The sequence below is a fragment of the Bradyrhizobium sp. HKCCYLRH3061 genome, from assembly GCF_051168015.1.
In the GTDB taxonomy this organism is placed as follows: Bacteria; Pseudomonadota; Alphaproteobacteria; order Rhizobiales; family Xanthobacteraceae; genus Bradyrhizobium.
Genome location: NZ_JBNPUE010000004.1, coordinates 1 through 57,671, shown reverse-complemented (window position 1 = coordinate 57,671; position 57,671 = coordinate 1). Strand labels below are relative to the sequence as shown.

General features: G+C 65.6%; 47 protein-coding genes (1 of these 47 running past the window's edge). 36 read left to right on the top strand and 11 right to left on the bottom strand.

The features are described from left to right. Window positions 1-77 carry the 5' end (the start) of an acyltransferase family protein gene (locus tag ACQR2C_RS09595; RefSeq protein ID WP_434880997.1) on the bottom strand. It extends 1,120 nt beyond the left edge of the window, so 77 of the gene's 1,197 nt are visible here — the first part of the coding sequence; it begins with the start codon at window positions 75-77; its stop codon lies off the left edge, out of view. Window positions 78-275: 198 nt separating this feature from the next. Between ACQR2C_RS09595 and ACQR2C_RS09590 the strand changes: the two genes are divergently transcribed. The 18 genes from ACQR2C_RS09590 (at window position 276) to ACQR2C_RS09505 (ending at window position 18,655) form a co-directional block, all read left to right on the top strand. Further along, complete coding sequence (locus ACQR2C_RS09590) at window positions 276-1,781, top strand: MBOAT family O-acyltransferase (protein WP_434880996.1); 1,506 nt, start codon at window positions 276-278, stop codon at window positions 1,779-1,781. A gap of 48 nt (window positions 1,782-1,829) precedes the next feature. Then, window positions 1,830-2,927 (top strand): hypothetical protein, encoded by a 1,098-nt coding sequence (locus tag ACQR2C_RS09585; RefSeq protein WP_434880995.1) that lies wholly within the window; start codon window positions 1,830-1,832, stop codon window positions 2,925-2,927. 307 nt (window positions 2,928-3,234) lie between these two features. Then, window positions 3,235-4,728, top strand: coding sequence for a PfkB family carbohydrate kinase (locus ACQR2C_RS09580; RefSeq protein WP_434880994.1), 1,494 nt, complete (start codon window positions 3,235-3,237; stop codon window positions 4,726-4,728). A 9-nt stretch (window positions 4,729-4,737) separates the two neighbouring features. Beyond that, window positions 4,738-5,460 carry a nucleotidyltransferase family protein gene (locus ACQR2C_RS09575; protein WP_316238878.1) on the top strand — a complete coding sequence of 241 codons (723 nt, stop codon included), beginning with the start codon at window positions 4,738-4,740 and terminating at the stop codon, window positions 5,458-5,460. Window positions 5,461-5,568: 108 nt separating this feature from the next. Continuing rightward, window positions 5,569-6,507, top strand: a complete 939-nt coding sequence (locus ACQR2C_RS09570; RefSeq protein WP_257170486.1) for an NAD-dependent epimerase/dehydratase family protein — start codon at window positions 5,569-5,571, stop codon at window positions 6,505-6,507. Continuing rightward, the gene (locus tag ACQR2C_RS09565; protein WP_316183390.1) at window positions 6,504-7,112 is read left to right on the top strand and encodes an SIS domain-containing protein; all 609 of its coding nucleotides are present in this window, start codon (window positions 6,504-6,506) and stop codon (window positions 7,110-7,112) included. Before ACQR2C_RS09570 ends, ACQR2C_RS09565 begins: the two co-directional genes overlap by 4 nt. A 12-nt stretch (window positions 7,113-7,124) precedes the next feature. Continuing rightward, a complete protein-coding gene (locus tag ACQR2C_RS09560) occupies window positions 7,125-8,123 on the top strand; it encodes an NAD-dependent epimerase/dehydratase family protein (RefSeq protein ID WP_434880993.1) in 999 nt (332 codons plus the stop codon). Window positions 8,124-8,168: 45 nt separating this feature from the next. After that, window positions 8,169-9,017 carry a transketolase gene (locus ACQR2C_RS09555; RefSeq protein WP_316183388.1) on the top strand — a complete coding sequence of 283 codons (849 nt, stop codon included), beginning with the start codon at window positions 8,169-8,171 and terminating at the stop codon, window positions 9,015-9,017. Next, entirely contained in the window at window positions 9,014-9,937 is a 924-nt protein-coding gene (locus ACQR2C_RS09550) for a transketolase family protein (RefSeq protein WP_434880992.1), read from the top strand. The genes ACQR2C_RS09555 and ACQR2C_RS09550 overlap by 4 nt, the downstream gene beginning before the upstream one ends. A gap of 8 nt (window positions 9,938-9,945) precedes the next feature. Beyond that, the gene (locus ACQR2C_RS09545) at window positions 9,946-10,983 is read left to right on the top strand and encodes a zinc-binding dehydrogenase (RefSeq protein ID WP_434880991.1); all 1,038 of its coding nucleotides are present in this window, start codon (window positions 9,946-9,948) and stop codon (window positions 10,981-10,983) included. A gap of 24 nt (window positions 10,984-11,007) precedes the next feature. Continuing rightward, a complete protein-coding gene (locus ACQR2C_RS09540; protein ID WP_315805296.1) occupies window positions 11,008-11,625 on the top strand; it encodes a hypothetical protein in 618 nt (205 codons plus the stop codon). Then, on the top strand, window positions 11,612-12,655 hold the full coding sequence (locus ACQR2C_RS09535; protein WP_434880990.1) for a phosphotransferase: 1,044 nt from the start codon (window positions 11,612-11,614) through the stop codon (window positions 12,653-12,655). The genes ACQR2C_RS09540 and ACQR2C_RS09535 overlap by 14 nt, the downstream gene beginning before the upstream one ends. 27 nt (window positions 12,656-12,682) lie before the next feature. Continuing rightward, window positions 12,683-13,345, top strand: a complete 663-nt coding sequence (locus ACQR2C_RS09530; RefSeq protein ID WP_434837821.1) for a class I SAM-dependent methyltransferase — start codon at window positions 12,683-12,685, stop codon at window positions 13,343-13,345. 209 nt (window positions 13,346-13,554) lie between these two features. Further along, window positions 13,555-14,475: a TylF/MycF/NovP-related O-methyltransferase gene (locus tag ACQR2C_RS09525; RefSeq protein ID WP_434881096.1), complete on the top strand. Its 921-nt coding sequence runs from the start codon at window positions 13,555-13,557 to the stop codon at window positions 14,473-14,475. A 72-nt stretch (window positions 14,476-14,547) separates the two neighbouring features. Next, window positions 14,548-15,630: a GSCFA domain-containing protein gene (locus ACQR2C_RS09520; RefSeq protein WP_434880989.1), complete on the top strand. Its 1,083-nt coding sequence runs from the start codon at window positions 14,548-14,550 to the stop codon at window positions 15,628-15,630. Then, window positions 15,581-16,549, top strand: coding sequence for a hypothetical protein (locus ACQR2C_RS09515; protein WP_434880988.1), 969 nt, complete (start codon window positions 15,581-15,583; stop codon window positions 16,547-16,549). Before ACQR2C_RS09520 ends, ACQR2C_RS09515 begins: the two co-directional genes overlap by 50 nt. A gap of 37 nt (window positions 16,550-16,586) precedes the next feature. Beyond that, window positions 16,587-17,534, top strand: coding sequence for a hypothetical protein (locus ACQR2C_RS09510; protein ID WP_434880987.1), 948 nt, complete (start codon window positions 16,587-16,589; stop codon window positions 17,532-17,534). Window positions 17,535-17,701: 167 nt separating this feature from the next. Further along, window positions 17,702-18,655 (top strand): TylF/MycF/NovP-related O-methyltransferase, encoded by a 954-nt coding sequence (locus ACQR2C_RS09505; protein ID WP_434880986.1) that lies wholly within the window; start codon window positions 17,702-17,704, stop codon window positions 18,653-18,655. A gap of 6 nt (window positions 18,656-18,661) precedes the next feature. On the opposite strand, the gene ACQR2C_RS09500 is transcribed toward ACQR2C_RS09505, so the two are convergent. From ACQR2C_RS09500 to ACQR2C_RS09485, 4 genes are read right to left on the bottom strand one after another with little or no spacing between them, the layout of a single operon-like run. After that, complete coding sequence (locus ACQR2C_RS09500) at window positions 18,662-20,623, bottom strand: acyltransferase family protein (protein WP_434880985.1); 1,962 nt, start codon at window positions 20,621-20,623, stop codon at window positions 18,662-18,664. Further along, window positions 20,601-21,701, bottom strand: a complete 1,101-nt coding sequence (locus tag ACQR2C_RS09495) for a hypothetical protein (protein WP_434880984.1) — start codon at window positions 21,699-21,701, stop codon at window positions 20,601-20,603. Before ACQR2C_RS09495 ends, ACQR2C_RS09500 begins: the two co-directional genes overlap by 23 nt. Before the next feature lie 3 nt (window positions 21,702-21,704). Next, on the bottom strand, window positions 21,705-23,666 hold the full coding sequence (locus ACQR2C_RS09490) for an acyltransferase family protein (protein ID WP_434880983.1): 1,962 nt from the start codon (window positions 23,664-23,666) through the stop codon (window positions 21,705-21,707). Between the two features lie 13 nt (window positions 23,667-23,679). Next, the gene (locus ACQR2C_RS09485; protein ID WP_434880982.1) at window positions 23,680-25,581 is read right to left on the bottom strand and encodes a TIGR04372 family glycosyltransferase; all 1,902 of its coding nucleotides are present in this window, start codon (window positions 25,579-25,581) and stop codon (window positions 23,680-23,682) included. 547 nt (window positions 25,582-26,128) lie between these two features. Between ACQR2C_RS09485 and ACQR2C_RS09480 the strand changes: the two genes are divergently transcribed. From ACQR2C_RS09480 to ACQR2C_RS09425, 12 genes are all read left to right on the top strand, one after another. Next, window positions 26,129-27,325 carry a class I SAM-dependent methyltransferase gene (locus ACQR2C_RS09480; protein ID WP_434880981.1) on the top strand — a complete coding sequence of 399 codons (1,197 nt, stop codon included), beginning with the start codon at window positions 26,129-26,131 and terminating at the stop codon, window positions 27,323-27,325. After that, complete coding sequence (locus tag ACQR2C_RS09475; protein ID WP_434880980.1) at window positions 27,322-27,858, top strand: WbuC family cupin fold metalloprotein; 537 nt, start codon at window positions 27,322-27,324, stop codon at window positions 27,856-27,858. The genes ACQR2C_RS09480 and ACQR2C_RS09475 overlap by 4 nt, the downstream gene beginning before the upstream one ends. Continuing rightward, complete coding sequence (locus tag ACQR2C_RS09470) at window positions 27,855-28,595, top strand: SDR family NAD(P)-dependent oxidoreductase (RefSeq protein WP_434880979.1); 741 nt, start codon at window positions 27,855-27,857, stop codon at window positions 28,593-28,595. Before ACQR2C_RS09475 ends, ACQR2C_RS09470 begins: the two co-directional genes overlap by 4 nt. Before the next feature lie 68 nt (window positions 28,596-28,663). Continuing rightward, on the top strand, window positions 28,664-29,929 hold the full coding sequence (locus ACQR2C_RS09465; protein ID WP_434880978.1) for a methyltransferase domain-containing protein: 1,266 nt from the start codon (window positions 28,664-28,666) through the stop codon (window positions 29,927-29,929). A 147-nt stretch (window positions 29,930-30,076) separates the two neighbouring features. After that, window positions 30,077-30,919 carry an ABC transporter permease gene (locus ACQR2C_RS09460; protein WP_434880977.1) on the top strand — a complete coding sequence of 281 codons (843 nt, stop codon included), beginning with the start codon at window positions 30,077-30,079 and terminating at the stop codon, window positions 30,917-30,919. Between the two features lie 36 nt (window positions 30,920-30,955). Further along, on the top strand, window positions 30,956-31,705 hold the full coding sequence (locus ACQR2C_RS09455; RefSeq protein WP_434880976.1) for an ABC transporter ATP-binding protein: 750 nt from the start codon (window positions 30,956-30,958) through the stop codon (window positions 31,703-31,705). A 43-nt stretch (window positions 31,706-31,748) separates the two neighbouring features. Continuing rightward, on the top strand, window positions 31,749-32,816 hold the full coding sequence (locus tag ACQR2C_RS09450; RefSeq protein WP_434880975.1) for a glycosyltransferase family 2 protein: 1,068 nt from the start codon (window positions 31,749-31,751) through the stop codon (window positions 32,814-32,816). Further along, window positions 32,813-34,915 (top strand): TIGR04372 family glycosyltransferase, encoded by a 2,103-nt coding sequence (locus tag ACQR2C_RS09445; RefSeq protein ID WP_434880974.1) that lies wholly within the window; start codon window positions 32,813-32,815, stop codon window positions 34,913-34,915. The genes ACQR2C_RS09450 and ACQR2C_RS09445 overlap by 4 nt, the downstream gene beginning before the upstream one ends. A 191-nt stretch (window positions 34,916-35,106) precedes the next feature. Then, on the top strand, window positions 35,107-37,998 hold the full coding sequence (locus ACQR2C_RS09440; protein WP_434880973.1) for an NF038122 family metalloprotease: 2,892 nt from the start codon (window positions 35,107-35,109) through the stop codon (window positions 37,996-37,998). A 401-nt stretch (window positions 37,999-38,399) separates the two neighbouring features. Further along, complete coding sequence (locus tag ACQR2C_RS09435; RefSeq protein ID WP_434880972.1) at window positions 38,400-42,179, top strand: S8 family serine peptidase; 3,780 nt, start codon at window positions 38,400-38,402, stop codon at window positions 42,177-42,179. 144 nt (window positions 42,180-42,323) lie between these two features. Then, window positions 42,324-43,481, top strand: coding sequence for a glycosyltransferase family 4 protein (locus ACQR2C_RS09430; protein WP_434880971.1), 1,158 nt, complete (start codon window positions 42,324-42,326; stop codon window positions 43,479-43,481). Beyond that, window positions 43,478-44,479 (top strand): glycosyl transferase, encoded by a 1,002-nt coding sequence (locus ACQR2C_RS09425; protein ID WP_434880970.1) that lies wholly within the window; start codon window positions 43,478-43,480, stop codon window positions 44,477-44,479. Before ACQR2C_RS09430 ends, ACQR2C_RS09425 begins: the two co-directional genes overlap by 4 nt. 4 nt (window positions 44,480-44,483) lie before the next feature. Here the strand turns inward: ACQR2C_RS09425 and ACQR2C_RS09420 are convergent, their stop codons facing one another. Genes ACQR2C_RS09420 through rfaD form a run of 4 tightly spaced genes read right to left on the bottom strand, consistent with a single transcriptional unit; the run spans window position 44,484 to window position 50,165 of the window. Continuing rightward, window positions 44,484-46,397, bottom strand: a complete 1,914-nt coding sequence (locus ACQR2C_RS09420; protein ID WP_316180149.1) for a polysaccharide biosynthesis protein — start codon at window positions 46,395-46,397, stop codon at window positions 44,484-44,486. Then, complete coding sequence (locus tag ACQR2C_RS09415; protein ID WP_434880969.1) at window positions 46,394-47,677, bottom strand: O-antigen ligase family protein; 1,284 nt, start codon at window positions 47,675-47,677, stop codon at window positions 46,394-46,396. The genes ACQR2C_RS09420 and ACQR2C_RS09415 overlap by 4 nt, the downstream gene beginning before the upstream one ends. After that, entirely contained in the window at window positions 47,674-49,146 is a 1,473-nt protein-coding gene (rfaE1, locus tag ACQR2C_RS09410; RefSeq protein WP_434880968.1) for a D-glycero-beta-D-manno-heptose-7-phosphate kinase, read from the bottom strand. The genes ACQR2C_RS09415 and rfaE1 overlap by 4 nt, the downstream gene beginning before the upstream one ends. 38 nt (window positions 49,147-49,184) lie before the next feature. Next, the gene (gene rfaD / locus ACQR2C_RS09405) at window positions 49,185-50,165 is read right to left on the bottom strand and encodes an ADP-glyceromanno-heptose 6-epimerase (RefSeq protein WP_316218676.1); all 981 of its coding nucleotides are present in this window, start codon (window positions 50,163-50,165) and stop codon (window positions 49,185-49,187) included. Between the two features lie 148 nt (window positions 50,166-50,313). Here rfaD and waaF point away from each other — a divergent pair, with 148 nt between their 5' ends. Genes waaF through ACQR2C_RS09390 form a run of 3 tightly spaced genes read left to right on the top strand, consistent with a single transcriptional unit; the run spans window position 50,314 to window position 52,557 of the window. Next, window positions 50,314-51,378 (top strand): lipopolysaccharide heptosyltransferase II, encoded by a 1,065-nt coding sequence (waaF, locus tag ACQR2C_RS09400; RefSeq protein ID WP_434880967.1) that lies wholly within the window; start codon window positions 50,314-50,316, stop codon window positions 51,376-51,378. A gap of 57 nt (window positions 51,379-51,435) precedes the next feature. Then, the gene (locus ACQR2C_RS09395) at window positions 51,436-52,029 is read left to right on the top strand and encodes a D-sedoheptulose 7-phosphate isomerase (protein WP_434880966.1); all 594 of its coding nucleotides are present in this window, start codon (window positions 51,436-51,438) and stop codon (window positions 52,027-52,029) included. After that, complete coding sequence (locus ACQR2C_RS09390) at window positions 52,030-52,557, top strand: D-glycero-alpha-D-manno-heptose-1,7-bisphosphate 7-phosphatase (RefSeq protein ID WP_316218673.1); 528 nt, start codon at window positions 52,030-52,032, stop codon at window positions 52,555-52,557. On the opposite strand, the gene ACQR2C_RS09385 is transcribed toward ACQR2C_RS09390, so the two are convergent. Continuing rightward, window positions 52,539-53,585, bottom strand: coding sequence for a glycosyltransferase family 4 protein (locus ACQR2C_RS09385; protein ID WP_434880965.1), 1,047 nt, complete (start codon window positions 53,583-53,585; stop codon window positions 52,539-52,541). The genes ACQR2C_RS09390 and ACQR2C_RS09385 overlap by 19 nt on opposite strands. Window positions 53,586-53,715: 130 nt before the next feature. On the opposite strand from ACQR2C_RS09385, the gene galE reads away from it, so the two are divergent. From galE to ACQR2C_RS09370, 3 genes are all read left to right on the top strand, one after another. Then, window positions 53,716-54,729: a UDP-glucose 4-epimerase GalE gene (gene galE / locus ACQR2C_RS09380; protein WP_316238900.1), complete on the top strand. Its 1,014-nt coding sequence runs from the start codon at window positions 53,716-53,718 to the stop codon at window positions 54,727-54,729. Window positions 54,730-54,831: 102 nt separating this feature from the next. Continuing rightward, a complete protein-coding gene (locus tag ACQR2C_RS09375) occupies window positions 54,832-56,637 on the top strand; it encodes an ABC transporter ATP-binding protein (RefSeq protein WP_434880964.1) in 1,806 nt (601 codons plus the stop codon). Window positions 56,638-56,667: 30 nt separating this feature from the next. Continuing rightward, a complete protein-coding gene (locus ACQR2C_RS09370; RefSeq protein ID WP_434880963.1) occupies window positions 56,668-57,369 on the top strand; it encodes a fumarylacetoacetate hydrolase family protein in 702 nt (233 codons plus the stop codon). Window positions 57,370-57,426: 57 nt separating this feature from the next. On the opposite strand, the gene ACQR2C_RS09365 is transcribed toward ACQR2C_RS09370, so the two are convergent. After that, the coding region (locus ACQR2C_RS09365; protein WP_434880962.1) for a hypothetical protein at window positions 57,427-57,671 on the bottom strand (245 nt) is incomplete at its 5' end.

Sequence of the window (57,671 nt, the reverse complement as noted above, 5' to 3'; positions counted from 1 at the left end):
GCCAGGACGAGGTGCCCGAAAAACACGATGCAGGCGGCGCTGCCCCGCAAGCCGTCGAGATACGGCCGCCGCGCCATCTCACCGGCTTTCGCAACGTCACGCCCCAAAATCCGCGCCCCCTTCGCTCGATCGAGAAGGACTGCTATCAGTCTCCGTACGTTTTCCCAAGCGGATCCTTGGCTCCGGGGACATTCATCGATGGCTGATCCCCCAATGCTTGGCAGCCCCGGCCAGAGTTGATACGGTCCCCGCCCCGTGCTGCCTTGGCCTGCGACATGCTCTTCACCCAATTCGAGTTCATCTTCCTGTTCCTGCCGCTGACCTTCGCCGGCTATTTTCTTATCGGGCGTCAGTTTGCCGATCCGACTCCGCGCCTGGCCTGGCTGGCCGCGGCCTCGCTCGTGTTCTACGCCAATTGGGACATCGGTTTTGTTCCGATCATCGTCACGTCGATCGTCGTCAACTATGTCCTTGGACTGTTGATCGCCGCACAGACGTCCAAGCCGGCGCGTACCCGGCTGTTCGCTACGGCCGTTGCTGCGAACCTGCTGGCGCTCGCCTTCTTCAAGTACACCAATTTCGGCATCGACATCCTCGATGCGATCACGCGGACGCGACATCCGCACCTGGATATCGCGCTGCCGCTGGGCATCTCGTTCTTCACCTTCACGCAGCTGGCCTATCTCGCCGACGTCCATGCCGGCGTTGCAACCGAGCGCAGTTTCGTCAAGTACACCCTGTTCGTGACCTATTTCCCGCATCTGATCGCCGGACCGATCCTGCACCACAGGGAGATGATGCCGCAATTCGGCTCGGACGAGAGCAAGAGCCTTTCGGCCGAGCGCGTCGCCACCGGCCTCACCATCTTCATCATCGGACTGTTCAAGAAGGCGGTGATCGCGGACGGATTTGCCTTGATCGCAAATCCGGTGTTCCAGACGGCCAGCCGGTTTCATCTTCATGCGATCGATGCCTGGGGCGGCGCCCTGGCCTATTCGCTGCAGATCTACTTCGATTTCTCCGGCTATTCGGACATGGCGATCGGACTGTCCCTGATGTTCGGGATCCGCCTCCCCTTCAATTTCGATGCGCCCTACAAATCCCGCAGCATCATCGAGTTCTGGCGCCGTTGGCACATCACCCTGTCGCGTTTTCTCAGGGATTATCTGTACATTCCTCTCGGCGGCAACCGTCACGGCGCCAGCCGGCGCCGCCTGAACCTGTTCCTCACCATGGTGATCGGCGGCCTTTGGCACGGCGCCGGCTTCACGTTCGTGATCTGGGGCGCGCTTCACGGCGGCTATCTGATCGTCAACCATCTGTGGCGCGAGACCGTCAGCCGCTCAGCCGTGCTGCAGCGGCACGTGACCAGCATCTGGTACCTCGCAGCGGCCCTGGTGATGACGCAGCTGGCCGTGGTGATCGCATGGGTGTTCTTCCGCGCCGAGACGCCCAGAATCGCCGGCCGTGTGCTCCGCGCCATGGTGGGAGCATCGCTGAACGACCAGATCTCGCCGACCACCACCGTGACCTGGCTGTCGCTCGGAGCCGTGGTCGCGGGCTACGCAGCCTGCCTGCTGCTCCCGAACGTCAACACCATGTTCGAACGCTGGCATGTCGGCCTCAACAGCTACACCAATCCGCGGGGCTGGAGCCTGGTCGACCTGCGATGGCGTCCGACCACCGGCTGGGCCGTGGCAGCGTCTCTGGTCTGCTCGGCAGCGCTGCTCGTCAGCCTGCTCGCCGGCGACGGCACGCAGTTCCTCTACTTCCAGTTCTGACGCTCGCCGGAGCCAGACGTGTCGGACCATCGAACCGCTGACGACGCCATGTCACAGATCGCACGCGCGTCCATCTGGACGGGGCTGACATCCTCTCCCGCCATCACGCGCTATCTCAGCACGCTGATCAGCGCCGCGATCGCGACCGTCCTCGGTCTTGCCGCGCTCAGCCTGGCGATCGGAGGCCCGCTCTCGAAGATCGATCATCTCGGACAGATTCCGCTCGACGGCGATTATGGATTCTACCGCAACTATGGCGACTGGATGAGCAGGGAGATCCAGGACCGCGACATTCTCTACAATGCGATCGGCCAATCGATCGAGCACGCGCGCCAAGCCGACATCATCCTGCTCGGTCATTCGATGGTGCTGTGGGGCTTTGATCCGGCGCAGTTGCGGACCTTCGAACGCAAGCATGGGGTGAAGATCTACAACATGGGGTCGGCCGGCGACGCGAGCGGCGAATTTCTGCGCCGCGTCGTCACGCGCTGGCAGCTCAAGCCGAAGCTCTGGATCCTCAACGCGGATGACAAGGACGGCAACTTCTTCGACGTCAAGCTCGAAGATCAGGGAATGTCGGGCTCCGGCTCCGCCGCGCAGGTGGTTCGTCACAACCGGCTGAAGGGCTACTTCACGGTCGTCATCCGCAACACCCGATGGCGCATTCAGCAGTATCTCGCCTCGCACCTGCCGGCCCCGATCGTCTCCGTTCTGCTGCCCGGACCAGGCCTGCAGCTCTGGAGAAACATCGGCAGCGGCGACCTGTATCTCGACCGTATGCCCCATTATCTCGACGACACTCACAATCCCAGCATCGACGTCAAGCGGGATCAGAATTGTCCGGCATCAGCCGATGAAATCGGCAAGGCAAAGACGTTCGTCGCCAGCATCGGCGGCACGTCCGCACTGATGCTTGTGCCCTATTGGGGCTTTTGCCCGCTTCGCGTGCAGCAGATCGCACAATCCCTCGGCGCTGACGTCATCATTCCCGCCAAGACGGCCTATACGTCAGCCGACGGGGGCGGTCACCTCGACCGCGACGGCGCGCGCGCCTTCACGGCGGACTTCCTGAAGGATCTCGAACGACTGCCGAGCTTTCAGGCGATCATACAGTCCCGGGACCGACCTTCCCGTTCCTCGGACTGAACCGCAGGCGGCGGCGCCATCGCCAACAGCAATGCGCTTGTCGCCTTTGCACGAAATCGCCGCATCGGAACATGCCCAGTTCCGCTACCGTTCACCTCAAACGTCGCGGGCCGGGATCGGAATTGGTGCTCTCGCTTCGCTTTTTCGACGTTGATGGGGCCGCGGAAGATGCGGATTTTTGGGCTCTGCGGCTTCTCTGGACCAGCCGTTTGGACTATTGATCCGATTCTGCAAGACGTTCGAGACACAGGAAGTGCACAACCAGCACGCCGCCCAGCAGCAGCCGGAGGCTGATTTTTTGGACCACATGATTGAAACTTCGGTCGATGCCGCCTCCCAGAACGTTCGCGCCTTGTGTGAAGACGGGCAGACGATTGCATTCGTGTCAGGCAACTTCAACGTCGTGCACCCCGGACATTTACGGCTTTTGAAATTTGCTGCCGAGCAGGCGGACGTTCTCGTGGTCGGCGTCAACCCGGACTCGACGCCAGGCGTGACCCTGGCGCAGGACATGCGCCTCGAAAATGTGCGTTCCATCGCCTTTGTGCACCATGTCGTGCGCTTGGAAACGTCGGCGTCCGACTTCATCGCGCATCTGAAGCCGACCGTTGTCGTCAAGGGCAAGGAGTTCGAGGATCGCGCCAATCCAGAGCAGGAGGCCGTGGACGCCTATGGCGGACGGCTGATCTTCTCGTCCGGTGAATTGCGCTTTGCGTCGCTGTCGCTGCTGGAACGCGACGCCAACATCGACATCTCCACGGTCCGCAAGCCGCAGGAATTTCCAAGGCGCCACGGCTTCGAGATCGGGAATCTGAAGGACCTGCTCCGCAAGCTCTCCGGCATGCGAGTCGCCGTTATCGGCGACCTGATCGTCGACGAATATGTCACTTGCGATGCGGTCGGCATGTCCCAGGAAGATCCGACCATCGTCGTGACGCCGCTGATGACCCGTACCTTCGTCGGCGGCGCTGGCGCGGTTGCGGCCCATGCGCATGGCCTGGGCGCAGACGTGAAGTTCTTCACGCTGGTCGGCGACGATGAAGCGGCGCGGTTCGCCCGCAACACGCTGGAACAGCATGGGGTGAACTTCAACGCCTTCACCGACCAGAGCCGGCCGACCACGCGCAAGCAGCGTTTTCGAGCGCTCAACAAGACGCTGTTGCGCGTCAATCATCTGCGCCAGCACGCCTCCGATGCCGACCTTCAGCGGCAGATGCTGACCTCGGTCGAGCGCGCCTTGAAGACCTGCGATCTGCTGCTGTTCTCCTGCTTCAACTACGGCTGCCTGCCGCAGGATCTGGTCGACGCGATCGCCGATCGCGCCCGCGCCCAGGGCGTGATGATGGCGGCCGACAGCCAGGTGTCCTCGCAGACCGGCGACGTCTCGCGCTTCAAGGGCATGACCCTGCTGACGCCGACCGAACGTGAGGCCCGCGTCGCGCTGAACGACTTCATTTCCGGTCTCGCCGTCATCAGCGAGCGCCTGGTCGAACGGGCCCGCACCAAGAACCTCGTGATCACGCTCGGCGCTGAGGGCGCGCTGATCAACACCATGGCCGAGGGCATCTTCACCTCCGACCGCCTGCCGGCGTTCAATCCGTCGCCGAAGGACGTCTCCGGCGCCGGCGACAGCTTCTTCATGGCCTGCTCGATGGGCCTGCGCGCGGGCGCCGATATCTGGCAGGCCTCCTATCTCGGATCGCTGGCGGCCGCGCTCCAGGTTTCCCGCGTCGGCAACCTGCCGTTGACGACGGCGGAGCTGGTGCGGGAAATCGACGAGACCGGATTCAGCCAGGAGTAGGATGTCGACATGCGTGCCCTCCTGCTCGCGGCGGGGATCGGAAGCCGGCTGCGCCCGCTGACCAATACGACGCCGAAATGCCTGGTGCGTGTGCACGACCGACCCTTGCTGGACTATTGGCTCGACCTCGTCTTCGAAGGCGGCATCGAGCGGGCGTTGCTGAACACGCACTGGCTCGCCGAGCAGGTCCGCGCGCACGTGGCGCAGTCGCGCTGGCGCGACCGGATCGATCTCGTTCACGAAGATGAACTGCTCGGGACCGGCGGCACCGTGCTTGCGAACCGCACCTGGTTCGGCGACCAGCCGTTCCTCGTGGCCCATGCCGACAATCTGACCGATTTCGACGTCGCAGGGCTGCTCGCCGCCCATCGCAACCGCCCTGACGGCTGCATCATGACGATGCTCGCGTTCCGGACCGACGATCCGAGCTCGTGCGGGATTCTCGAGCTGGATGCTCAGCACAGGGTGATCGCCTTCCACGAGAAGGTCAAAAATCCGCCTGGGAACCTCGCCAATGGCGCGGTCTACGTCTTCGATCCCGCCGTCATCGCCGACATCGCCGCGCTGGGAAAGCCGATCGTCGATCTCTCCACCGAAATCATCCCCAACTATTTGGGACGCATTTTGTGCGTGGAAACCAGCGGTTATCATCGGGATATCGGTAACCCGGAAAGCTTGCGCCGGGCCCATTTGGAGTTTAATCACGAACCGCGCCGTGGCGGGGACGCTTGACGGGCGATTTTCGCCGCTGGGCTGGTCGCCTTCCCCCGCCAATTTGTATAAAGGTGCGCGCGACGCGCCAGCCGGCGACACGACAGGCGAGCCACGGGGATTGCTCAGATGAAGATATTCGTGACCGGAGCGTGCGGCTACAAGGGCAGCGTGCTCGTGCCGAAGCTCCTGAAGGCCGGCCACAAGGTCGTCGCATTCGACATCATGTGGTTCGGCAACTTCCTCGATCCGCATCCGGATCTCACCGTCGTCCAGGGCGACGTGCGCAATCCCGACGCCATCGACCTCACCGGCGTCGATGCCATCATTCATCTCTCCAGCGTCGCCAATGATCCCTGCGGTGATCTCGATCCCAAGCTGACCTGGGAGATCTCCTGCCTCGCCACGATGCAGCTCGCCGATCGCGCCTACCGCCACGGCATCAAGCGCTTCATCTACGCGTCCTCCGGCAGCGTCTACGGCGTCAAGGAAGAGGAGCAGGTCACCGAGGATCTCGAGCTGCTGCCGATCTCGGAGTACAACAAGACCAAGATGTGCGGCGAGCGCATCGTGCTGTCCTACAAGGACGACATGGTGGTGCAGATCGTGCGTCCCGCCACCGTGTGCGGCTACTCCCCGCGCCAGCGGCTCGACGTTTCCGTCAACATGCTGACGATGCAGGCGCTGATGAACGGCCGCATCACGGTGTTCGGCGGCGACCAGACCCGCCCGAACATTCATATCGACGACATCACCGATCTTTATCTGTTCCTGCTCGATCATCCTGAGCACACCGGTGTCTACAATGCCGGCTTCGAGAACATCTCGATCCTCGACATCGCCAATCTGGTCACCAAGCACGTGCCGGCCGAGGTCATCGTGACGCCCTCGAACGATCCGCGCAGCTATCGCGTCAACTCCGATCGCCTGCTGGCGACCGGCTTCCGCCCGAAGAAGACGGTGGAGGACGCGATCAAGGAAATCATCGGCATGTACTCGCAAGGCCAGCTCAAGAACGAGGACCGCTGGTACAATCTGAAATGGATGGAGAAGGAGGTCGTGAAATGAACGTCCTGGCCTTCAAGACCCCCGGCAGCCTGTTCGCCGACTACACCAGCCGCTTCAGCACCGTGCTGAAGGATTTCGACTGGTCCCCCGTCGAGAAGCTCGCCTACGATCTGCGCGACTGCTGGCAGACCGGCCGCCAGGTGTTCTTCTGCGGCAATGGCGGCAGCGGCGGCAACGCCAACCATCTCGCCAACGACTTCCTCTACGCGCTGTCGAAGACGCCCGGCTCCGGCCTGCGCGTGCACTCGCTGTCGTCGAACCCGTCGGTGATCACCTGCCTCGCCAACGACGAAGGCTATGACCAGGTGTTTTCGCTGCAGCTCGCGGTGCTCGCGCGCAAGGGCGACGTGCTGATCACCTTCTCCGGCTCCGGCAACTCGCCGAACATCCTGAAGGCGCTCGAAGAGGGCAAGAAGCTCGGCATGACCAGCTATGCCGTACTCGGCTTCACCGGCGGCAAGGCCAAGGCGCTGGCCGACGTGCCGATCCATTTCGCGGTCGACGACATGCAGATCGCCGAGGACGCGCAGATGGTGATCGGCCACATGATCATGCAGTGGCTGTACGCCCAGCGCGGCGACATCATCACGACGCGCGAGGTCTGACGGGCAAGGACGATGGCTGCGAACGAAAAGTACCTGATCCTCGGCTCGAACTCCTTTTCGGGCGCAACCTTCGTCGACTTCCTGGCTGCCGCCGGTCACGACGTGATCGCGACCAGCCGCTCGGACGAGCCGCATGATGCGTTCCTGCCCTACAAATGGCAGAAGCGCCCAGGCAACGTGTGGTTCAAGCGCGTCGACCTCAACCACGATCTCGATGCGCTGAAGGCGCTGCTGGTGGCCGAGCGGCCGACCCATGTCGTGAACTTCGCGGCGCAGAGCATGGTCGGCGAGAGCTGGCTGTACCCGGACCACTGGATGATGACCAACGTCGTCTCCGCCGTCCGCCTGCACGACATCCTGCGCAACTATGACGGCCTCGATCGCTACGTTCATGTCACGACGCCGGAGGTCTACGGCTCGACCGAGGGCTGGGTGCGAGAGGACGCGCCGTTCAACCCGTCGACGCCCTATGCGGTGTCGCGCGCCGCCGGCGACATGAGCCTGCGGACCTATTTCGCCAACTACCAGTTCCCCGTGGTCTTCACCCGCGCGGCCAATGTCTACGGCCCGGGCCAGCAGCTCTACCGCATCGTGCCGCGCACCATCGTCGCCGCGATGACCGGGCAGAAGCTGCGGCTCGACGGCGGCGGAAAGTCGGTCCGCGTCTTCATCCACATGACCGACGTGTCGGACGCGACGGTCAAGATCGGCCGCAGCGGCAAGCTTGGCGAGACCTATCACATCTCCGGCTACGAGCTGGTGTCGATCCGCACGCTGGTCGAGATGATCCTCGCCCGGCTGGGCAAGAACTTCGAGGATTGCGTCGAGATCGGCCCCGAGCGGCCCGGCAAGGACACCGCCTACACGCTCGACAGCTTCAAGCTGCGCACCGAGCTCGGCTGGCGCGACACGTTCTCGCTGGAGCAAGGCATCGACGACGTCATCGCCTGGGCGCGACGCTTCGAGGATGTCATGGCCAAGCTGCCGACCAAGTACGAACATAAACCCTGATCGAGACCCCTGCGCTTCCGAACGGAGGCGCGACTGGAGAGCACGATGAACGTGGCAGTCCGGAACACCGCGGCCAAGCCCGACGTGGCCGCCCTGAAGGCGCAGGCCGCGAAGCTGCGCGGCAAGATCATCGAGATGTCGCACAAGGCGCAGGCCGCGCATCTCGCCTCCTCGCTGTCCTGCGCCGATGCGATGACCGCCGCCTATTGGCACGTCCTGAACATCGACCCGAAGAACCCGACCGATCCGCTGCGCGACCGCTTCATCCTCTCGAAGGGCCACGCCGCCGCGGCGCTGTTCGCGACCTTGGCGATGAAGGGCTACTTCCCGATCGAGGAGCTCGACACCTATTGCCAGGACGGCGGCCGGCTCGCCGAGCATCCGCCGGCGAACCTGCTGCCCGGCGTCGAGGCCGCCACCGGCTCGCTCGGCCATGGCCTGCCGCTCGGCTGCGGCATGGCGCTGGCCGGCCGCATCAAGGGCGAGACCTACCGCGTGTTCGCGCTGCTGTCCGACGGCGAGAACAACGAGGGCTCGGTGTGGGAAGCGGCGATGTTCGCCGCCGCCCAGAAGCTGGAAAACGTCTGCGTCGTGGTCGACTACAACAAGTGGCAGGCCACCGCGCGCTCCAACGAGACCCTGATGCTGGCGCCGCTGCGCGACAAATGGGCCGCCTTCGGCTGGGACGCGCACGAGATCGACGGCCATGACGTCGGCGCGCTGGCGGAGGCCATGCAGAACATCCCGAACGGCTCCGGCAAGCCGGTGGCGCTGATCGCCCATACCGTCAAGGGCAAGGGCGTGTCGTTCATGGAGGACGACAACAACTGGCATTACCGCGCCCCCACCGCTGAGGAAGTTGTCAAGTCGTTCAAGGAGCTCGGCCTGTCATGAGAAATGCTTTCGCCGACGAGCTGACCAAGCTCGGCAATGAGGACAGCCGCGTCGTGATGCTCTCGGGCGACATCGGCAACCGCCTGTTCGACAAGTTCAAGGACAAGCATCCGAGCCGCTTCTTCAACTGCGGCGTCGCCGAGGCCAACATGATGGGCGTCGCCGCCGGCATGGCCATGAACGGCCTGCGCCCGGTCGCCTATACGATCACCCCGTTCGTGACGACGCGCTGCCTGGAGCAGATCCGCACCGACGTCTGCTATCACGAGGCGCCGGTGACGATCGTCGCGGTCGGCGCCGGCCTCGCCTATTCCGGCCTCGGTCCGACCCATCACGCCTGCGAGGACATCTCGTTCCTGCGCTCGATCCCGAACATGGTCGTGATCTGCCCGGGCGATGCCTTCGAGGTCCGCGGCGCCCTGCGCGCGGCAATGCAGCAGGACCGGCCGGTCTACATCCGCATGGGCAAGAAGGGCGAGCCGGTCGTTCACAAGGGCCCCATCACTGACTTCAAGATAGGCAAGGCGATCATGATCGAGGAAGGCTCCGACGTCTGCCTGCTCTCGACCGGCAACATGCTGCCCGAGGCGATCGAGGCCGGCCACAGACTGAAGGAAAAGGGCATCTCCGCCGAGGTCGTGAGCTTCCACACCGTGAAGCCGCTGGATGAGGACAAGCTCAAGCAGGCGTTCAGCCGCTTCAAGCTGGTTGCGACCATCGAGGAGCATTCGCTGATCGGCGGCTTCGGCGCGGCCGTGTCGGAATGGCTCGTCGATTCAGAGACATCGGCGAAGAAATTCCTGCGCTTCGGCACCCCGGATGCCTTCTTCAAGAAATCCGGTGAACAGGAATATGCCCGCGAGGTGCTCGGCCTGACCGGCCACCAGATCGCGGACAAGATCATCCACGCCTTGAGCTGAGACATCACATGAAGACCCAAGCTGCCCTCCTGGTCCAGACCGGCCAGCCGCTCGTCCTGGCCGAGATCGAGACGCCGGCCCTGAAGCCGGGCCAGGTGCTGGTCGAGATCGCCTATTCCGGCGCCTGCGGCACGCAGGTGATGGAGTGGCGCGGCGACAAGGGCGAGGACAAATGGGTGCCGCATTGCCTCGGCCACGAGGGCACCGGCACGGTGATCGAGACCGGCAGCGCCGTTACCAAGGTCAAGGTCGGTGACAAGGTCGTGCTGTCCTGGATCAAGGGCACCGGCATCGAGGCCGGCGGCGCGGTCTATGACTGGGACGGCAAGAAGGTCAATGCCGGCGGCGTCACCACCTTCCAGCGCCACGCCGTCGTCAGCGAGAACCGCCTGACCCTGCTGCCGCCGGACCTGCCGATGGATGTCGCGGTGCTGCTCGGCTGCGCCGCGCCGACCGGCATGGGCGCGGTCTACAACGTGCTGAAGGTGCAGCCGGGCGATGCGGTCGCCGTGTTCGGCACCGGCGGCATCGGCCTGAACGCGCTGATGGCCGCGGCGCTGGCCGGAGCGATGCCGGTGATCGGCATCGATCCCAACCCGACCCGCCGCGCGCTCGCCAAGATCTACGGCGCGACGCATGTGATCGACGCGGCTTCCGACGTGCTGGCCGAGATCAAGAAGATCGTGCCGCAGGGCGTTGATCTCGCGGTCGAATCCTCCGGCATTCCGGGCGTCATGGATCAGGCCGTCAACGCCACCCGCCAGCAGGGCGGCCGCGCGGTCGTGATCGGCAATGCCAAGCATGGCGCGGCGCTGACGCTGAATCCGGGCGTGTTCAACCAGGGTAAGAGCCTGCTCGGCACCTGGGGTGGCGACAGCGTGCCCGATCGCGATTACGGACGCTATGGGCGCCTGCTGAGCTCCGGCCGCTTCCCGGTGCGGGACCTCTTGTCGAAGCCCTACAGCCTCGCCCAGGCCGACCAGGCGCTGCAGGATCTCGCCGCCGGCAAGGTCGGCCGTCCGCTGATCGACATGTCCTTGCGTTAAGTCCAGGTCATTTAAGTCCAAGCCATGCGGATCGGGATCGACTTCGACAACACGATCGCCTGCTATGACGGCGTGTTTCATGCGGCGGCCCTCGAGCGCGGCCTGATCCCGGCCGACCTCGGCCGCGACAAGAACAGCGTCCGCGACCATCTCAACGGCTCGGGGCGCAAGGACGACTTCACCGAGCTGCAGGGCTATGTCTACGGCGCCCGCATGGACCTGGTGTCGCCCTACCCCGGCTTCGCCGCGTTTGTCACGGCGGCCCGCGCCGCCGGCCATGACCTGTTCATCGTCAGTCATAAGACGAAGCACCCCATTCTCGGGCCCAAGCACGACATGCATGCCGCCGCGCGCGGCTTCCTGACCGATCGCGGCCTGATGGGCGAAGCGCCCGGACAGATCGCGCCTGACCGGGTGTTCTTCGAGCTGACCAAGGACGAGAAGGTCGCCCGGGCCCATGCGCTGGCCTGCGAGCTGTTCGTCGACGACCTGCCGGAGATCCTGGCCATGACCGGCTTCCCCGAGGGCATGCGCAAGGTGCTGTTCGATCCGGAGAACCAGTTCGCGGCCAAGGCCGTGCCGTACGAGCGCCGAGTCTCCTGGGCCGAGATCGCGGCGGATGTCGTCCGTGACCCCCACTGACGCCGGCGCGGATCGTGATGCCGCCCTGCTGGCGCTGGCGCAGCGCCTCACCGCGCAGGCCGGCAGAGCGAGCCCGACGGCGCTGACCCGGCTCGCCGGCGGCCGCAACAACCAGGTCTATCGTCTGGACACCGCCGAGGGCCCGCTGGTCCTCAAGCGCTACTTCACCGACGCCCGCGACACCCGCGACCGGCTGGGCGCCGAGTGGAGCTTCATCAGCCATGCCTGGTCCCACGGCGTCCGCGTCGTGCCGGAGCCCTTGGCCTGCGACCGCGCCGAGCAGGCGGGCCTCTACAGCTTCGTCGCAGGCCGCAAGCTGACCGCGGCAGAGCTCGCGCCCGCCCATGTCGATGCCGCGATCGACTTCGTGCTCGCGGTGAACGCCCCGCCCCGCCCCGCGCTGGCGCCAGGATCGGAAGCCTGCTTCTCCCTCGCCGAGCACCTCGCCACCGTCGAGCGCCGGGTGGCGCGACTGGCCACGCTCGATGCCGAGGTGCCGCATGTCGCCGACGCCCGGGCATTCGTGGCGGCGCGGCTGCAGCCGGCCTGGACCGAGGTGAAGGCAACCATTCTGCGCGGAGCGGCGGCCGAAGGGCTCGCCTTCGAGGCCGCCATCCCCGCCGATCAGGTCTGCCTGTCGCCATCCGATTTCGGCTTCCACAACGCGCTGATCGACGACCAGGACAAGCTCACCTTCCTCGACTTCGAATATGCCGGCCGCGACGACCCGGCCAAGCTGGTCTCCGATTTCTTCTGCCAGCCTGAAGTGCCGGTGCCGCTGCCGGTGCACGAGCATTTCATCGACCGGCTGACGGACGGCCTCGGGCTCGACGCCGCCAGCGTGGCGCGCTGCCGGTTGCTGATCGACGCCTACCAGGTCAAATGGACCTGCATCATCCTGAACGACTTCTTGCCGCTCGGCGCCACGCGTCGCGCCTTCGCCGACACCGGCGCCTGGGCGCAGCGCTGCGCTGCGCAGCTCGCCAAGGCCGAGGCACAGCTCAGCCTGATCGGCGCCACATCCGATTAACCGACACTCACACGCCCGGAGATATTCATGGCCTATCGCGAGTTCGTCAGTCTCGTTCACAAATCGACCAAGCGCGACTATCTCGCGCGCGTCACCCAGCGCGACAAGGCCGATGTCGCGGAGATGGCGATCAAGTTCGACTACGACTACTGGGACGGCAGCCGCGAGACCGGCTATGGCGGCTACAAATATGACGGCCGCTGGCGCAAGGTCGCCGACGCCATGATCGAGACGTACGGCATCAAGCCGGGCATGCGCGTGCTCGACGTCGGCTCCGGCAAGGGTTTCATCCTGCACGATTTCCGCGAGGCCATCCCGGATCTCGAGGTCGCCGGCATCGACGTCTCCTCCTACGGCGTCGAGCACACGATGGAGAGCGTGAAGCCGTTCTGCCAGGTCGGCAGCGCGGCCAAGCTGCCCTACCCGGACAAGTATTTCGATCTCGTCATCTCGATCAACACGCTGCACAACCTCTACAACTACGATCTCGATGCGGCGCTCCGCGAGATGGAGCGCGTCAGCCGCGGCGCCAAATATCTCTGCGTCGAGGGCTACCGCAACGAGCGCGAGAAGGTGAACCTGATGTACTGGCAGCTCACCTGCCGCATCTTCCACACTCCTGAGGAATGGGCCTTCGAATTCAAGCGCTCCGGCTACACCGGCGACCACGAATTCATCTTCTTCGAATGAGGCGCCTCAGCCTGGAACAGGCCGCCGCTCTGCCTTGCCGATCCTGAGCGGCGGCTTCAGCCCGAACCTCCGCCCCGCGAACAACGCCGCTCCCGGAAGGGTTGTGGATGGCCTCCCCCGAGGCGCTTCGAATGCCCCCAGCAATTTTGCAGGGTCGCGAAAACGTCTATAGTATGCGGCAAAATTGGGAACGCGGGGACCTGCTGACGATGGCGAATTCCTTGAGGGCGACGATTGCGGACTGGTTTCCCCGTCCGTTCGTATTTCGGGTGCGTTCCATCAAGCGCGCCATCATGGGCCAGCCGCCTCCTGAGCACTGGGAGAGCAACGTCGACAACGATACGACCGATGAGCGCGGCCGGCCCAGGCCGCGCACGCGCCAGACCGAGGCACTCGAGCGGTTGCACGGGCAGAAGATCAGCTCCCCCTATCTGTTCTACGAAGTGGATGACGTCCTCACGCTTCCCGCCAAGGAGATCGCACGGACGTTGACGCTCGGCGCGATGTATATCAACAGCGCCGATGTGAAGGGCGACGTGGCCGAATTCGGCACTATGGGCGGCTTTACGGCGCGAACCCTCGCCAACGCGATGGTGTTCGACCCGCGCTACCAGCCCAATCAGCCGCTGCGGAAGTTGCGCCTGTTCGACAGTTTCGAAGGCCTGCCGGAGATTACGTCTCCGATCGATCTCGAGTCACAACACGTGAAATCGAAGGCCTGGGCCAGAGGCGGTTGCAAGGTGCTGGGCGCAAAGGATCTGCGCGCCATGGTCGAGGCCATCATCCCGCCGAGCCGTGTCGAGATCCATGAAGGGTGGTTCGCCGACACTGTCAACAAATTGCCGGACGATACGCGCTTCGCTCTCATTCACTTCGACGGCGACCTCTATTCATCGACGATGGACGCACTTGTGCCATGCTTCGAGCGCGGCTTCGTCTCGAAGGGGGCCATGCTCTGCTTTGACGACTGGAATTGCAATGAGGCCGATCCCGAAGCCGGGGAGCGCAAGGCTTGGGCGGATCTGGTCAAACGTTTCGATATTGTGGCCACTCATTCCGGCGATTACTCGATCCAGAGCACCAAGTTCATTATTCATTCGTACCGTGGCATAAAACCACGCAGTTCTTGATTGCGAGACCGGTCGCAGAAATGCGACTAGCGTCTTCAAAGTAGGAAGGATCGGAGCCTTGGGGAGGCCGCGGTGAGTTGTCCGTACCACACACTTCCTGCGAGCAGCTTCTGGCGTCAAGCCGTCGCGGATCGTACCACGGCGGACCTGGATCCGCACCTCGCCTCGGCGCTACGGTTCGGCCCGGAGCAGCGGATCGCCTCGGCGGGAAGCTGTTTCGCGCAGCACATCTCGCGTGCGCTGAAGGAGCGAGGCTTCAACTACTACGTCACGGAAACCGCTCCGTCCTATGTGACGCCCGAGCAGGAGGAGCGCTTCGGCTATGGCGTATTCTCCGCCCGCTACGGCAACATCTACAGCACGCTGCAACTGCTGCAACTGGTGCAGCGCGCGTTTGGCGCCTTCCAGCCGGCCGATCAATTCTGGACCGATGGCGAAGGCCGCGTGTTCGACCTGTTGCGTCCGCGCATCACCCCAAAGGGATTCGCCTCGATGTTCGAGGCAGAGGCCGACCTCAAGCAGCATCTGAAGGCGGTCAGGCAACTCATCGAGACCGCCGATGTCTTCATCTTCACGCTCGGGCTCACCGAGTGCTGGGTGTCGACGCTCGACGGCACGGTCTATCCAACCTGCCCCGGCTGCGGCAGCGCCGGCGATTTCGACGAGGCCAGATACGCCTTCCACAATCTCTCGGTGACGGAGACGACCAGCTATCTGTCGGAGGCCATCACCCTGATGACGGCAGCCAATCCCCGTCTGAAGATCGTCCTGACGGTCTCTCCAGTGCCGCTTGCCGCCACCATGGAGCCGCGCCACGTCCTCCAGGCCACGACCTACTCGAAAAGCGTGCTGCGCGTCGCCGCGGAAGAAATGGTCCGGCGCCACGAGAATGTTCATTATTTTGCGTCCTACGAGATCATCACGAGCGCCAAGAACGCCGGCACCTTCTTCGCCGAGGACGCCCGGACGGTGACACCCGAAGGGGTCGCGCGCGCAATGAAGTTGTTCTTTGTCCATTTCACCGGCGAGAGCGTCGATGCGGCGCGGCGCCCCGACGCAACGCTCAAGCAGCCGGCTGCCCCCGCTGCGGAGCCGCAGATCGTCTGTGACGAGGACGAGTTCTATCGGGCCCTGGCTGCGAGCCGGCCGAATTGAAGAATTGGTCGAGAGGAAGGTAAGCGTGGATACCGAGTTCGAGACGGCCCTGCCGGTTTATATTGTCGGGGACAGCCATTCGCTCCCCTACAAGAACATGGTCTTTCGCGAGAAGTGGACCGGTGCATGGGTGATGGCCCACACCAAGTACATTCCGGGCATAACGGCAAAAGACTTCTACAACCCGTGGACCGGCGAATTTCATCCCGACTTCATCGCCTTCCTCGAATATGAGGGGTTGGTGCGCAACGCGCGCGCCACCCATTTGTCGATGGACGAGGTCGACTTCTCCATTGCGAAAGCCGTCGGTCAGGCGGTGAGGCCGCCGCTGATCATGCTCACGATCGGCGAGATCGACGTGCGCGGCCCGATCCTGCAGCTCCTCAAGGACAGCCACGATTTCGTTCCGCCCTTCCCGACCCCCCTGCCGGTGCTCGACAAGCCGCTCGTGCCCTGGGACATCATCGATGAGGCCATCGAGGCGCGGCTCCGGCCGTTCGTGGCGGGGATCGATCATCTGGTGCGCGCCGGTTTCAAGCGCGTCTATGTCCAGAGCATCGTGCCCCCGTCGCGGCAGGAAGAGCGCGTGCGGACGTTGCAGAGCTACGAATGCCCGGTGACGGTCCGCACCAAGCTCGTCCAGGCCTACAACTGGAAGCTCGGCGCAAAACTGCGGTCGCTGGATCTCGTCATGATAGACCGCTGGGACGATCTGACCGAGGGCGGCCTGGTCCGGCCGGAGTTCGACTTTGACGGCGTGCACGTGCCGCCCAAGGGTGCGCGCCTCCTGCTCGAGGCCCTGATCGACGATGCGATCGACAGCCGCGGCCTCGTTGCCAACCACTCCCGTTACGAACTCTACTATCAGATGGCATGCGGCCTGAATCCGTTCCAGGCCGCCAAGCCAAGTGCGACGTGAGGACATGATGGCCGTAGGATCAATGGTCAGAACTGCCATGCGACGGCTCAAGATCGGGGTCAACCAGGCGCTCGGTGCCGTCGGCTACCAACTCGTCCGGACCGACACGCTCGGCCGCTTCAACGGCTTCTTCGAGCCGGTGCCCTCGTCGACTGTATCGCCGGACAGCCGGTCCGCCGCCATGCAGCCGCGCCGGCTGACGCTGCTGCCGGCCGCCAACACTGCTCCGGCGATGTGCACCGCACATGCGCCGAAATTCGACCCGCAGAAGACCCCCAGTCAGCTGGCCGACAAGATCGTCGAATTCCAGCAGAACGGCGTCACGGTCATCAGCACGAACCCCGAGAAGGCGGCGACGTTCCGGGAGACCGAAAGCTTCGACCGGGACGTCAGCAACCGCCATTCCGCCTGGGACTGGGCCGGCAACAGCGTTGCGCCATATACGACGGACCTGCTGACGGGCATCCCCTCGCCCGCGCTGCTCGACTATCTGCATGGCCTTTTCAGCGGCGGAGATTTCGATTCCTTCTTCCGCAGTGTCCTCGGCTGTCCGGCGAAGGTCGCCAATGTCCGGCTGGTGCGGTCGCCGCCACATGAGACCGACGGCGTCGGCCCGCAGGAATGGCATAGCGACGGCTGTCCGTCCGGCGTCATTCGCGGCGTGCTCTATCTGTGCGACGTGGACAAGCAAACTGGCCCGTTCCAATACCGCGACTCCGCCGGGAAGGAGCATACGGTGCTGGGAAAAACTGGCGACCTCCTGGTGTTCGACGCCACGCGTCTGATGCACCGCGGCAGTCCACCGTCGCACAAGACCCGGTCGGCGATCGATCTCGTGTTCATGCCGCGGCTGCCCGGTGAGGACATGAAGCTCATGGTTGTCGGCATGAACCATTGGCCGGCGGACCCATTCTTCGTCAAGCTGCCGAAGGAGCGGGCAGCCGATCACAATGTAACCACGGGACGCGCCGTGAGCCTCTACTGAGGCCGGCGTGACCGAGGTGACCCGTGCGCGGGCCGCCGCCTCGACGGCCCGGCTTGCACCACCCCCCAACGACCGCTAATCCGGTGGTCCGTGGCTTGGAGCGCGTGCGCCTCCAGGCGATTTCAACCCTGAACACCGGTCAAGCCGGGACCCGTCGGAGAATTCGAATGCTGACCCCGCTCAAGAGCGCGCTCGCCGAGACGCTATCGCCGAAGGCGCTGTACTGGCTGCGGTCGGTCAAGCGCGCGGTCATGCTGGAGCCGCCGCTGCCGTGGCCTTTCGCGACCTCGGGCGAGCTCACTCGGGCGCAGGCTCTCGCCGCGCCGCCCGTCGACGACGGACGGCCGATCCAGGACACCGCCATCGAACGCTACAAGATGCGCAATCTGCCGTCGCCGGATTCCTTCTACGGCTATGACGACGTGCTGCCGCTGCTGGCGCAGGAGATCGCGCGCGCGCTGACGCTGAGCGTCCAATACGTGAACAGTTCGCACGTCAATGGCGACATCGCCGAGTTCGGAACCATGGGCGGATTCAGCGCGAAGGCGATCGCGACCTCGATGGTGTTCGATCCTCAGCGCCAGCCGCTCCCCAAGAGCGCGTCGGGAGAGAACCCGTTTCGCGTGCTGCGGCTGTTCGACAGCTTCGAGGGCCTTCCCGAGATCACCTCGCCGATCGATCTCGACTCCCCTCACGTCGTCTCCGGCGCTTGGGCCAAGGGCGGCTGCAAGGTGCTGGCGGCCCCCGAGCTGCGCGAGAGGATCGGCAAGATCCTGCCGCCGCACCGCTTTCAGCTCTATGAGGGCTGGTTCGCCGATACGGTAAAGACCTTGCCGCCGGAGACCCGCTTCGCGATGATCCATTTCGACGGCGATCTGTATCAGTCGACCATGGACGCGCTGGTCCCACTGTTCGAGCGCGGCATGGTCTCGACGGGCGCCATGCTCTGCTTCGACGATTGGAACGCCAATCGGGCCATCCCGACCACCGGCGAACGCCGCGCCTGGAAGGAGCTGGTCGAGATGTTCGCCATCGAGGCCAGCAATTGCGGCGACTACTCGGTCGGCGGCACGCGCTTCATCATCCACTCCTACCGCGGCATTCCGGCCGATCCGGTCTAGCGGCGCCTACGGTGCCCTCGGCAAAAGGCGGTCGAGCGTTTGCCGGGCGAGGAAGATGGATCCGGGGACAGTGAGGTGCCCCGGATCGAACGCCGTCAGTTGCGAGCCGCCGGGACCGATCCGGCTGAGGCAACCCTCGTCATTGCAGAAGACATCGCGGACCGAGACATAGTCGATGCCGAGCTCGCGCGTGAGCTCGCGAAACAGAGCATCCCTCCCTCGCGTCCATTCGTCATTCGAGCGGAAGAAGGTGCGTTCGGGGAGCACCTGTCCGCTCTGGCGATAGTAATCCAGCACATTGCGCGACAGCCCGGCTCCTTGCCAGCCCGGCGGGGGGCCCATCAGCACGATCCTGGAAATGCCGCCAGCCCTGAGTTGCGCCACCGTGCGCGGCAGATCCCGTCGCAGCACGGCTTCGGCGTGGCCCCAGGTCGCATCCAGGATCACAACATCGGGCCGCAACTGGCCGATCCGAACAGCAACATCGTCATTGATGCTCTTGCAGAACGGCCGTGCCTCCAGCGTGTAGCCGATCAGCGGCGGACATGCGGATGCAGTATATTGCGCCACGTCGTAGCCGCGCTCTCCCGCGAAATGCAGCAGGCCCGGATACAGCGCCGCACCATAGGAATCGCCCCAGATCAGCAGCAGCGGCCTGCGCCCCTGCCCGGCGCAGTCGGCGCCGAATTCCGATGCCGGCTGCAACAGCAGCAGGCAGCGGCCCCGCCGCCAATGCGCCGAGGTCTCGCTGCCCGAGAGCATGAAGTCCCTGATCTCCGGGGCGAAGCGCATCGGCAGCCCACGCGTGCTGGTCGCCGCGACGCCGACGGGGACCATGACCACCATCGCCGCAAGCAACGCTCCGACCCGCCTTGCGACGGGTGCCGTTCCGAAACGGATCGGCAGCTCGATGAAGCGATAAGTGAGCCAGGCGAGCAGCACGCTGAGGGCAAGCATCGTCAGCACGACGGATGCGGGAGCCACTCCGTCGTAGTGCAGCTTGGCGAAGGCGATCAGCGGAAAGTGCCAGAGATAGAGCGGATAGCTGATCAGGCCGATAAAGACCACCGCGGGCCGAGCCAGCAAGCGGTGAAGCGCCGTGCCATCGGTTGCGATCAAGGCGATGGCTCCCAGCACCGGGACGAGCGTCCTGACGCCCGGCCATGGCGATGCGCCGCTGAAACCGAAGAACGCGATCAGAAGCCCGGCCGCTCCCAGTCCGGCAAGCAGGGCGGCGGTTGCGGGCCCCATACGACAGCCGCGGCGCTGACGCAGCCATACCACGAGAAGCGATCCCGCGAGCAGCTCCCAGCCTCGGGTGGTTGGCGAGTAGAAGGCCCATGCCGCTTCGCGCGCCGGGGTCGTGAGGCACAGCAGCAGGGAGCCGAGTCCGAGGCCGGCTATGACGACGGCTTTCTGCGACGGCCAGCGGGCGATCAGGACGAAAGCCGCCGGCCAGACGATGTAGTACTGCTCCTCGATCCCGAGAGACCAGAGGTGAAGCAGCGGCAGTCGCTCGGCGCCCGGATCGAAATATCCGACCACCTGCTCGTGCAGCATGAAATTCTCGATGAACGCTGCCGCTCCCACGATGTTCGATCCGAGCGCCTCCATCTCCGCCACCGGCAGTACGAACCAGGAGATGAGGAATGTCGCGCTCACCACCGTGATGAGGGACGGGAAGATGCGCAGGATCCGCCGAGCATAGAAGGTTGCAAAGCTGAAGCTGCCGTCCGACCACTGGCGGTCGATGATTCCCGTGATGAGATAGCCCGAGATGACGAAGAACACGTCGACGCCCGCAAACCCGCCGGGCAGCAGCTGCGGAAAGGCGTGATAGATCAGCACGGCCGTCACCGCGACCGCACGCAACCCGTCGATGTCAGGACGGTAGTCACGCGCATTCACCGGGCCGAGCGGCCGTGCCGTGCCAGCCCCGGCCAGATCAGCGCTGCCGGCGATCCTCATTGTCGCGCACTCCTTGAAACGCGCGCGTCCGTTCCAGCGCGTCGACGAGATCCCGCGTGAAATCGGCAGCCCCTCTGCCGTCCAGATGGCCGCCGCCATCCCAGCTTGAATAGTCGGTCCGCACGGGCAGCGCAGCCTCGATTCCCAAGGCGTCGGCAATCTCGCGCACCTGAGTGAGACAGCCATGGAAATTGGGGACCAGGGTCAGCACGACCGGCGCTCCCAACGAACGGACGATGTCACGCGCGTTGCCAATCACCTCGGGCGACGTATGGCAGTCGGGATCGCGCGTCATCTTCACGCCGGGATTGTCGGACGCCATGAAACGCGGAAACAGCCGCATGTCCGCGGCGCCGGTCTGAACGTTGCGTTCAAAGGAAGGAACAAAGCCCGATTTCGCCAATCCCAGGGTTTGACGCAGGTCCCGCGTTGCATCCTCGACCCGCCAGCGCAGATTGCGGCGGATGATCGCGGCGTAGGCGCCGAAGCGGCTCGTAGTCGTGCTCGGAATCGGCCGGACGTCGGCCCCGAATGCGCGTGTCAGGTTGCGATGGAAGAAGTTGCCTCCGCCCCCGCCGTCATCCGCGTTGAGGATCCAGAGCTTCGGGTGCAGCTGGTATTTTTGCGCGATCTGCCGGGCGAATTCGCTGCTGGCGACACCGACAAACGCCATGTTGTAGAATTTGAGCCCGTGGCGCCGCTCGAGCCGCTCGTGAATGACGGCTCCGTCAAGCGCAAAGGATACCAGCGACGAGCCCAGGATGATGACGTCGGCCTGCTTCGCGTGACTGATCGACCGGCCGATGTCGTGATAGAACAGATCCTGATCCTGGATCTCCGTGACAGCCTCGCCGCCGAAGTCGCGAAACCACGCTGCATCGCCCGGCCTGCCGATCGCTCCAAGATGATCGCCATCCTGCAACGCCAGCCAGGCACCCAGGCCGCCCAGGAGCACGATGGAGGGCAACACGAGCCATAGCAGATAACGGCGCGCCGCCCCGCCGAGGCCGCGCCGCCCAGCCTCCTGCTGGGCCTGATCTGTCTGATGATCCATGATGGCCCCGAGGCGCTCGGACACGGTCTATTTCGGCAGGCCCGGCACAGCATCGAGCACATGCCGGGCGACGAGGAGCGAGGCGGGATAGGTCAGGTGTCCGGAATCGAACGAGGTGATCTCGGATCCGCCAGGGCCAATCCGTGTCAGGCAGCCGCTCTCGTCGCACATCATGCTACGCACCGACACGTAGTCGACGCCCAGCCGCTTCGCCTGCTGGGCGAGAAATGCATCGAAAGGCTTGGTCCAGTCGTCGAAGCTGCGGAACCAGGTTCGCTCAGGCAGCACGGTGCGTTTCTGGAAATAATAATCGAGCAAATTGGCCGGCAGCCCGTCGCCCTGCCAGGTCGGCGGCGGGCCCGCAATCACGATCGTCGAGACGCCGGCCGCCTTCACGAGCGGGATCGTCCGCTCGAGACCGAGGCGAGCCTCCTCGTCGGCGACCCTCCAGGTGCCGTAGAAAATGACCACGTCCGGCTTCAGCTCCGTGATGTGCTTGAGCGCCGCGTCATTGGCGGGCTTGCAGAGCGGCCGTTGAACGTTGACGTAGCCGATGAGGGGAGCGCAGGCGGAGATCGAGAATTGCGCTACGTCGAAGCCCCGCTCGTCCGCGAAATGAGCAAGGCCAGGATAGAGCGAGGCGGCATAGGAATCGCCCCACACTGCGACGAGTGGACGGCGACCGGAGCCCAGGCATTCCGGCGCGAACTCGCTTTGATCGGCGAACAGCAGGCATTTGCCATTGCGCCATCGGGACGCGGTCTCGCTGCCGTCGAGCATGTATCCACGGATCTCGTCGGGGATCCGCGCCGGCCACCCGTTGCTGCGATCCGCAATCACGCCGAAGATGCCGAGGGCCGCCATACCGGCGAGCAGGCTCCCGATCTTGAACGGCACCCACCGCCGTCCGAAGCGAATCGGCCGCTCGATCAGACGATAGGTCCCCCAGGCCAGCAGCACGCTGACCACGATGACCGCGATCATGGCCATGACGGGCACCCGGTCCACGAAATGGATGCGCGCATAGGCCATCAGCGGATAATGCCAGAGATACAGCGGATAGCTGATCAGACCGATGAAGACGGCAAGACCCGATGACAGCACATGCCGATGGACCAGCGTGCCGCCTGTTGCGATCAGGGCCGCCGCGCCCAGGACCGGAAGCAGCGTGTGCAGCCCGGGGTGTGGCGTCAGGCGGCTGTAGCGCCAGAACGCGAAGCCGATCGCAACAATGGCTCCGAGCGCGATGAGCTCGCGCCACAGCTGGCGATCCAGAAATTGCAGAGGCCCCCAAGAGGACGACGATCGTCCGCTCATGATGAGCGCCAGACCGGAGCCCACCAGCAGCTCCCAGGCCCGGGTCATCGGCAGATAGAACGCGTAGTCGGCCGCGCGCGGCTGCACGATCAGGCACGCGATGAAGGATGCCAGCGCCAGTGCCGCCGTGATCACAAGGCTCCGTCGGCGCCAGGAGCCGATCAGCATCAGCAGCAGCGGCCAGACGATGTAGTACTGTTCCTCGATCGCCAGCGACCAGAGATGCAGCAGCGGCTTCTTCTCGGCGGCGAGATCGAAATAGCCGACCTGATTCAGCAGGATGAAATTCTGAATGAAGATAGCGCCGCCGGCGACGTTGGTGCCGAGCGACTTCAACTCCCGCGGCGGCAGGATGAACCACCCGATCAGCAGCGCCGCCAACACGACCGCGATGAGCGCCGGAAAGATCCGCCGGATCCGGCGCGCATAGAAATCGGCGATGCTGAACGTACCCGTCAGCATCTGCTTGTGAATGATTCCGGTGATCAGATAGCCGGAGATCACGAAGAAGATGTCGACCCCGTAGAAACCGCCGGGAACTGCCGTCGGGAAGGCGTGATAGATCACGACCGGCAGCACGGCGACCGCGCGCAGTCCGTCGATGTCCTCGCGGTAGCCGAGCGGCGTGGCGCGAGCCTCGGCCTGGGCGAGATGGGGATGGGCGAAGTTCATCGGGCCAGCGGGTTCACGGACGGTCCATCAGAGCGGGATATTTCTCGACGAAGTAGCGTGCCGGCCGCGAGCTGCCGAAGAATCCCGGGATATTCACACGTTTTTCCCAGTCGTCGGTCACCGGCATGATGGCAGGCGGCGCTCCCGACGTCAGGTCCAGCACCTCCCGTGTCGTTTCCAGGATCTCGTCGCTGCTGCTTTCGCTCACGGTGAGGCCGGCGCTCTTGACCGTTTCATAGGTCGGAAACGTCCAGCGCCAACGCTCGGAGGTCACATCGCTCAGCGACAGCAGGCGCCCTTCGCGCGTATGGACCGGCTTGAGCGAGAATCGGGTGTCCTTCGACCACAACAGTCCGACCGAGCTCAGCGCGTTCACCATGGCTGTCGGGATGCCGAAGCTGGTCGCCACATAGGCGAAGCCCGAGGTCGTGCCGATGAAGATCCGGGCCCGGCGCATGAGGTGGATGTCCATTTCGGGCATCTGATCCTGGCTGCGCGCATAGTCGATGACGCGCGGCATCGGCGGCAGCGGCGGCGCCTTGCGCCCGCCCATGCGAATGACCCAGCCGCCCTGATCAGTGATGAAGCGGACCGTGTCAAGATAGTTACCGATGGCCGCGCTGCGGATCGACTCGCCGGTTCCGAGGGTCTCGCCACGCGCCTCGGCATCGCGCATGTGCAGGCAGACGAACCAGTCGTCAGGCGCCAGCCCCCATTTCTTGCGCAGCGCCTGATACACCGTCTCCGTCCGGTCATCGGCGCGCAGCCGCGCATCGTAGATGTCACGCAGCGGAACCCCGCGATCGGCCTGCTCCCATTGCTGGAGGGCCAGCGATCCCGCATCATTCCAATAGACGCACCGGCCGTCCTTGAACTGGAAGGCCTGATGAGAATCCCCGAGAAACGGCGTCAGGCTCGCAAGCTCGTGCCAGATCGCGGACGAGACGTCGTCTTCGCCGAGCGTCAATGTCGGGCAGATGTCGGAGAACAGCGACAGGAAGGTCTTGTTGGCGATCCGCTCGTTGTAGGCCAGCAGCACCGGCTGCTCGTCCCACCAGCCCATCTGGCGCATCATCAGATGAACGTTGAGATGCCCGTTGTGGCCGATCAACGCGCTCCAGTCCGGCGACAGCAGCCGCACGTTCGAGAGATCCGTGCCGATTCGATCGAGATAGCGCTTGAGCTCCCTCGACGGCGGCGGAAGGTTGCGGCGCAGGCTGCGCTGCGTCTCCATGCAGCGTGTATAGACCAGCGGGACGAGATCGCCTTCGCCATTGTGATAGGTACGTAAGAGCAGATGGCGATAAGCGTAGAACATGTAGACGTCGAGCGAATCGGAATTGTCCTGCGTATCATCGGCAACAGGCTCCCCGTCGCTCCCCTTGATCCCGGCAGCCGGCGAAGCGTCGGCCTCGCGATCGAGATCGAGTTCCTTCATCAAGCGATCGATGACGTCAGGGTCGCGGAAGAAGTTCGGAATGTAGTCGCCGACCGGCGCATCCGTCGACAGGGCCGACGTATCGCGACGCTGGAAAATTCCCTCTTCGTAGCGGAAATTGCGATGCTCGAGCATCAATCGCATGAAGGTCCGCATTTGCGGCGACGCGCCGGCAAGCCAGCGCCATTGGAAGCGATGGATCTGGGTCAACACGTCCATCGAATAGTAGCTGGCGAAGACGTCGATGCCCTGCGCATTGCCGATCTTGACGGGCTTGTCGAGCAGCCGGACGAACTTGACGGCGTCGTCATAGCGGTCGCTGAGCAGGAGGAAGTAGACGACCTCGTCCGGATAGCCGCGCAGCCATTGGCTCTCGAAGATCCACTTGCGGTGGTTCGTCACGAGTGGGGCGCAGAAGAACGAAAAATGCCGATCGAGAGCGCCGTGCTCGAAGACGTATCGAAACCACACGCTCATGCGAAACCGCATTCTGAACGGCAAGCATGTGAATACGATGTGACGGACGAAATGCCGGCCGCGGACACGCGAGAGAACCTTGATGCTCCTCTGCGTCAGGAGCTTCAGCTTCTGTCGGCTGCGACGGCGCAGACGATCGCGGAACGTTTCGGGAGGGATCTCCGCAGGAGAGACTATGTCATACATCGCTACAGCCTGGGTCCCTTACGTCAGAACGAAACTTACGATTACTTCGTGGCAGTTCGTCGATCAACACTTGATCGGCCCCGCACAACGTGTGCTCGTGGCCGGCTGTGAATGAACCTTGCGCCTGCCGGTCCGCCGTGCGATTGCGTTCATGCTGGCCGATACGTAAACTGGATGCGGCGGCCACATGAACATGCGGCTGCGTCTTCCACAACCTCGCGCCAGGGTTCAATTCACGTTTGGATGCACACGCATGGATCGGCGGTAGATGGGAAACCGCCTGAAATCAAGGTTTTGCCGGTGAACGTCGTCGAGCGCGCGAACGGTGTAACGTGATTCGAGTTCGGAACCGGAGCACCAGATGACTTCGTCCTGCCGCCTTTGCGGAAGCGGCATTCAGTCTTCCGCGCTCGCGCTCGGCCGACTTCCGGTTTGCAATGGATTCGCCCGGACAGCTGCTGTCGACCGTCAATTCGATCTCGACATCGTCGAATGCGAGACCTGTCAGCTCGTTCAGCTGCGCGAGGCCCCCGCTCCTGCCGTGCTGATGCCGGACGTGCCATGGATTCGATATCGCGAGCCGGAAGCGCATCTCGATGCGCTCGTCGCGAGCCTGTCATCGTTGCGCCCGGAGGCCCAGACCGCGCTCGGCACCGGCCCGTTCGAACAGCCGTTGCTGTCCCGGTTTGCCGCGCGCGGTCTGCGGACGCAGACGCTCGCGCTCGATGTCAGCGCTCCGCGGGGGCGTCACCCCTATCTCGAAAGCTGGCAGGCCCTGCTCGCCGACGATCGTCTGGCGCCGCTATCGACGGGCCTCGGGACCTTCGACATCGTCTCGTGCCGTTACATCGTCGAGCACAGTCCCGCTCCCGTTCTTGCGCTACAGGCCATGAAACGCCTGCTCGCGCCCGGCGGCGTTCTGCTGGTCGAGGTCCCCGACAGCAGCAAGTTCCTGTCCGCTTGCGACTATTGTTTCCTGTGGGAGGAGCACAGCAGCTATTTCGTCGAGGACACGCTGCAGCGTCTCGGGCAGATGAGCGGATATCGCTTGCTGTCGCTGCTGCGCTATCCAGGCGCCCTGGAGGACGCCTTGGTCGCTGTTCTGGAGCCTGTGCCGACCACCGCCCCGTCGTTCGAGCCGCAGGGCTCCTCCGAATCGTTCCAGACCTATCGCCAGGCCTTTTCTGGTCGAAGGCACATCGTGCAGAGCCGACTCGGCGACGCCGCCGGCCCTGAGGGCCATGGCGTTGCCCTGTTCGGCATTGGCCACCATGCCATCATGTTCGTGAACGCGTTCGGGGTCGGGGACAAGATCGCGCTGGCCGTCGATGACGACAGCGATAAGGCCGGTTTTTTCCCGCCGGGTTTCCGGGTGCCCGTGGTAGGTTCTGAACGGCTGCTGGCGGACGAGAACATCCGGCTGTGCCTGTTTGCCGTGGCGCCTCACATCGAGGGCAAGGTGCGCGCCAAGCTGGCTCCCCTCGCTGCTCGGGGCGTCGAGTTCCGCTCCATCTATGCGGCGCTCGACAACGCAATTTTCAAGGACCCGTCTGAATGAGCCTCGTTCAAAAATCTCCTGAGGTCTTCCTCGCCGAAGGCCCGATTGCCGCGGTTGGACCGGCCGAGATTGCCACGCTCAGGGCCGCCGTCGCGGCAAGCCCGAAGCGGCGCGCCCGCATCAACGCCCACCCGGACGGCGAAGATCAGCTGCACGAGATGATCATCGCGATCGATTCGAAGTCGTACATCCGGCCGCACAAGCACCCCGGCAAGAGCGAAGCCTTTCACATCATCGAAGGCGAGGTCGACATCGTCGTGTTCAAGGATGACGGCGAGATCGAAAAGGTGGTCGAGCTGGGCCCGCCGGGCGGCGCTCGCCCGTTCTATTACCGGATGTCCAACGCGTTCTTTCACACCCTGATCATCCGCAGCGATCTGTTGATCGTGCACGAGATCACCAACGGCCCGTTCCGTCCCGGCGCAAGCGTGTTCGCCGATTTCGCACCCGAGGACGGCGATACCGCCAGGGCGGCGGCCTATCAGGCCGAGCTGGCCCGCCGCGTCGCGGCGCTCCAGGACGCTGCGGCATGACCGTGCATGCTGTCGTGATCGGCGGGACCCGCGGCCTGGGCCGCGTGGTCGTCGAGCGCTTCCTGGCCCGCGGCTGCGCGGTCAGCGTGGTGTCGCGGCAGCGACCGGCCGACTTCCCGGACCAGCCTGGCTTGCGACACTATTCGGTCGATCTCGAGCGCAGCGACAGCTTTGCCGGTCTCTGGCGCGAGATCGCGGACGCCGGCGGACCCGTCCGCTACCTAGTCCTGAGCCAGCGCTTCCGCGGCCAGGGCGATCCCTGGGCCGGCGAAATCCAGGTTGGCCTGACCGCATCACGCGACTTGATCGAGGGCTTTTCCGGCCATTTCGCCGAGGCCGGCGACAGGGCGATCGGCGTGGTCAGCTCCGTCTATGCCGAATTCGTCGGCTCCTCGCAGCCGGTCGGCTATCACGTCGTCAAGGGGGGCCTCAATGCGATGGTCCGCCACTATGCCGCCACCCTCGGCCGGCGCGGCATCCGCGTCAACGCGATCATGCCGCTGACCTATCTGAAGCGCGAATCGCGGATCTTTTACGAGCAGAACGAGAAGCTGATGGAGACCTACCGCCGACTGGTCCCGCTCGGCCGGCTCGGCACCGCCGAGGAATGCGCCGACGCGCTGGATTTCCTGTGCAGCGAGCGCGCCTCCTTCATCAACGGGCAGAGCCTGTTCCTCGACGGCGGAGTGTCCACAGTCTGGCAAGAAGAGGTCGCCAAGAGCTTCGCGGGCCTGTAAAACGCGCCGCAAATCGCTTCCGGCCGACCATCCCGCCTGCGGGACCGCCAACCCAGGATCGCTAAATCATGCAGCACGTCAAGCACAAGACCGATTGCCGCCTGTGCGGATCGACCTCGCTCGATCACGTGCTGCCGATCAGGCCGTCGGCGATCGGCGATGCGTTCGTGACGGCGGACCGGCTGGGCGAGACGCAGGACCTCTATCCGCTCGACTGCTATCTCTGCCTCGACTGCGGCCACCTGCAGAATCTCGACGTGGTCGATCCCGACATCCTGTTCCGCGACTACACGTATCGCACCTCGGTCTCGCTCGGGCTCGTCGAGCACTTCAGGCACTATGCGCAGTCCGTGGTGTCGACGCTCGCGATCCCGAAGGGCAGCCTCGTCGCCGAGATGGGCAGCAATGACGGCTCCCTTCTCAAGGCGTTCAAGAACGAGGGCATGCGGGTGCAGGGGATCGATCCCGCCCGCGACATCGCCGCCGCCGCGACCAGCGAGGGCATCCCCACGATCCCGGATTTCTTCACCAGCGTGCTGGCTGCGCGGATCAAGGCCGAACAGGGCGAGGCCAAGCTGTTCTGCGCCAACAACGTGTTCGCCCACATCGACAACATGTCCGACGTGGTGAAGGGCATCCGGCTGCTGCTCGCCGACGACGGCGCATTCGTGTTCGAGGTGTCCTACATCGTAGACATGATCGACAACATGGTGTTCGACACCATCTATCACGAGCACGTCTCGCACCACGCGCTGATCCCGCTCGAGACCTTCCTCAACCGGCACGACATGACGCTGTTCCACGTCGAGCGCACGGCCACCAAGGGCGGCTCGATCCGCGCCTTCGCGCAACCGAAGTCGACGGGCCGGCGTCCGCGCTCGGAGGAGCTGTCGCAACTGATCGCCGAGGAGGAACGGCGCGGCGTGACCAAGCCGCAGATCTACCGCGACTGGTTCGCCGCGATCGAGGCATGCAAGCGCAAGGTGCTTGCGGTTCTCGATGCGGCCATCGCCGAGGGCAAGCTGATCGCGGCCTACGGCGCCTCGACGACGACCACCACCCTGCTCTATCACTTCGAGCTCGAGAGCCGGGTCAAGTTCATCGTCGACGACAATCAGCTCAAGCACGGTCGCTTCAGCCCCGGCGCCCACATCCCGGTGTTGCCGTCGAGCGAACTCGCGACGCGGAAGCCCGACATCGTCGTGATCCTCGCCTGGATCTACGCGGAGCCCATCCTGAAGCGCAACCAGCCCTATGTGGAGGCAGGCGGCCGGTTCCTGGTGCCCCTGCCCGAGCCCCGGATCGTTGACGTCACGGGCTCGGCTGCGATCTGAGCGGCGGCCGCAAGCGGGAGCTGAGCGGTTGACAGCCCCCGCGTAACATGGTCCAGCAAACCCCAGCCGATCGGCCGCCGCCGACCGCGGCGTTCAAGCGCTTTCGGCTGGAAAGCCAAACACTTACGGCTGTCGCGAGGTAGAAGCATGTCCACCCTGACCGATGGAGAGGTCGAGCGGTTCGTGGTCGCGGAGCGGAGCCGCTTCACATGGGCTCGCTGCCGCGCGGACGTCGCCCCGTTCCTCACCCGCCACGTCACCTGGCGCGCACTGGCCGCCGGCGACATCCGATCGAAATACCGCAGGACGATGCTGGGTCCCTGGTGGATCACAGCCACCAACGCGATTACCGCCCTGATCATGGGCGCGGTGGCCGGACGCTTTCTCGGCGCCGACATGAAGACCTATCTGCCGCACTTCATGGTCAGCATGACGATCTGGAACTTCATCGCCTCCTCGCTGGGTGAATCGTGCTACACGATGATCAACGCCGGCGGCATGATCAAAGCCGTCGACATGCCGATCCTGATTCATGTCATGCGGATGGTTCAGCGCAATCTGATCATCTTCCTGCACAACATCGCGATCATCCCCGTGATCTGGCTGATCTATCCCTGGCCGATCGGCATCGTGAGCCTGCTCAGCCTGTTCGGCCTGGCGCTGATCTACGTCTTCATCGTCAGCGCATCGACGATCATCTCCATGATCTGCGTCCGCTATCGCGACGTACCGCCGGTGATGAACGCGATCCTTCAGCTTCTGTTCTTCGTTTCGCCGATCATCTGGGCACCATCGCAGATCAAGGGCGGCGAGCTCGCGGTCGCGCTCAATCCCGTTGCCTACCTGCTGGCGATCACTCGCGATCCGCTGATGGGCAACGTTCCGAGCCTGGCGAGCTGGGCCGGAGCCGTCGGCTTCATCGCTGTCCTGACGGCCGCCATGACCTACATCTACACGCGCTATCGCTCACGCGTCGTGTACTGGGCCTGACGTGACAGCCTTCCGGGATTTCAGGACCAGCCTCTCATGCCTCTGATCGAAGCCAAGCAAATCGGAATCGAGTTTCCCGTGGCGCCGCCAAACGCAAGGTCGTTCAGGCATCTGGCGATCAAGGCGGCGTCGCGCGTCGGCGGCCGCGTCTCCAAGAACGAAGGATCGTTCCAGTTCGTGCAGGCGCTGGACGACATCAGCTTCACCTTGAAGCAGGGCGACCGGCTCGGGCTGGTCGGCCACAACGGCGCCGGCAAGACCACGCTGATCCGCGTGCTGGCCGGGATCTACGAGCCTACGCGCGGCTCGTTGCGGGTGGTGGGCCGCAACGTGCCGATGTTCGACATTGGACTCGGCATGGATGAGGAGGCGTCGGGATACGAGAACATCCGGACGCGCGGCCTCATCCTGGGCCTCTCGCCCGAGGAGATCGAAGAGCGCGTGCCGGAGATCGTCGAGTTCGCGGAGCTCGGCGATTATCTCGAACTGCCGATCCGGACGTATTCGTCGGGCATGCTGCTGCGCCTGGTGTTCTCGATCGCAGCCTCGATTCACGGCGACATCATCCTGATGGACGAGTGGATCGCGGTCGGTGACGCGCAGTTCCGCAAGAAGACCCACGGCCGGCTGCAGGAGATCACGAACCGCTCGGGGATCGTCGTGCTCGCCTCGCATGATCACGGCCTGCTGCGCGACACCTGCAATCTCGGGCTCTATCTTGATGGCGGCCGCGTGAGGGCCTTCGGCGCCCTGGACGACGTTGTCAAGGAACTCCCGAAGCCGTGAGAGACAGGCATCGGGGATGATGTGCCATGACGTTCGCTGAGCCATGACTACGACGACCCGCCCAGCAACCTTGCCGACCGTCACGCTGGTCGTCCCAAACTTCAACCATGCCCGCTACCTGCCCGAGTCGCTCGGCAGCATCGCCAACCAAACCCGCCCCCCAGACCGCGTCGTCGTCATCGACGACTGCTCGACGGATGACAGCATCGCGGTCATTTCGCGCTTCGTGGCGGACCGGCCGAACTGGCGCCTGATCCGCCACGAGACCAACCAGGGCGTCGTGCGCGGTCAGAACGAGGCGCTGGCGATCGCGGACACCGAATGGATCGGCTTTCTCGGGGCCGACGACGCGCTGCATCCGACCTATCTCGAAAAGGCGATGGCACAGGCGGCCAGCCACCCCGAAGCCGGTCTGGTCTTCGCCTGCTGCGAGATCATCGGCCCTCGGGGGCCGTCCGCAAGACGGATGCTGCGGCCGATCATGCTGCCCGCATTGGCATCGACGATGCTCGCACCGGCCGACCTTCGCCAGGCGCTGCGCTTTGGCGACAACTACTTTTCCGGCACCACCTCGCTCTATCGCCGGACAGCCTTGCAGGCGCTCGGCGGATTCGACGTCAAGCTCGGCTCGTTCTCCGATGCCTTTCTCGCCCGGCGGCTGGCCTTGACCTATGGCTGCTGCTTCATCGCCGAGGCGCTCGGCTACTGGCGCATCCACGGCCAGAACTATTCGACGGCGACGGCGACCGATCCGGCTTCGCTCAACGCCAAGCTCGCCGACATCGGCGCGCTGATTGCGCAGAGCAAGTTGTTCCCCGAAGGCTATGGCGATCTATTCGCCCGGCGCAATCGCTTCGGCGCGGCGCGGATGGTGCTCGGCGGTGAAACGATGCCGTCGGCCAAGGCTGCGCGCGTATCCGCCTTGCTGGATGGCAACGCGCTCGACACGCACCTGCTTCGGGTGATGCTGAGCTTCGGGGCCGTCGGCCGCCTGGCCGCGCTGGCGTGGGTCACACTCCGGACTCGGCCGATGTCGCTGACGCGCCTGCTTGCGCAGACCGCCGCACGTCGGGCGATCTTGTCCGCCACCCCTGGCTATCGCGCGCCATGACGGCCCGCGCCCCCTTCGGCTCTCTCCGTCGCCGCCTCGGCGCCAAGGCGATTCCTGCGCCGAATAGCGCCATGGAGCAACCGTCGCCGCAGGCGCCGCGAGGCCGCTGGTCGCCGCGGGCGTGGCTGACGGCATCCGCGTTTCGTCTCTACGCGTTCCTGAGCGCGCGACGCCGGCAATTGCTGCCGCTGACCACCCGCGCCGCGAACATCGTCGACAGCAGGCTGATCGTCGCGCCGGCCGGTGCGACGATGCTCCGGCTGATGGACCGGCAATTGGCAAAGGAATCGCGACTTGGCCGTTTGCTGGCGCTAACGACATCGACCACGCTGGCCGCGGCAGCTCAGATTCACCTCGCTGCCAGCCGCAAGCCGAGCGCGCTGCGTGCGGTGCGGATCTTGAACCTGATCTTCCGCAGCAATGTGCGCGCCAGAGCCGGTGTGGGCGCGCAGGCCTATTTCACGACGCTGGCACTGTGCAGCGCCTATGACCGCATCGTGCGCGAGGTGCCGCGGCCGGAGACAATCGACAGCTTCGCGATCAATTTCGCGGCCGGCGTCGCCCACATGTATCGCGGCAATCTTCCAGTCGCGGCGCATTTCCTGACGGCGGCCGCGGCCTCGGGCGACGGCAACGCGCTGCGCAAGCTCGGCGCCGTCCATGCCCTGGCCGGCGACCACGCCCGGGCCGCCGCTTGCTTTAAGGCGTCGGTCGCGCGCGATCCCCGCTCGGTCATGGCGCACCAGAACTATGCCGGCGGCTACGATCCATCGACCTACACGCCGAGCGCCTGGGAGCTGGAGCATGCCGGCGAGCTCCTGATCTACGACAATTTGATCCAGCTCGGCGAGAACTTCTATCACCAGGGGCGCTACGAGGACACGTTCCGCAGCTATCAGGCCGCACTCGACCACCAGGATTCCTTGGCAGCCAAATGGTCGATTCCCGACGCGCTGATCGCGCGCATTGCCGGCGCCGGCAGCATCTTCGATCCCGCGCTCCCGGTCCGGCTGCTCGGCTACGAATGGGTGACGCTGATCGGCCACGTCGGCTTCATCGACTGCCATTTGCGCATGGCCGCGCTCGGCATGCTGCCGCGCGCCAACTACGTGCTGCTTGCCCCGGCAAGCAAGGTTGTCAACCAGCCATTCCTCAGGCTGTTCGATCAGCATGTCACGATCATCGAAGACCCCGCTCTCGTCGACGATCTGCTGCCCTATCAGCGGCTGGTCGGCGACCAGTTCATCGCCGTCCGGGGCAAGGACGGCATCGCCGAGCCGTGGGCTCACGCAGCGTCGCGCGCGCAGGTCGCCTGGGCCGAACAGCAGCGGCTGCCGATCGTGAAGGTCCCGTCGGAGCTGATGCAAACCGCAACGGCCAGGCTGCGTGCCGCCGGTGTCACCGCCGACTGGTTCGTCGCGATGCACATCCGCGAAGGCGGCTATCACGGCGACGGACCCGGCACCACGCGCCAGCATCGCTCCGCCAATGTCGGCGACTACCTCGACGCCATCGCCGCGATCACCGCACGCGGCGGCGCCGTGGTCAGGCTCGGCGATCGCAGCATGACGCCGCTGCGCGGCATGGCAGGCGTCTTCGACTACGCCCACAGCGACATCAAGTCGGCGGAGATGGACCTCTATCTTTGCGCTGCCGCCCGCCTGTTCGTCGGCACGACATCGGGCCTGACCACCGCCGTGCAGGCGCTGGGAACGCCGATGCTGCTCGTCAACTGCATCTCCAACGACTGCCAGTTCTGGCATGAGCGCACCGACTTCACCGTGCGCCCGGTCTATGACCGGCGCGCGCGGCGCTACCTCTCGCTGCGCGAGACCTATCGCCAGCCGCTGCAGGCACTGCTGATCGACACCGCCGTGCTGGCGCGCCACGGGCTCGAAATTCACCCGAATACCGCGCAGGACATCACGGCAGCCGTCCGCTACAAGCTCGATTGCCTGGACGGGATCGGCCGGCCCCTGCGTGAGGGCGGGCCACAGCTCGATCGCTATCGCGCCGCGCTCAGCGGCAACCCCTATAATTTCGGTGCTGCACTACCGGTCCCTGCGTTCCTGGACCGCCTGCCTGAGCTGCTGGATTGAACGCGTAAGCGAACCTCGGTTCGATGAACGCCCGCGACAGCCATCGCCGGTCGTTTTCCGGGGCTTCGGAACGCCCATTAACCTCCGAGCAAGATCGTTGCCCTGTAACTTGGGACGGTCACGATTCGACTCGGCAGCGTGTCGATACGGTCGAGCCATGCGCCCTCACGCGATGAGCCGGAACTGAGGCAATGCCTGGAGCATCCAACTTACAGTCGGTCACGACTTCACCTCCATACGACGCGGGGGTACCCCCGCCGTCGAATCCCGTGGAGCTGCCCGACGAGGCGGTCGAGGCGCAGCTTGCGCAGGGCGACTTCGGCGGGATTGGCGCGGTCACCTCGGTGAGCGCCGGCGGACTGACGATCAATCTGCTGTTCGACACGGCGGCGATGAATGCACCGGCGAGCTTTCGCGCCGGCATTCAGCAGGCCGCCGCGATCCTCACCTCGATGATCTCGGACCGCATCACCGTCAACATCAAGATCGACTATAGCGGCGTCGGCGGCGGCGCGGCAGCCGGTCCTGACGGCGGCCAGTGGATGGGCTATTCGAGCGTCAGGTCCAACCTGATCAACTATGCCAGCCCAGGCGACACCACCTTCAATGCCCTGCCGGCGGGATCCAGCATCCAGGGACAGTCCTACGTCGCGGTGTGGAATTCGCAGCTCAAGCTGTGGGGCGGGCTCGGCGCCAACGATGCGACCACCGACGACGGCAGCGCGACCTTCGCCACCGACATCAATTCGAACCTGCTGGTCGGCGTGGCGCTGCACGAGCTGACGCACGCCTTCGGCCGCGTGCCCTACGGACCGCAGCCCGACGTCTTCGATCTGTTCCGCTTCTCCAGCCCCGGCGTGCGGCTGATGACCGGCGGCGCTACGGCGGGGACCGCCTATTTCTCCCTCGATGGCGGCTATACCAAGCTCGCCGATTACGGCCAATCCTCGGACCCCAGCGACTTCCTGAACAGCGGCGTGCAGGGCGGCAACGATCCGTTCAACGAGTTCTACACCTACAGCACGCTGCAGACGCTGACGGCCGTGGACCTCAAGCAGATGGACGCGCTCGGCTTCCATCTCGTTTCCGCAACGCCGGTGACGATCGAGGCGCTGGGATCGACCAGCCTGGTCCAGCTCGGACTAAGCTATTTCCTCAATCCGGTCGGCGGCGGCACGGGGCCGCAGATCAAGTTCGGCGGCAGCGTCGTCCAGCCCGGACAATTGGGCGGCTGGACCCCGATCGCGGGCGAGGCCAACGGCGGCGGCTATCAGGTCGCCTGGAAGATGACGGGCGCGGACCTCTACACGGTGTGGAACGTCGACAGCAGCGGCAACTACACCGGCAACGCCATCGGCGGCGTCTCGGGAGGCACGGCCGCATTCGAGGCGTTCGAGACGTCCTTCCACGAGGACTTGAACGGCGACGGCATGATCGGCATCCCGACAACGGTCATCGAGGCCGTGGGATCGACCAGTCTCGTCCAGGCCGGCAACGGCTATTTCCTCAATCCCGTAGGCGGCGGCACGGGCCCGCAAGTCAAGTTCGGCGGCGCCAACCTGGTGGTCGGCCAGCTCGGCGGCTGGACTCCGATCGCGGCCGACGTCGTCGGCAGCGGCTATCAGATCGCCTGGAAGATGGCCGGCGCCAATCTCTACACGGTCTGGAACACCGACGGCAGCGGCGCCTATACGGGCAACGCGATCGGCGCGGTCAGCGGGACGGACAGCGGACTCGAAGCGCTCGAGACCAACCTCCACCAGGACCTGAACGGCGACGGCACGATCGGCATTCCGACCACGGTCATCGAAGCCCTGGGATCGACCAGCCTCGTCCAGTCCGGATCCAGCTACTACCTGAACCCGGTCGGCGGCGGCACAGGTCCCCAGGTCAAGTTCGGCGGCTCCGTCCTCGTCGTCGGTCAGCTCGGCGGCTGGATGCCGATTGCGGCGGACACCGTCGGTGGCGGCTATCAGATCGCCTGGAAGATGACGGGCGCGGACCTCTACACGGTCTGGAATACCGACAGCAGCGGCGCCTATACGAGCAACGCGATCGGCGCCGTCAACGGCACCAACAGCGGTCTGGAAGCGCTGGAGACCAACCTCCATCAGGATCTGAACGGCGACGGCACGATCGGCATCCCCTCGGCCGTGATCGAAGCGCTGGGATCGACGAGCCTGGTGCAATCCGGTTCGACCTACTTCCTCAATCCGGTCGGCGGCGGCACCGGGCCGCAGATCGCGTTCGGCGGCAGCGTCGTCACCGTGGGCCAGCTCGGCGGCTGGAACCCGATCGGCGCGGAGAGCTCCGGCGGCGGCTACCTGGTCGCCTGGAAAATGGCTGGCGTCGACCTCTACACGGTCTGGAATACCGACAGCAGCGGTGCTTACGTCAGCAATGCAATCGGCGCCGTTCCGGGCGGCTCGGCAGCGCTGGAGACGCTGGAGACAAGCTTTCATCAGGATCTGAACGGCGACGGCACCATCGGTGTGCCCGCTCACGTCGCAGCGGGCACGCAAGCCCTGACGCTGGCCGGTGGCCCGGACGTGGTCCTGACGGTGTCCGGCAGCTTCGGCGGCTCCCTGATCGGGTTCGGCGGCAACGGCGATCAGATCGACCTCAGCAGCATCGCCTTTCATTCGCTGCAGGCGCATTTCGACGACAGCAGCGGGCTGCTGTCGCTCAGCGACGGCGCGAGCAGCACCTCGTTGCATTTCCTCGGACCGCTGTCGCAGGACAGCTTCCGTTTCACCGATGACGGCCAGGGCGGCACGATGATCTCGGCGGCCGCGGGTCCGGCGAGCGGCCCCGCTCCGCAAGCCGTCTCCCTGGCAGGACACGACACCTTCGTCTTCGCCGAGCATTTCGGCCAGGTCAGCGTCGCCGACTTCCATCTGGGCAGCGACACGATCGTCATCAGCCACGAGCTTTTCGCGAATCAGGCGGCGCTGTTGGCGTCGATTCACGACGATGCGGCCGGCAACGCCGTCATCACCGATGCCGCGCACGACACCATCACCGTCCAGCACGTCACGACGGCGGACCTGCTGACCCATTTGTCCAGTTTCCACCTGGTCTGATCGGCGCCCTTAATCTTCGGGGCGGGCTCGCGGGGAGCAAATCCCTGCTGTGCCCGCTCCGATCTCTGCCCCCGTCCGGAGTTGCCCCTGCGAAGGCTGGCTTGGGCCCGCGGCAATAGCCGCCTCCCCGGACACAATCAATAGTTGAATTCGATCGAACAGATCGAACAATGACGTATGGCCGAAGCGGCCATTCTTCGGTACCATTTTATACAAGATCGGGGGGCATCACTGCCCGATGCTTCAATTCCATCCCGCCTGTCGGCCTCGAGGACAGGATCACCATCGTTGCATGCATGCTTTACGAATCCGGCCGTACCGAAGACATTCCTGACCGCTGGCGTGAAGCCGCCCAGTCCCTCATTTTCGATCCTGCTGCTGGCCAACGTCACGAGTTGCATGTGCAGCAGCCTGCTGCGGACGCCGCAGACGAAGCCAAGCCGGCCCCCGCCATCGCGCAGGTCCAGCATGGCCCGGCCGAGCTGATCGATCCTGCAGCCCCGGCGCCAAGCGCTGATGCTCCGAGCGAGACGCCCAGCCTCCTCGCGCACGGCGACGCCGAGGCAACGGTGGTCACACAACTCTTCGACGTGAGCGCGCAGGCCCAGGCGGCGGCCGAGCCAACGGCTCGGACGGTGGTGGCCGGCTCGACCTGGCAAGTCACCCAGGAGACGTCCCTCCATCCGGCCACGCCGATTGCGGACAGCTCCGTCGAACCGGCGCATGCCGGGCAGAGTGCCAGCGCGAGCGGCGTCGTCCTGTCGATCAGCGTCGAGATGTGGTCAGGCGCCAGCGCATCGCTGCAGACATGGTCGTTCGGCAGCCTCGGAAAGCCCGCGACGGCGCACGCCGGACCGAGCGGCGAGCCGGCGCCATCGCTCCAGGACGCAGTGACGGAAGCCATCGCCTCGGCGGTCAGTGCACAAGGCGCGACCAGCGCCCAGGTCGTTCAGGCGCTCGGCGGCAACTCCACGGGCGTGACGGGAGCCGGCATCAAGATCGGCGTTCTCTCCAGCAGCTTCAACAATCTCGGCGGCGCCGCTGCGGACGAAGCCAGCGGAGCCTTGCCCTCGGCCTCCAAGATTCAGATCCTCAAGGACATGCCATCGAGCGGGACGGACGAAGGCCGTGCGATGATGCAGGTCATCCACGATATCGCGCCTGACGCCAGTCTCGCCTTCTACACCGCGTTCCAGAGCGAGCAGGATTTCGCCGACGGCATCATCGCGCTCGCCAATGCCGGCTGCAAGGTCATCGTCGACGATGTGAGCTATTCGGACGAGCCATTCTTCCAGAACGGCATTGTCGCCCAGGCCATTCAGACCGTTCAGGCCATGGGCGTGACCTATGTGACGTCGGCCGGCAACAACGGCAGCTCGGCCTATCAGACGTCCTGGACCTCGACCTCGGGCAGCATCGGCGGAAAGTATTTCGATGGCAATGCACTGAGCTTCGGCGGCAGCATCGCGCAGACGATCACCGTGACCGCAGGCGCGAACCTGCTCGTGCAATGGGACCAGGCTTGGGGTCAAGACACGTCACATCTCGCGGTCGACGTGTTTCAGAATGGACAGTTCCTCGGATACGTTGCGAACAATTCGCTGAATCCGTGGGTTGGTTTGCATTTCTCGGTCTCGGGCACCTACCAGATCGTGATCGCCAACACGGGATTTACTCCTCCTTCCACGATCAAGGAGATTTTGGCAGGCAACGGCCTCCCGGTCTCCATCAGCGGCGCCAATGTCGGGACGGTCTTCGGTCACGCGATGACGCCGGGGGTGATCACCGTCGGAGCCGTCAATGCCGCCAACACGCCGGCCTTTGGCGCAACACCGGTCTCGGAAAGCTTTTCATCGTCCGGCGCCGGGACCGAGATCCTGTTCGCCAACGACGGCACGCGCCTTGCGACGCCGCTCCAGCTCAGCCCGGTCGTGGTCTCCGGCATCGACAACATCTCGACGACCGTCACGGGAATGACCGACTTCTACGGCACCTCCGCAGCCGCGCCGAGCGTTGCCGCGATCGCGGCCTTGATCCTGACGGCCAATTCGACGCTGAGCTACGCCGACGTCTCGGAGATCCTGCAGCAGACCGCGGTGCCGATGGCCAATCCGGCAGTCGCCGGCGCGGGTCTCGCCCAGATCAATCCCGCGGTCGGATCGGCCCCCTATTTCGCCAACACCATCGTCGAGGCGCTCGGATCGATCAGCCTCGCCCAGGTCGGTGTCATCTACGATCTCAACACCATCGGTGCGAGCACATCGGTGGCGCTGCGGTTCAACGGCGCCAACGTCGTCGTTCACCAGCTGAGCAACTGGATGCCGATCGGCGTCGAGGCCAACGGAGGCGGCAGCTACGAAGTCGCCTGGAAGTTTCAGGGGCAGGATCTCTACACCGTCTGGAACGTCGACAGCAGCGGCAACTACACCGGCAACGCGATCGGCGCCGTCTCCGGAAGCTCGTCCGCTTTCGAGACATTTGAGACGTCGTTCCATCAGGACCTGAACGGCGACGGCACGATCGGCGTCGTCAGCACCGTCATCGAGGCCGCGGGGGCCACGAGCCTGGTCCAATCCGGCAACGGCTATTTCCTCAATCCGGTCGCAGGCGGGACGGGCCCGCAGGTCAGCTTCAACGGCAGCACCGTCAGCCCCGGGCAGCTCGGCGGATGGGCACCGATCGCGGCCGAAGCCGTCGGCAGCGGCTATCAGATCGCCTGGAAGATGGCGGGCAGCGATCTCTACACCGTCTGGAACGTCGACAGCAGCGGCAACTACACGGGCAACGCCATCGGCGCAGTCAATGGGGCCAGCAGCGCGCTCGAGGCGCTGGAGCCGAACTTCCACCAGGACCTGAACGGCGACGGCACGATCGGCATTCCGAGCACGGTCATCGAGGCCGCGGGTTCGACCAGCCTGGTGCTGGCCGGGTCGAGCTATTTCCTCAATCCCGTCGCCGGCGGCACCGGTCCGCAGATCATGTTCGGCGGCAGCATCGTGACCGTCGGTCAGTTCGACGGCTGGGCGCCCATCGCCGCGGAGACGTCCGGCAGCGGCTATGAGATCGCCTGGAAGATGGCCGGCGCCGATCTCTACACCGTCTGGAACGTGGACAGCAGCGGCAACTATACCGGCAACGTGATCGGCGCGGTTGCGGGAAGCTCCGCATCCCTGGAAGCGCTGGAGCCCAGCTTCCACCAGGATCTGAACGGCGACGGCACCATCGGCGCCCCAAGCGTGACACCCAGTGGCAGCGTGATCGAAGCGCTCGGGTCGACCAGCCTGTCGCTGTCGGGCACGACCTATCTGATGGCGCCGGTGTCGGGGGGGACCGCAACGCAGGTGATGTTCGGCGGCAACGTCGTCGTTGCCGGCCAGCTCAGCGGCTGGGCGGCGATCGCTGCGGAGGCCTCTGGCAGCGGCTATCAGGTTGCCTGGAAGATGGCCGGCACCGACCTCTACACGGTCTGGAACACCGATAGCAGCGGCAACTATACCGGCAACGCGATCGGCGCCGTTTCCGGCAGCTCGTCGTCCCTTGAAGCCCTCGAGACCAGCTTCCATCAGGACCTGAATGGCGACGGCACGATCGGGATCCCGACCATCGGCTCGGTGACGGCGAGCGCAGAGGCGGCCACGACGTCGAGCGCGGCCGACCTTGTCCTCGCCGCGCCTTCCTTCAGCGGCAATCTCATCGGATTCGGCGGCACGGCCGCTCAGATCGATCTCAAGAGCATCGCCTTCACGTCGCTTCAGATGCATTTCGACGAGACCAGCGGGCTGCTGTCGCTGAGCGACGCGTCCAACAGCGCGTCGCTGCACTTCGTCGGCCCATTGTCGCAGGACAGCTTTCACTTCGCAGCCGACGGCCAGGGCGGCACGCTGATCTCCGGGACCTCGATCTCCGGCGCGGCGTCCTCATCGGTGTCGCTGCAGGGACATGACACCTTCGTGTTCGCCGAGCATTTCGGTCAGGTGACGGTCTCTGACTTCAATCCCGGCACCGACCAGATCGTGTTCAGCCAGAGCATCTTCGCGGAGCAGTCCGCACTGCAGGCCGCCATCCATGACGACGCGGCGGGCAACGCCGTCATCACCGATGCGGCACTCGACACCATCACCATCCAGCACGTGTCGGCGGCCGAGCTGCTGTCCCACCTGTCGAGCTTTCATCTGGTCTGAGACCGGGGCGGCATTCCGAGGGCCGCCCCTCATCGTCGTCGGCACCGGCGGGCGGTTTTCCGCCCGTCGCAGGACAGATAACGGCTCGCGCGAGGGCCGCTCTTGGCCTATACGGCGCTTCGACCGCCCAAGACCGTGAGTTCGATGTCCCTGCCCCGCTCCGCTTCGCCGCGCCGCCTGCTGTACGTGGCCAACGAGGACTACGCCTTCCTGATGCATCGCCTGCCGATGGCGCGCGCGGCGCGCGAGGCCGGCTACGAGGTGCATGTCGCGACCAACGTCAACGCCGGCGCCGCCGCGATCGCCGCCGAGCGGTTCGTGCTGCATCCGATCCCGTTCCGGCGCGGCGGGCTGTCGCCGTCATCAGCCCTGCCCACGATCCGCGCGATCCGCGCCGTCGAGGCTGCGATCAGGCCCGACGTGGTGCATCATTCCGGGCTGCAATCGAGCGTGCTCGGCTCGCTCGCCACGCTCGGACGCACCACGCCCGTCGTCAACGCCATGACCGGGCTCGGCTATGTCTTCACCTCGGCGAGCTGGCGCTCGCGCCTGCTCAAGCAGAGCCTGCTGTGGCTGCTGCCGCGGCTCATGAACCGGACACCGAGCTGCGTGCTGGTGCAGAATCCGGACGATCGCGAAGCACTTCAAGCCATGGGCGTCCGCGGCGACAAGATCACGCTGATCCCGGGGTCAGGCGTCGACACCGACCGCTTCCAGCCGCTGCCGGAACCGGACGGGCCGATCACCTTCGGTTTTGCAGGACGGCTGCTCACCGACAAGGGCGTGCGCGCCCTGGTCGCCGCGCACCGCATGCTGCGCCAGCAGGGCCGCAGCGACCAGTTGCTGATCGCCGGCTCCCCCGATCCGGCCAATCCCGCCTCGGTCTCGGCCGAGGAGGTCGAGGCCTGGCGGAACGAACCCGGCATCACCCTGCTCGGCCAGATCAAGGACATCACCGAGCTCTGGCGGCGCTGCCACATCGCCGTGCTGCCATCGCATCGCGAAGGTCTTCCGGTGAGCCTGCTGGAGGCTGCCGCCTGTGGCCGGCCGCTGATCTCCACCGATGCGCCGGGCTGCCGCGAGATCGCGATCCATGGCCAGACCGGGCTCTCGGTGCCGGTCGAGGACGCGGCCGCGCTGGCGCAGGCCATGGCGCAACTGGCGACATCGCCGGAGTTGCGCGCGCGCTACGGCACGGCGGCCCGTCAACTGGTCGAGGACAAGCTCTCGGCCAGGATCATCGGCCGCTCGGTGGTCGCGCTCTATGACCGCCTCACCGCGGCGCCGGACGCGCGCGGATGATCGCCCATCCCACCGGAGTCCTCGCCGCCATCGCCGTGCTCGCGGCCGCGATGTGCGGTGTGCTGATCGTGCTGCTGCGCCCGGTGCTGCAGCGCTACGCACTGGCGCGGCCCAACGCGCGCTCGTCGCACAAGATCCCCACGCCGCAGGGCGCCGGCATAGCCGTGGTCGGCGCAACGCTCGTGGTCGGCGGCGCCTTTGCCTCCGCGATGGGCTTTGCACCGCTGCTGATGCTGTTCATCGCGGTGCCGATGCTGGCGCTGGTCGGCCTGGTCGACGACATCAGGCCGATCCCGGTGCTGCCGCGCTTGATCCTGCAGGGATTGGCCGTTGGCCTCGTCGTATTCACCGCGCCTGACGATCTCAGGCTGTTTCCGATCCCGCTGGCGATCGAGCGCACGCTGCTGCTGATCGCGGGCCTGTGGTTCGTCAACCTCGTCAACTTCATGGACGGGCTCGATCTGATGACCGTGGCTGAGGCGGTGCCGATCACGGCGACGCTCGTCCTGTTCGGCCTCTCCGGTGAACTGCCCTGGCCGGCGACCGCCATTGCTGCGGCGCTGGGTGGCGCCATGCTCGGCTTTGCGCCCTTCAACCGTCCCGTCGCAAAGGTCTTTCTCGGCGATGTCGGCAGCCTGCCGATCGGGCTGCTGCTCGGCTGGGGCCTGCTCCATCTGGCCTGGCAGGGCTCCATCGCCGCTGCGCTGCTGCTGCCGCTGTACTATCTGTTCGACGCCACTTTCACCCTGTTGCGGCGGATGGCACGGCGCGAGCCGTTCTGGGCGGCGCACCGCACGCATTTCTATCAACAGGCCACCGATAATGGCTTCACCGTCTCGCGCGTCGTCAGCGAGGTGTTCATCCTCAATGTCGTGCTTGCGACCCTCGCAGCCATTTCGGTCGCACAGCGTTCCATGCCGGCCGACGCCATCCTGCTCGCATTCGGTCTCGGCGCCGTCACCTGGGTGTTGAGCCGCTTTTCGCAGTCACGCCATTGAAGGCTCAGGCCGCGCTCGAGCCGAATTCCGGCACAGCATCCTTCAGCACCGACTTGATCGTCACCGGATCATTGCGCGCGATCGCCTGATCGAGCGCCGCGATCCAGGCCTTCAACGTCGGCATCGGCGGCTCGTTCGGGTTGGCGGCCATGATGCCGGCGACGCCGATCTCGACCGGCGGCTCCTCGCTCGCAAACAGGATCTCGTTGAGGCGCTCGCCGGGCCGGATACCCGTGAACACGATCTCGACGTCGTAGCCCGGCTGCAGGCCGGACAGGCGGATCATGCGTTCGGCCAGCTCGACGATGCGGACCGGCTGGCCCATGTTCAGCACATAGACCGAGACATCCGGGCGCTGCGGCGCCAGCGCATGCGATGCCGCCGTGATCACGAGATCGCAGGCCTCGCGGATGGTCATGAAGTAGCGCACCATATCCGGGTGCGTCACCGTCACCGGGCCACCCGCCTCGATCTGGGCCTTGAACTTCGGCACCACCGAGCCGTTCGACGCCAGCACGTTGCCGAACCGCACCGAGATCAGCCGCATCGGCGGCCGTCCGGCCGGCCGGTCGGCAAGCTGGCGGTCGAGCGCCTGGCAGTACATTTCGGCGAAGCGCTTGGTGAGGCCGAGCATCGACACCGGCTCGATCGCCTTGTCGGTCGAGATCATCACCATGGCCTCCGCCCCTGAGGCCACCGCGGCATCGGCCACGTTGATCGAGCCGAAGATGTTGGTCTTGACGCCCTCGCTCCAGTCGCGCTCGAGGATCGGCACATGCTTCAGCGCCGCCGCGTGGAACACCAGATCCGGCTTGAACTCTCCGATCAGCGCGAACACCCGGTCGCGATCGCGGATGTCGGCAATGCGCCCCTCGACCGCGACGTTCGCCTCGGGATCGGCCGCGAGCGCCTCGGTGATCGCATAGAGCGCCGGCTCCGAATTCTCCAGAATGAGCAGCCGCGCCGCGCCGAACGCCACGACGCGGTGGCAGATCTCGGCCCCGATCGAACCGCCGCCGCCGGTCACCACGACGGCTTTGCCGCGCACCAGCGCTTCCAGCCGGCCGTAGTCGATCTTCTCGCTCGGCCGCAGCAGGAGGTCCTCGACCGCGACCGGCGCGAGCCGCGGCGCATCGCCGCTCTCCAGCGACGGCAGGCGGCTCACGATCAGGCGCAACCGGCGCGCCCGCATCAGGAAGGTCTCCGGATGGCAGTCGGGCTCGAACGCCGTCGGCATCATCAGGGCGCGCGCGATCGGCCGGTCCCGCCGGGCAAAGTCGGCCGCGACATCCTCGACGTCGTCGATGCCGCCCAGCACCGGCACGCCGCGGATCAACTGGCCGCGGTCGGCGGCCGACGGCGAGAGAATGCCGATCGGCCAGATCCGCTTGACCGCGCCGCTCTCGATGCCGCGCAGCACGACCTCGGCATCGGCCGCACGGCCGATCAGGAGCGCGGGCGCCGCGTCCTCCGACCGCGCGTGCCGCCGGACCCGCGTGTAGCGGAAGTAGCGATAGGCGAACCGCAGCGCGCTCAGCGCAAAGATCTCAAGGAACCAATAGAGAATGATCGTGAGCTTGCCGAAGAAGAAGGTGCCGCGGACGTTCGGCGCGACGATGATGTAGTCGAGCACCAGCAGCGCCAGCGTCAGCACCGTCGCGACGCGGACGATGTTGAGCGCGTCCGGCAACGAGATGAACCGCCATTTCGTCGTCAGCAGGTTCGAGAAGTAGAAGACGACGAAGCTGAAGGCGATGAAATATGGCAGGATCTGAAAGAGCAGCGGCACCCGCTCCCAGAAGGTGCTGGCGCCCTCGAAGCGGATGTAGAACGCGGCGAACAGCGCGACGACGCTGACCAGGAGGTCATGCGCGGCAATCAGCATATTCCGATAGGTCAGTTGAGACGGACGCGTCATGGTTCGAGCGTCCCTTGCACCGTGTCAGCAGACGTCCGCAATTGCAGCACCATTCCGCCGGCCACGCCGACGCCGATGACATACATCCACCCCTCGTGGAAATCGAAGATGTGGGAGTTGAACAGCGAGGTGAAGATGTTCTGCACCACCACGAGCAGCCCGATCCAGGCCACGAGCCCGTCACCGCGGAACAGCAGAAGATGCGCCGCCCACATCGCGTAGAGAATCACGATCCCCAGCGCGCCCCATTGGACCGCGACGTAGAGCGTCTGGTTGTGCGGGTTGCCGACCACCTGGCTCGATGAGAGGTCGCGCGACCCGCTCGCGGCCAGCTCGAACAGGTGACGCGTCGAGCCCGAGCCGTGTCCGATCAGCGGCGCGTCGGCCAGGAACCGCAACGACTTGCGCCAGAATTCGAGCCGCTCGCCGATCGACGTCACGGCGCGATCGTTCCTGTAGTCCTGATATTGGCTCGTGAACGTCGCCACCTTGCCCTGCAATTGCGGGGACACGGTCCATGCCGCGAGGCCCAGCGCAAGGGTAACGGCCGCGATCAGCAGGTTGGCGCGCCATTTCAAGTGGATCAGCCCGAACACCGCGAGCAGGATCGGGATCGTCACCAGCGCGGTGCGCGACACCACGATGAAGATCATGTTGGCGAGGAACGCGACCATGATCGCGGTGAGCAGGCCCGCCGGCACGAAGCGGCGAGCACGCAGCAATTGGGCGATCGGATAGGCCAGCGCCACGGCGCAGAGCGAGAACTCCTGGCCCTGGTCGATGTAGTTCTTCACGAAGATGCCGCGATCGGCGTTGGCCTTGAGCGCAAGCGCCGGATTGAACGCGACCGCGGTCGACATCGCGACCATCAGCACGCAGGAGGCGAGAAACGCGGTGAAAACCCACAGCCCGCGCTCCGACCGCTGGAAATGATAGAGCAGCGCCGGCAGCACCAGGAGCTTCGCCGCCGGTCCCACCGCGTAGAACCGCGCGCCCCACGCCACGTCCGACCACAGCGTTCCGACCAGCGCCAGCAGGAACAGCGCGATCGGCGCCAGCGAGATCGGCCGCTTCAGGACCTGCAGCAGACGTTCGACGTCGAGAAACGGCAGCATCGTGATCAGCATGACCACGCCGAGGATCGATACCAGCGAGGTCGACCACGGCAGCGAGGCGGCCAGCAGAATGGCCACGACATCGACGGTCGTCCGCCACGCCGCCGGATCGCGCCAGCGGCTCGCCAGCAGCGCCGGGCCGGGATGACCTGCCAGCGTGCTCATCGCGCCTCGCTCCGGGCGCGATCGACCAGCGCCGTCGTGCTGTGCCCTTTCAGGATGTCGATCAGGATCACCTCACCGCCGCCGGCCTCGACGACCTCGTGCCCCACCACCTGCTCGCGCGTGTAGTCGCCGCCCTTGACCAGGACGCTCGGCCGGACCAGCTCGATCAGGCGCAGCGGCGTGTCCTCCGCGAAGATGGCGACGAGATCCACCGCCTCGAGCGCGGCCAGCACCTCGGCGCGCGCGCGCTCGTCCTGCACGGGACGGCTCTCGCCCTTCAGCCGCTTGACGGAAGCATCGCTGTTCAGACCGACCACGAGACGGTCGCAGGCGGCGCGCGCCGCGGTCAGCACCTTGACGTGGCCGGGATGCAGAATGTCGAAGCAGCCGTTGGTGAAGCCGACGCGCAGGCCCTCTCCCCGCCATCCCTCGACACGGGCGGCGAGTTCGTCGTCGCTCTCGATGATCTTCTCCTCGGCCGCGCGATAGGCATGCGGCAGGATCTTTCGGCGCAGTTCGGCCGACGTCACGCTGGCGGTGCCCTGCTTGCTGACGGCCACAGCCGCCGCGGCGCTCGCCATCCGCAACGAATCCTCCCAGGCGGCGCCCGCCGCGAGCGTCGCGGCAAGCACGGCGACGACCGTGTCGCCGGCGCCGGAGACGTCGCGCACCTTCACGGGATAGGCCGGCACGTGAATCGGATCGCCCTCGCGCGGGACCAGCGTCATGCCGCGCTCGCTCTGCGTCACCAGGATCGCCTCGCAGTCGGCGAGATAGATCGCATCCTGCGCGGCCGCGGCGATCTCGTGATCGGTCTCGGCCCGGCTGCGGGTCGCTTCCGAAAACTCCTTGCGGTTCGGCGTCAGCACGCTCGCGCCGCGATAGATCGCGAGATTGGCGCTCTTGGGATCGACGATGACGCGCTTGCCGGCCTTGCGCGTCGCGTCGATGACGTTGCGCAGCACGCGCGCCGTCAGCACGCCCTTGGCGTAGTCGGACAGCAGCACGATGTCGGCCCGTGCGATCAGCGGCAGGATGGCCTCGATCAGCTTCTGCTCGATCTCGCCGGACGCCGGTGCGGCGCGCTCCCAGTCGGCGCGCAGCATGTGGGTGGAGAAATGTTCGGAGACGAAGCGCACCTTGCGCGTCGTCGGGCGCGAAGGATCGCGCACCAGCACGCTCTCGATGCCAGCTTCCCTGGCGAGCTCGGCCTCGAGCTGGCCGCCAGCCGCATCCTGCCCGACAAGGCCGACGAAGATGCAGCGGGCACCGAGCGCGGCGATGTTGCGCGCGACGTTGCCGGCGCCGCCGATATTGGTCTCGCTGCGCTGGACCGCGATCACCGGCGCCGGGGCCTCGGGGGAAATCCGCGACACCTCGCCATAGACGAACTCGTCCAGCATGAGGTCGCCGATGCACAGCACCGTCTGGCGGGCGATCGCTTGCGAGAGATCGTCAAAGTCGAACATCAGCGGCAGTCTCGGTGCAATGGTCGGAACCAGATCGTCTAGCGGAAGCGGTCGGAGGAATCGAGATAATCTCGGACATAACCGGCGACCGCATCCTCGAGCGACGTGAAGCCGCCGTTGTAGCCGGCGGCCAACAGCCGGTCGACGTTGCTCTGGGTGAAGTACTGGTAGCTGCCGCGAATCGCTTCGGGCATGTCGATGTACTCGATCCGCGGCGTCGCACCGAGCGTGGCATAGGCCGCGAGCATCATGTCCTTGAAGCTGCGCGCCCGGCCCGTGCCGACGTTGAACAGGCCCGACACGGAGGGAGAAGCCAACAGCCACAGCATCACGCGAACGACGTCGTCGACATGGATGAAGTCGCGGCGCTGGTCGCCATCGGCGATGCCTTCGCGGTGCGACTTGAACAGCTGCAAGGTGTGCCCGGCCTTGATGTCGTCGAAGCGTCGGGTCAGCACGCTCATCATCGATCCCTTGTGGTACTCGTTGGGACCGAACACGTTGAAGAACTTCAACCCGGCATATTGCGGCGGCAGCCGCTCGCCGCGCTCGGCGCGCGCAGCGACCGCCATGTCGAACAGATGCTTGCTCCAGCCGTAGAGATTCATCGGCCGCAGCGTCCTCAGCGCGGTGAGCGACGGATCATCGACGAAGCCCTGCGCGCCGTCGCCATAGGTCGCCGCCGACGAGGCGTAGATGAACGGCGTGGTGTTCGCCGTACACCAATCGAGCAGCCGCAGCGAACTGCGGAAGTTGCGCTCCATCACCAGGTCGCCGTCGACCACCGTGGTCGCGGAGATCGCGCCCATGTGCAGGACGGCCTCGAGCCTGCGACCCTTCAGCCAGGCGTCCAGATCGGATGGCGGCACGACGTCCGCCAGTTGCCGCTTGGCGAGGTTGCGCCACTTGCCCTCGCTGCCGAGCGTGTCGCAGACGACGACATCGGTGCGGCCCGCATCGTTCAGCGCCGCAACCAGATTCGATCCGATAAACCCGGCGCCGCCGGTCACCAGCAACATTCAGCAACCCGTCCTGATCCCGAAAACCCCGGCCCTCGCGTAGCGCATGCGACGGCAAAGTGTAAGCGCTTTGGTGACGGCCCGCTCGGCCCACTTTACGTGCGGCGGCCGAGCGGCTACCAGCGCGCCTGAGCCAGGCAGACAAAGAATGAATTCGAATTCGACCAAGGTGGAGGTGGACACCGCGGACACCAGCCCTATCCTGATCATTCCCTATATGTGGATCGGCGATTTCGTGCGCGGCCATACCGTGGTGCGGGTGCTCAAGGAGCGCTGGCCGAACCGGCCGGTCGACCTGCTGGTGACCTCGCTCTGCGCCCCGCTGGTGGATTACATGCCCGGCGTCCGCTCCGGCATCGTCTGGGACCTGCCGCGCAGCCGGCTGGCGCTCGGCCGGCAATGGCAGCTCGCTGCGATGTTGCGCGAACGCCACTATCGGACCGCCCTGGTGATGCCGCGGACCTGGAAATCGGCGCTGGCGCCCGCGCTCGCCGGCATCCCCGAGCGCGTGGGCTTCGTCGGCGAGGTCCGCTTCGGCCTGCTCAACCGCTGGCGCTGGGGCGAGAAAGCGCTCCCCCGCTTCATCGACAAGAATGCCGCGCTGGCGCTGCCCGACCGGGCGCCGCTGCCGCCGGAATGGCCCGTCCCGCAGCTGCGGGTGCCTCAGGACGACGTCGCACGCTGGCGCGAGGCCCATGGCCTGGGGAACCGCCCGGCCGTAGCACTGGCTCCGGGGTCGGTGGGCGCCGCCAAGCGCTGGCCTTTTTACGGCGAGGCGGCCCGGCTGCTGCGCGAGGCCGGCCTCGACGTCTGGGTGGTCGGCGGCCCAGGCGAGAAGGCGCTGGCCGCCGAGATCGTCGCCACCGGCGGCCCTGCCGTCCGGGACCTGACCGGAACCGACCTGCGCAACGGCATCCTGGCCATGGCCGCGGCCGGCGTCGCCATCTCCAATGATTCGGGGCTCATGCACATCGCCGCGGCGCTGGGGACGCCGACCATGGGCATCTTCGGCCCGACCAGCCCGTACCATTGGGCGCCGCTGAACGGCCTCGCGGCGACGGTCCAGACCAGGACCCAGCTCCCATGCCAGCCCTGCCACCGGCCAGTCTGCAGGATGAACGACCACCGCTGCATGCGCGAGATTCCGGCAACCGACGTCGCCGCCATCGCCCAGCGGGTCCTTGCCGATGCGGCGATACCGGTCGCGCCCTAGCTTGCGGAGCGGCACCGCGCCCCATACACCGGCCCTGACGTAACCCGAGCCGCCACCGTGACCCGCGCATCCGACCCGATCGCCAGCCATCTCGCCCGCTCCCGCGCCGCCATGGAGCGCGCGGCCGACGATGCCGCGATGCTCGCCTGCGCCGGGCGGATCGCTGCGACTATCATCGCTGCGCTGCGCGGCGGCCACAAGCTGCTTATCGTCGGCAACGGCGGCAGCGCGGCGGATGCGCAGCACATCGCCGCCGAGATCGTCGGCCGCTACAAGCAGGAGCGGCCGGCTTATGCCGCGATCGCGCTGACCACCGACACCTCGGCGCTGACCGCGATTGGCAACGACTACGGCTTCGATCACGTCTTCGCCCGCCAGGTCGAAGGGCTCGGCGCGCCCGGCGACGTGCTGCTGGCGATCTCGACCTCCGGCCGGTCGCCGAGCATCCTCAACGCGCTGCGCAAGGCCCGTGAGCGCGGACTGAGCACGGTCGGCTTCACCGGCGCCAAGGGCCTCGCGATGGGCGAATTGTGCGACGAGTTGCTGGTCGCGCCGAGCGACGACACGCCGCTGATCCAGCAGATCCACCTCGCCACCGCGCATGGCATCTGCGAGGTGATCGAGGCGACGCTGATGCGGGACGAGGGCTAGATGACGACCGATCAGCTCAAGCCGGCGGCGTTTCTCGACCGCGACGGCGTCATCAATCACGACGACAATTACATCGGCTCGCCCGATCGGATCCGCTGGATGCCGAATGTGGCCAATGCGATCCGGCGGCTCAACGACTCCGGCTATCACGTCTTCCTGTTCACCAACCAGTCCGGCGTGGCGCGCGGGCTGTTCTCGGAGGACGACGTTCTCAGCCTGCACGACTGGATGCGGGCCGAGCTCGCGGCGCAGGGGGCCGTCATCGACGACATCCGCTACTGCCCCTATCACACCGAAGGCTCGGTCGAGCGCTATCTGCGCGAGCATCCCTGGCGCAAGCCGGCGCCGGGCATGATCCTCGATTTGATGCAGCACTGGCCGATCCGGCGCGAGGGCAGCTTCGTGATCGGCGATCGCGCCTCCGACATCGCCGCGGCCGAAGCCGCCGGCCTGCCTGGCTTCCTGTTCGCCGGCGGCGACCTCGACGCGTTCGTCGCCGACATCATCGCTCAGACCAGTCCGCGATAGACGGCGGCGATCTTGTCGGCCTCGACCTCGAGGCTGAACCTCTCCACTACGCGCTGCCGCGCCCGCTCGCCCATCTCCCGCGCCGCCGCCGGATCCTGCATGAGCGGCTCCAGCGCCGCGACCAGCGCATCGACATCGCCCGGCGGCACCAGCACGCCGGTGACGCCCTCCTCCACCACGATCTCCGCCGCGCCGGCGCGCGCTGCGACGAGCGCTGCGCCTGCCGCCATCGCCTCGATCAAGGTCAGGCCAAAACCTTCGTTGCGCGAGGTGAAGGCGTAGATCGTCAGGCGCTGGTACCAGCGCTGCACCTCGGCGATGTCGAGCTCGCCGGTGATGACGATGCGCTGCTCCAGGCCGGCGGCGGCGATCTGCTTCTTCAACTCGCTCGCAAACGGCATCTGCTCGGGCGTCACGGCGCCGACCAGCACGGCGGCAAAATCGGGATAGCGCGGCAGCAGCCGGCACATGGCGGCGACGAACACGTCGCTGCCCTTCTGTGCACGGACGCGGCCGAAGCAGCCGATGGCGTATTTGCCCGGCAGGCCGCTCTCGGCGAAGGCCGCGGCGCGATCCACCGGCGGCGCATAGATCTCGGTGTCGACGCCGTGCGTCACCACCGTCGCTTCGCGTTTGAGATAGGACGCCGAGATGTCGCTGGTGGCGATGATCGCGTCCATGCGGCGGATCAGCCAGCGCGTGATCCAGCTGTGATGGCGCTGCGCGGCCGAGGTGAACACCAGCTTCAACGGCCAGCCTAGCGCCCGCAACAACACGCCGACGATCATCTCGTCGTTGCGGCGCGCGTGCCAGATCAGCGGCCGCCGCCGGCCCCACAGCTTGAACAGATCGGCCGCTCCGATCCGCGCAATCCCCTCCGGCGCGTAGGAGCCGAGCCATGCCGCGCGCACGCGCTGCGCCAGCTTCGGCGCCACCATCCGGTTGGTCGCGGTCACGCCGGAATAGCGCCGGTGCAGGTTGGGCACGATGACGTCGAGATCGGCGGCAGAAACAGACTCGGCTTGCACTACTCACTCCAATTGCAGCGGTTCCCTATACGCAACATTAAGCATCGCCGCCAGTTCGCTATGCACGCAACAGGTCCTTCATTTCGCGGGCGTTAGTCTGCGGCAAAACAAACAGGGATCGCGTCAAACAATGACCGTGCTCGTGACCGGCGGCGCCGGCTATATCGGCAGCCACATGGTGCTCGCGCTGGCGGAAGCCGGCGAAAGCGTCGTGGTGATCGACAACCTCTCGACCGGCTTCTCCGCCTTCGTGCCCGACGGCGTGCCGCTGTTCATCGGCGATGCCGGCGACGAAAATCTCGTGGACGGCGTCATCAGCCAGCACGGCGTCGACAGCATCATCCATCTGGCGGGCTCGGTCGTGGTGCCGGAATCGGTGCGCGATCCGCTGCTCTACTACCGCAACAACACCATGACCACGCGCAGCCTGTTGAATGCGGCAGTCGCGCGCGGCGTCAGCCGCTTCGTGTTCTCCTCGACCGCCGCGGTCTACGGCAATCCGGACGAGGTGCCGGTGCCCGAGAGCGCGCCGACCCGGCCGACCTCGCCCTACGGCACCTCGAAGCTGATGGCCGAGATCATCCTGCACGACGTGGCGTCGGCACATGACCTCAACTACGTGGTGCTGCGCTACTTCAACGTCGCCGGCGCCGATCCGTTCGGACGCAGCGGGCTTGCGACCGTCGGCGCGACGCATCTGATGAAGATCGCGATGGAGGTCGCCACCGGCCAGCGCGCCAAGATCGACATCTTCGGCACCGACTATCCGACCCCCGACGGCACCTGCATCCGCGACTTCATCCATGTCTGCGATCTCGCCCAGGTGCACCGCTCCGCGCTGGCCTATCTGCGCACCGGTGGCGGCTCGGTCACGCTGAATTGTGGGTACGGCCGCGGCTATTCCGTGCTCGAGACCATCGAGGCCGTCCGGCGCGTCTCCGGCCGCGCCATTCCCGTCCAATACGCGCCCCGCCGCCCCGGCGACATCATGAGCATGGTCGCCGACACCAGCCGTTTGAAGGCGCTGCTCGACTGGACCCCGACCTATGACGATCTGGAGACGATCGCCGCCCACGCGCTGGCCTGGGAGGAGAAACTGTTCCTGGAACGCCACAGCGGCGCGCTGCAGCGGGCCTCGGCCTAGAATCAAGCACTTAGCCGGAGGCCGGGGGGCTTGAAAAAGCCGCCCCGAGCGGGCAAGCACACTTGGCCGCCCAGCGATTTGCCTCGGCGGCCAGGGACCAGAATGGCCGAATTTCCGAAGAAGATCACTGACGATCCCTATGGCGCCGCGATCCTGATCCGCCGCCTGGTGATGCAACAGGGCATCGTCTACTGGCGGCGCTATCTCACCGCCTTCGCGCTGATGGCGGTGGCGGCCGGAGCGAGCGCCGCGGCGACCTACGTTCTCGGCCAGGTCATCAACAAGGCCTATGTCGAGAAGAGCATTCCGGGCATCGTCGTGCTCTCCGGCGTCACCGTGCTGTTGCTGTTCGTCAAGGGCGTGACCACCTACGGCTACGCCGTCATCCTGTCCAAGATCTCCAACGCCATCCTCGCCAACAATCAGCGGCAGCTGTTCGCCAAGCTGATGAACGAGAGCGTCGGCTTCTTCTCCGAGCGCCATTCGTCGGAGTTCCTGGCGCGGCTCACCTCCGGGGCCAAGTCGATCACCGACATCCTCAACATGCTGATCAACGCCATCGGGCGCGATCTCGTGACCCTGATCGCCATGATCGGCGTGATGGTCATGCAGGATCCCTGGATGTCGCTGCTCGGCCTGCTCGTGGTGCCGCCGGCGATGCTGGTGCTGCGCAAGCTGGTCAAGCGCATCAAGGGCCTCGCCTACAACCAGTTCACCGGCACCGCCGACATCCTCGAGACGATGCAGGAATCGCTGCAGGGCATCCGCACCGTCAAGGCGTTCACGCTCGAGGACACGATGCGCGCGCGGATCGACGAGAACATCGCCGTGGTCGAGCGCAACGCCAACAAGATGGCCCGCGTCTCCAACCGCTCCAACCCGCTGATGGAGATGCTCGGCGGCTTCGCCGTCGCCGGCTGCCTGATGTATGCCGGCTACTCGGTGGTCGCGCTCAACGCCACGCCGGGCCAGTTCTTCTCCTTCATGATCGCCTTCCTGATGGCGACCGAGCCGGCGAAGCGGCTGGCGCGGCTGAACATCGACCTCAACAGCCAGCTCGTCGGCGCCCGCATGCTGCTCGAGGTGGTCGACAGCCCCGCCAGCGAGCAGCCTGATGACGACAAGCCGGCGCTGAAGCTCAGCGACGCCAAGATCGAGCTGCGCGACGTCTCCTTCGCCTATCGCGGCAACGAGACGGTGCTCAACCGCATGAGCTTCGTCGCCGAGCCCGGCAAGGTCACCGCGCTGGTCGGCCCGTCCGGCGGCGGCAAGTCGACGGTGCTGGCGCTGCTGCTGCGGTTCTACGAGGCGACCGCGGGCGACATCCTGATCGACGGCCAGTCGATCGCGCAGGTGTCGCGCCGCAGCTTGCGCGCGCAGGCCGCCTATGTCGGCCAGGACGTCTATCTGTTCCGCGACTCGATCCGCGCCAACATCGCCTTCGGCAAGCCTGACGCCACCGAGGCCGAGATCATCGAGGCGGCGAAGGCGGCCTGCGCGCACGATTTCATCATGGGCTTCCCGCTCGGCTACGACACGCCGGTCGGCGAGCACGGCACCCAGCTCTCCGGCGGCCAGCGCCAGCGCATCGCGGTTGCCCGCGCCCTGATCCGCAATGCCCCGATCATCCTGCTCGACGAGGCCACCGCGGCGCTGGATTCCGAGTCGGAGCGCCAGGTGCAGGAGGCGATCGAGCATCTCTGCCAGAACCGCACCACCATCGTCATCGCGCACCGCCTGCACACGATCATGAACGCCGACGCCATCCTCGTCGTCGAGGCCGGCGAAATCGTCGAGCGCGGCCGGCATGACGATCTGTTGCGCCGTGGCGGCCGCTATGCTTCGTTCTTCCGCCTGCAACAGCGCGACATGGGGCCGAACGTCATCCCCATGACCGCGACCTCCTGATTGTCCATTTCACTGCACCCGAGATCATTCATGAGCGCCTCCACCGTCATTCCGGCCCTGCCGCAGCCGTCCCTGCCCGTCGTGGGCGAAGCCGGCGTGTTTCCCGTCCGCCGCATCTGGTGCGTCGGCCGCAACTATCTCGAGCACATCCGCGAGATGGGCAATGACGAGCGCGATCCGCCGTTCTTCTTCGCCAAGCACGCCGACATGCTGGCGCCCGAGGGCGCCGTGATCCCCTACCCGCCGCTGACCCAGGACATGCATCACGAGGTCGAGCTGGTGGTCGCGATGAAGAGCGGCGGCCTGAACATCCCGACCGACAAGGCGCTCGACCAGGTCTACGGCTACGCCGTCGGCATCGACCTCACCCGCCGCGACCTGCAGCTCGCCTCCCGCAAGATGCAGCGCCCCTGGGAGGTCGGAAAGTCGTTCGACCATTCCGCGCCCTGCTCCGCCATCCAGCCCGCCGCCAAGATCGGTCACCCGGCGAAGGGCAAGATCTGGCTGTCGGTCAACGGCACCGAGCGCCAGACCGGCGACCTCTCCGAGCTGATCTGGAACGTGCCGGAGATCATCTGGAAGCTGTCCCAGCAGGTCGAGCTCGCCGCCGGCGACATCATCATGACCGGCACTCCCGCCGGCGTCGCGGCCGTGGTGGCCGGCGACAAGATCGAATGCGGCGTCGACGGCGTCGGCACGCTGAAGGTGAGCATCGGGCCAGCGGCGAAGTAAGGCGCCAACGCCTCCAAGCTTCGAACGACAAAAAGGCCGCGCCCCGCGCGGCCTTTTTCATTGGGGGCAAGTCGCCGAGAGCACGAACACGCCCGCCGCTCTGGCGGCCCAGTCCCCTCGCGGCGGGCAATCCGAACTGACGATCGGCGTGCTGCGCTCGCCTCTTTCCAGGTCGTCATGGCCGGGCTTGTCCCGGCCATCCACGTCGCTCGGCATGCGCAGGACGACGTGGATGCCCGGGACAAGCCCACGGCTGTCCGGTTCAGACAGACTGGACATGGTGCATGGCGTGGATTCTTCTG

What these genes read in the sequence shown, in the direction of transcription:
- ACQR2C_RS09590 (WP_434880996.1), top strand. Translation starts at nt 276, where the DNA reads ATGCTCTTCACCCAATTCGAGTTCATCTTCCTGTTCCTGCCGCTGACC.
- ACQR2C_RS09585 (WP_434880995.1), top strand. Translation starts at nt 1,830, where the DNA reads ATGTCACAGATCGCACGCGCGTCCATCTGGACGGGGCTGACATCCTCT.
- ACQR2C_RS09580 (WP_434880994.1), top strand. Translation starts at nt 3,235, where the DNA reads ATGATTGAAACTTCGGTCGATGCCGCCTCCCAGAACGTTCGCGCCTTG.
- ACQR2C_RS09575 (WP_316238878.1), top strand. Translation starts at nt 4,738, where the DNA reads ATGCGTGCCCTCCTGCTCGCGGCGGGGATCGGAAGCCGGCTGCGCCCG.
- ACQR2C_RS09570 (WP_257170486.1), top strand. Translation starts at nt 5,569, where the DNA reads ATGAAGATATTCGTGACCGGAGCGTGCGGCTACAAGGGCAGCGTGCTC.
- ACQR2C_RS09565 (WP_316183390.1), top strand. Translation starts at nt 6,504, where the DNA reads ATGAACGTCCTGGCCTTCAAGACCCCCGGCAGCCTGTTCGCCGACTAC.
- ACQR2C_RS09560 (WP_434880993.1), top strand. Translation starts at nt 7,125, where the DNA reads ATGGCTGCGAACGAAAAGTACCTGATCCTCGGCTCGAACTCCTTTTCG.
- ACQR2C_RS09555 (WP_316183388.1), top strand. Translation starts at nt 8,169, where the DNA reads ATGAACGTGGCAGTCCGGAACACCGCGGCCAAGCCCGACGTGGCCGCC.
- ACQR2C_RS09550 (WP_434880992.1), top strand. Translation starts at nt 9,014, where the DNA reads ATGAGAAATGCTTTCGCCGACGAGCTGACCAAGCTCGGCAATGAGGAC.
- ACQR2C_RS09545 (WP_434880991.1), top strand. Translation starts at nt 9,946, where the DNA reads ATGAAGACCCAAGCTGCCCTCCTGGTCCAGACCGGCCAGCCGCTCGTC.
- ACQR2C_RS09540 (WP_315805296.1), top strand. Translation starts at nt 11,008, where the DNA reads ATGCGGATCGGGATCGACTTCGACAACACGATCGCCTGCTATGACGGC.
- ACQR2C_RS09530 (WP_434837821.1), top strand. Translation starts at nt 12,683, where the DNA reads ATGGCCTATCGCGAGTTCGTCAGTCTCGTTCACAAATCGACCAAGCGC.
- ACQR2C_RS09525 (WP_434881096.1), top strand. Translation starts at nt 13,555, where the DNA reads ATGGCGAATTCCTTGAGGGCGACGATTGCGGACTGGTTTCCCCGTCCG.
- ACQR2C_RS09510 (WP_434880987.1), top strand. Translation starts at nt 16,587, where the DNA reads ATGCGACGGCTCAAGATCGGGGTCAACCAGGCGCTCGGTGCCGTCGGC.
- ACQR2C_RS09505 (WP_434880986.1), top strand. Translation starts at nt 17,702, where the DNA reads ATGCTGACCCCGCTCAAGAGCGCGCTCGCCGAGACGCTATCGCCGAAG.
- ACQR2C_RS09500 (WP_434880985.1), bottom strand. Translation starts at nt 20,623, where the DNA reads ATGAGGATCGCCGGCAGCGCTGATCTGGCCGGGGCTGGCACGGCACGG.
- ACQR2C_RS09490 (WP_434880983.1), bottom strand. Translation starts at nt 23,666, where the DNA reads ATGAACTTCGCCCATCCCCATCTCGCCCAGGCCGAGGCTCGCGCCACG.
- ACQR2C_RS09485 (WP_434880982.1), bottom strand. Translation starts at nt 25,581, where the DNA reads ATGAGCGTGTGGTTTCGATACGTCTTCGAGCACGGCGCTCTCGATCGG.
- ACQR2C_RS09480 (WP_434880981.1), top strand. Translation starts at nt 26,129, where the DNA reads ATGACTTCGTCCTGCCGCCTTTGCGGAAGCGGCATTCAGTCTTCCGCG.
- ACQR2C_RS09475 (WP_434880980.1), top strand. Translation starts at nt 27,322, where the DNA reads ATGAGCCTCGTTCAAAAATCTCCTGAGGTCTTCCTCGCCGAAGGCCCG.
- ACQR2C_RS09470 (WP_434880979.1), top strand. Translation starts at nt 27,855, where the DNA reads ATGACCGTGCATGCTGTCGTGATCGGCGGGACCCGCGGCCTGGGCCGC.
- ACQR2C_RS09465 (WP_434880978.1), top strand. Translation starts at nt 28,664, where the DNA reads ATGCAGCACGTCAAGCACAAGACCGATTGCCGCCTGTGCGGATCGACC.
- ACQR2C_RS09460 (WP_434880977.1), top strand. Translation starts at nt 30,077, where the DNA reads ATGTCCACCCTGACCGATGGAGAGGTCGAGCGGTTCGTGGTCGCGGAG.
- ACQR2C_RS09455 (WP_434880976.1), top strand. Translation starts at nt 30,956, where the DNA reads ATGCCTCTGATCGAAGCCAAGCAAATCGGAATCGAGTTTCCCGTGGCG.
- ACQR2C_RS09450 (WP_434880975.1), top strand. Translation starts at nt 31,749, where the DNA reads ATGACTACGACGACCCGCCCAGCAACCTTGCCGACCGTCACGCTGGTC.
- ACQR2C_RS09445 (WP_434880974.1), top strand. Translation starts at nt 32,813, where the DNA reads ATGACGGCCCGCGCCCCCTTCGGCTCTCTCCGTCGCCGCCTCGGCGCC.
- ACQR2C_RS09440 (WP_434880973.1), top strand. Translation starts at nt 35,107, where the DNA reads ATGCCTGGAGCATCCAACTTACAGTCGGTCACGACTTCACCTCCATAC.
- ACQR2C_RS09430 (WP_434880971.1), top strand. Translation starts at nt 42,324, where the DNA reads ATGTCCCTGCCCCGCTCCGCTTCGCCGCGCCGCCTGCTGTACGTGGCC.
- ACQR2C_RS09425 (WP_434880970.1), top strand. Translation starts at nt 43,478, where the DNA reads ATGATCGCCCATCCCACCGGAGTCCTCGCCGCCATCGCCGTGCTCGCG.
- ACQR2C_RS09420 (WP_316180149.1), bottom strand. Translation starts at nt 46,397, where the DNA reads ATGACGCGTCCGTCTCAACTGACCTATCGGAATATGCTGATTGCCGCG.
- ACQR2C_RS09415 (WP_434880969.1), bottom strand. Translation starts at nt 47,677, where the DNA reads ATGAGCACGCTGGCAGGTCATCCCGGCCCGGCGCTGCTGGCGAGCCGC.
- rfaE1 (WP_434880968.1), bottom strand. Translation starts at nt 49,146, where the DNA reads ATGTTCGACTTTGACGATCTCTCGCAAGCGATCGCCCGCCAGACGGTG.
- rfaD (WP_316218676.1), bottom strand. Translation starts at nt 50,165, where the DNA reads ATGTTGCTGGTGACCGGCGGCGCCGGGTTTATCGGATCGAATCTGGTT.
- waaF (WP_434880967.1), top strand. Translation starts at nt 50,314, where the DNA reads ATGAATTCGAATTCGACCAAGGTGGAGGTGGACACCGCGGACACCAGC.
- ACQR2C_RS09390 (WP_316218673.1), top strand. Translation starts at nt 52,030, where the DNA reads ATGACGACCGATCAGCTCAAGCCGGCGGCGTTTCTCGACCGCGACGGC.
- galE (WP_316238900.1), top strand. Translation starts at nt 53,716, where the DNA reads ATGACCGTGCTCGTGACCGGCGGCGCCGGCTATATCGGCAGCCACATG.
- ACQR2C_RS09375 (WP_434880964.1), top strand. Translation starts at nt 54,832, where the DNA reads ATGGCCGAATTTCCGAAGAAGATCACTGACGATCCCTATGGCGCCGCG.
- ACQR2C_RS09370 (WP_434880963.1), top strand. Translation starts at nt 56,668, where the DNA reads ATGAGCGCCTCCACCGTCATTCCGGCCCTGCCGCAGCCGTCCCTGCCC.